General features: G+C 69.0%; 52 protein-coding genes and 2 pseudogenes (2 of these 54 only partly in view). 27 read left to right on the top strand and 27 right to left on the bottom strand.

Annotated elements, in window-relative coordinates:
- Positions 1–114: the start of an ABC transporter ATP-binding protein gene (locus ACQUST_RS05130; RefSeq protein WP_435125767.1), read on the bottom strand. 666 nt of this gene lie to the left of the window's left edge; 114 of the gene's 780 nt are visible here — the first part of the coding sequence; it begins with the start codon at positions 112–114; the stop codon falls past the left edge of the window.
- Positions 115–168: 54 nt separating this feature from the next.
- Between ACQUST_RS05130 and ACQUST_RS05125 the strand changes: the two genes are divergently transcribed.
- From ACQUST_RS05125 to ACQUST_RS05090, 8 genes are all read left to right on the top strand, one after another.
- Entirely contained in the window at positions 169–726 is a 558-nt protein-coding gene (locus ACQUST_RS05125) for a GbsR/MarR family transcriptional regulator (RefSeq protein WP_435125764.1), read from the top strand.
- 90 nt (positions 727–816) lie between these two features.
- On the top strand, positions 817–3687 hold the full coding sequence (locus ACQUST_RS05120) for a bacterio-opsin activator domain-containing protein (RefSeq protein WP_435125762.1): 2871 nt from the start codon (positions 817–819) through the stop codon (positions 3685–3687).
- Positions 3688–3808: 121 nt separating this feature from the next.
- Complete coding sequence (locus ACQUST_RS05115; RefSeq protein WP_435125759.1) at positions 3809–3952, top strand: rubrerythrin-like domain-containing protein; 144 nt, start codon at positions 3809–3811, stop codon at positions 3950–3952.
- A gap of 1 nt (position 3953) precedes the next feature.
- Positions 3954–5258: a glutamate dehydrogenase GdhB gene (gene gdhB / locus ACQUST_RS05110; RefSeq protein ID WP_435125756.1), complete on the top strand. Its 1305-nt coding sequence runs from the start codon at positions 3954–3956 to the stop codon at positions 5256–5258.
- Positions 5259–5481: 223 nt separating this feature from the next.
- Positions 5482–5961 carry a redoxin domain-containing protein gene (locus ACQUST_RS05105; RefSeq protein WP_435125754.1) on the top strand — a complete coding sequence of 160 codons (480 nt, stop codon included), beginning with the start codon at positions 5482–5484 and terminating at the stop codon, positions 5959–5961.
- Positions 5961–6347, top strand: coding sequence for a cupin domain-containing protein (locus ACQUST_RS05100; protein WP_435125752.1), 387 nt, complete (start codon positions 5961–5963; stop codon positions 6345–6347). Before ACQUST_RS05105 ends, ACQUST_RS05100 begins: the two co-directional genes overlap by 1 nt.
- Before the next feature lie 67 nt (positions 6348–6414).
- Complete coding sequence (locus ACQUST_RS05095) at positions 6415–7365, top strand: alpha/beta fold hydrolase (RefSeq protein ID WP_435125750.1); 951 nt, start codon at positions 6415–6417, stop codon at positions 7363–7365.
- A gap of 34 nt (positions 7366–7399) precedes the next feature.
- Positions 7400–8065 (top strand): helix-turn-helix domain-containing protein, encoded by a 666-nt coding sequence (locus ACQUST_RS05090; RefSeq protein WP_435125748.1) that lies wholly within the window; start codon positions 7400–7402, stop codon positions 8063–8065.
- 137 nt (positions 8066–8202) lie between these two features.
- Here the strand turns inward: ACQUST_RS05090 and ACQUST_RS05085 are convergent, their stop codons facing one another.
- Genes ACQUST_RS05085 through ACQUST_RS05075 form a run of 3 tightly spaced genes read right to left on the bottom strand, consistent with a single transcriptional unit; the run spans position 8203 to position 11129 of the window.
- A complete protein-coding gene (locus tag ACQUST_RS05085) occupies positions 8203–9033 on the bottom strand; it encodes an ABC transporter permease (protein ID WP_435125746.1) in 831 nt (276 codons plus the stop codon).
- Between the two features lies 1 nt (position 9034).
- Positions 9035–9997 carry an ABC transporter permease gene (locus ACQUST_RS05080; protein WP_435125743.1) on the bottom strand — a complete coding sequence of 321 codons (963 nt, stop codon included), beginning with the start codon at positions 9995–9997 and terminating at the stop codon, positions 9035–9037.
- Between the two features lie 10 nt (positions 9998–10007).
- Entirely contained in the window at positions 10008–11129 is a 1122-nt protein-coding gene (locus ACQUST_RS05075; protein ID WP_435125741.1) for an ABC transporter substrate-binding protein, read from the bottom strand.
- Positions 11130–11267: 138 nt separating this feature from the next.
- Between ACQUST_RS05075 and ACQUST_RS05070 the strand changes: the two genes are divergently transcribed.
- Positions 11268–12326 carry an ABC transporter ATP-binding protein gene (locus ACQUST_RS05070; RefSeq protein WP_435125740.1) on the top strand — a complete coding sequence of 353 codons (1059 nt, stop codon included), beginning with the start codon at positions 11268–11270 and terminating at the stop codon, positions 12324–12326.
- Here ACQUST_RS05070 and ACQUST_RS05065 read toward each other — a convergent pair.
- The 5 genes and pseudogenes from ACQUST_RS05065 to ACQUST_RS05045 all read right to left on the bottom strand — a co-directional run bounded on the left by ACQUST_RS05065 (position 12323) and on the right by ACQUST_RS05045 (position 18020).
- Entirely contained in the window at positions 12323–14089 is a 1767-nt protein-coding gene (locus ACQUST_RS05065) for a histidine kinase N-terminal 7TM domain-containing protein (RefSeq protein WP_435125738.1), read from the bottom strand. The two genes, ACQUST_RS05070 and ACQUST_RS05065, sit on opposite strands and share 4 nt — an antisense overlap.
- Before the next feature lie 105 nt (positions 14090–14194).
- Positions 14195–15139: a UbiA family prenyltransferase gene (locus ACQUST_RS05060; protein ID WP_435125736.1), complete on the bottom strand. Its 945-nt coding sequence runs from the start codon at positions 15137–15139 to the stop codon at positions 14195–14197.
- Positions 15140–15326: 187 nt separating this feature from the next.
- Positions 15327–15797, bottom strand: coding sequence for an FKBP-type peptidyl-prolyl cis-trans isomerase (locus ACQUST_RS05055; RefSeq protein ID WP_435125734.1), 471 nt, complete (start codon positions 15795–15797; stop codon positions 15327–15329).
- Positions 15798–15923: 126 nt separating this feature from the next.
- Positions 15924–17219, bottom strand: a complete 1296-nt coding sequence (locus ACQUST_RS05050; protein ID WP_435125732.1) for an O-acetylhomoserine aminocarboxypropyltransferase/cysteine synthase family protein — start codon at positions 17217–17219, stop codon at positions 15924–15926.
- A gap of 165 nt (positions 17220–17384) precedes the next feature.
- A pseudogene (locus tag ACQUST_RS05045) lies at positions 17385–18020 on the bottom strand (IS6 family transposase).
- 101 nt (positions 18021–18121) lie between these two features.
- Between ACQUST_RS05045 and ACQUST_RS05040 the strand changes: the two are divergent.
- The 4 genes from ACQUST_RS05040 (at position 18122) to ACQUST_RS05025 (ending at position 20609) form a co-directional block, all read left to right on the top strand.
- On the top strand, positions 18122–18871 hold the full coding sequence (locus ACQUST_RS05040) for a pirin family protein (protein WP_435125729.1): 750 nt from the start codon (positions 18122–18124) through the stop codon (positions 18869–18871).
- 142 nt (positions 18872–19013) lie between these two features.
- Positions 19014–19178, top strand: coding sequence for a hypothetical protein (locus ACQUST_RS05035; RefSeq protein WP_435125727.1), 165 nt, complete (start codon positions 19014–19016; stop codon positions 19176–19178).
- A 52-nt stretch (positions 19179–19230) separates the two neighbouring features.
- The gene (locus tag ACQUST_RS05030; RefSeq protein WP_435125724.1) at positions 19231–19653 is read left to right on the top strand and encodes a hypothetical protein; all 423 of its coding nucleotides are present in this window, start codon (positions 19231–19233) and stop codon (positions 19651–19653) included.
- Positions 19654–19757: 104 nt separating this feature from the next.
- Positions 19758–20609: a hypothetical protein gene (locus ACQUST_RS05025; RefSeq protein WP_435125721.1), complete on the top strand. Its 852-nt coding sequence runs from the start codon at positions 19758–19760 to the stop codon at positions 20607–20609.
- Positions 20610–20965: 356 nt separating this feature from the next.
- On the opposite strand, the gene ACQUST_RS05020 is transcribed toward ACQUST_RS05025, so the two are convergent.
- Complete coding sequence (locus ACQUST_RS05020; protein WP_435125718.1) at positions 20966–21415, bottom strand: response regulator; 450 nt, start codon at positions 21413–21415, stop codon at positions 20966–20968.
- Positions 21408–23879 (bottom strand): PAS domain-containing sensor histidine kinase, encoded by a 2472-nt coding sequence (locus tag ACQUST_RS05015; protein WP_435125715.1) that lies wholly within the window; start codon positions 23877–23879, stop codon positions 21408–21410. The genes ACQUST_RS05020 and ACQUST_RS05015 overlap by 8 nt, the downstream gene beginning before the upstream one ends.
- Positions 23880–23995: 116 nt before the next feature.
- Here ACQUST_RS05015 and ACQUST_RS05010 point away from each other — a divergent pair.
- The 4 genes and pseudogenes from ACQUST_RS05010 to ACQUST_RS04995 all read left to right on the top strand — a co-directional run bounded on the left by ACQUST_RS05010 (position 23996) and on the right by ACQUST_RS04995 (position 27928).
- Positions 23996–25434, top strand: a pseudogene (locus ACQUST_RS05010) (APC family permease).
- Positions 25435–26157 carry a universal stress protein gene (locus ACQUST_RS05005; protein WP_435125712.1) on the top strand — a complete coding sequence of 241 codons (723 nt, stop codon included), beginning with the start codon at positions 25435–25437 and terminating at the stop codon, positions 26155–26157.
- Between the two features lie 107 nt (positions 26158–26264).
- Positions 26265–26726 (top strand): YbhB/YbcL family Raf kinase inhibitor-like protein, encoded by a 462-nt coding sequence (locus ACQUST_RS05000; RefSeq protein WP_435125710.1) that lies wholly within the window; start codon positions 26265–26267, stop codon positions 26724–26726.
- A gap of 431 nt (positions 26727–27157) precedes the next feature.
- Positions 27158–27928 (top strand): IclR family transcriptional regulator, encoded by a 771-nt coding sequence (locus ACQUST_RS04995; protein ID WP_435125707.1) that lies wholly within the window; start codon positions 27158–27160, stop codon positions 27926–27928.
- A 605-nt stretch (positions 27929–28533) separates the two neighbouring features.
- Here the strand turns inward: ACQUST_RS04995 and ACQUST_RS04990 are convergent.
- From ACQUST_RS04990 to ACQUST_RS04970, 5 genes are all read right to left on the bottom strand, one after another.
- A complete protein-coding gene (locus tag ACQUST_RS04990) occupies positions 28534–29481 on the bottom strand; it encodes an NAD(P)-dependent oxidoreductase (RefSeq protein WP_435125704.1) in 948 nt (315 codons plus the stop codon).
- Positions 29482–29574: 93 nt separating this feature from the next.
- Positions 29575–30999, bottom strand: coding sequence for a dihydrolipoyl dehydrogenase (gene lpdA / locus ACQUST_RS04985; RefSeq protein WP_435125701.1), 1425 nt, complete (start codon positions 30997–30999; stop codon positions 29575–29577).
- Positions 31000–31173: 174 nt separating this feature from the next.
- Entirely contained in the window at positions 31174–32826 is a 1653-nt protein-coding gene (locus ACQUST_RS04980; RefSeq protein WP_435125698.1) for a 2-oxo acid dehydrogenase subunit E2, read from the bottom strand.
- Positions 32827–32900: 74 nt separating this feature from the next.
- Complete coding sequence (locus ACQUST_RS04975) at positions 32901–33866, bottom strand: alpha-ketoacid dehydrogenase subunit beta (protein WP_435125696.1); 966 nt, start codon at positions 33864–33866, stop codon at positions 32901–32903.
- Positions 33867–33868: 2 nt separating this feature from the next.
- Positions 33869–35032 (bottom strand): thiamine pyrophosphate-dependent enzyme, encoded by a 1164-nt coding sequence (locus ACQUST_RS04970; RefSeq protein WP_435125693.1) that lies wholly within the window; start codon positions 35030–35032, stop codon positions 33869–33871.
- Between the two features lie 174 nt (positions 35033–35206).
- On the opposite strand from ACQUST_RS04970, the gene ACQUST_RS04965 reads away from it, so the two are divergent.
- Complete coding sequence (locus ACQUST_RS04965; RefSeq protein ID WP_435125691.1) at positions 35207–35509, top strand: hypothetical protein; 303 nt, start codon at positions 35207–35209, stop codon at positions 35507–35509.
- Between the two features lie 86 nt (positions 35510–35595).
- Here ACQUST_RS04965 and ACQUST_RS04960 read toward each other — a convergent pair whose 3' ends face one another.
- From ACQUST_RS04960 to ACQUST_RS04940, 5 genes are all read right to left on the bottom strand, one after another.
- On the bottom strand, positions 35596–37812 hold the full coding sequence (locus tag ACQUST_RS04960) for an LUD domain-containing protein (RefSeq protein ID WP_435125688.1): 2217 nt from the start codon (positions 37810–37812) through the stop codon (positions 35596–35598).
- A gap of 2 nt (positions 37813–37814) precedes the next feature.
- Positions 37815–38324: an LUD domain-containing protein gene (locus tag ACQUST_RS04955; RefSeq protein WP_435125685.1), complete on the bottom strand. Its 510-nt coding sequence runs from the start codon at positions 38322–38324 to the stop codon at positions 37815–37817.
- A 108-nt stretch (positions 38325–38432) separates the two neighbouring features.
- Positions 38433–38918: a DUF3237 domain-containing protein gene (locus tag ACQUST_RS04950; RefSeq protein WP_435125684.1), complete on the bottom strand. Its 486-nt coding sequence runs from the start codon at positions 38916–38918 to the stop codon at positions 38433–38435.
- Between the two features lie 80 nt (positions 38919–38998).
- Positions 38999–39508, bottom strand: a complete 510-nt coding sequence (locus tag ACQUST_RS04945; protein ID WP_435125682.1) for a universal stress protein — start codon at positions 39506–39508, stop codon at positions 38999–39001.
- A gap of 499 nt (positions 39509–40007) precedes the next feature.
- On the bottom strand, positions 40008–40403 hold the full coding sequence (locus ACQUST_RS04940; RefSeq protein ID WP_435125679.1) for an SHOCT domain-containing protein: 396 nt from the start codon (positions 40401–40403) through the stop codon (positions 40008–40010).
- A gap of 359 nt (positions 40404–40762) precedes the next feature.
- Between ACQUST_RS04940 and ACQUST_RS04935 the strand changes: the two genes are divergently transcribed.
- Both ACQUST_RS04935 and ACQUST_RS04930 read left to right on the top strand, forming a co-directional pair.
- Positions 40763–40942, top strand: coding sequence for a hypothetical protein (locus ACQUST_RS04935; protein ID WP_435125676.1), 180 nt, complete (start codon positions 40763–40765; stop codon positions 40940–40942).
- Between the two features lie 194 nt (positions 40943–41136).
- Complete coding sequence (locus ACQUST_RS04930) at positions 41137–41796, top strand: bacterio-opsin activator domain-containing protein (protein WP_435125673.1); 660 nt, start codon at positions 41137–41139, stop codon at positions 41794–41796.
- A 29-nt stretch (positions 41797–41825) separates the two neighbouring features.
- Here ACQUST_RS04930 and ACQUST_RS04925 read toward each other — a convergent pair whose 3' ends face one another.
- Positions 41826–42515, bottom strand: coding sequence for a nucleotidyltransferase family protein (locus tag ACQUST_RS04925; protein WP_435125671.1), 690 nt, complete (start codon positions 42513–42515; stop codon positions 41826–41828).
- Between the two features lie 238 nt (positions 42516–42753).
- Here ACQUST_RS04925 and ACQUST_RS04920 point away from each other — a divergent pair, with 238 nt between their 5' ends.
- The 7 genes from ACQUST_RS04920 (at position 42754) to ACQUST_RS04890 (ending at position 51029) form a co-directional block, all read left to right on the top strand.
- Positions 42754–43518, top strand: a complete 765-nt coding sequence (locus tag ACQUST_RS04920; RefSeq protein WP_435125668.1) for a CoxG family protein — start codon at positions 42754–42756, stop codon at positions 43516–43518.
- On the top strand, positions 43515–44042 hold the full coding sequence (locus tag ACQUST_RS04915) for a (2Fe-2S)-binding protein (RefSeq protein ID WP_435125665.1): 528 nt from the start codon (positions 43515–43517) through the stop codon (positions 44040–44042). The genes ACQUST_RS04920 and ACQUST_RS04915 overlap by 4 nt, the downstream gene beginning before the upstream one ends.
- Positions 44039–46546, top strand: coding sequence for a xanthine dehydrogenase family protein molybdopterin-binding subunit (locus ACQUST_RS04910; RefSeq protein ID WP_435125663.1), 2508 nt, complete (start codon positions 44039–44041; stop codon positions 46544–46546). Before ACQUST_RS04915 ends, ACQUST_RS04910 begins: the two co-directional genes overlap by 4 nt.
- Positions 46546–47436, top strand: coding sequence for an FAD binding domain-containing protein (locus ACQUST_RS04905; RefSeq protein WP_435125660.1), 891 nt, complete (start codon positions 46546–46548; stop codon positions 47434–47436). The genes ACQUST_RS04910 and ACQUST_RS04905 overlap by 1 nt, the downstream gene beginning before the upstream one ends.
- Before the next feature lie 118 nt (positions 47437–47554).
- Positions 47555–48568 (top strand): AAA family ATPase, encoded by a 1014-nt coding sequence (locus ACQUST_RS04900; RefSeq protein ID WP_435125658.1) that lies wholly within the window; start codon positions 47555–47557, stop codon positions 48566–48568.
- Positions 48565–49905, top strand: coding sequence for a VWA domain-containing protein (locus tag ACQUST_RS04895; RefSeq protein WP_435125655.1), 1341 nt, complete (start codon positions 48565–48567; stop codon positions 49903–49905). Before ACQUST_RS04900 ends, ACQUST_RS04895 begins: the two co-directional genes overlap by 4 nt.
- Entirely contained in the window at positions 49902–51029 is a 1128-nt protein-coding gene (locus ACQUST_RS04890; protein ID WP_435125652.1) for an XdhC family protein, read from the top strand. The genes ACQUST_RS04895 and ACQUST_RS04890 overlap by 4 nt, the downstream gene beginning before the upstream one ends.
- Positions 51030–51073: 44 nt before the next feature.
- Here ACQUST_RS04890 and ACQUST_RS04885 read toward each other — a convergent pair whose 3' ends face one another.
- The 5 genes from ACQUST_RS04885 to ACQUST_RS04865 form a co-directional block, all read right to left on the bottom strand.
- Positions 51074–52264: an ABC transporter substrate-binding protein gene (locus ACQUST_RS04885; RefSeq protein ID WP_435125649.1), complete on the bottom strand. Its 1191-nt coding sequence runs from the start codon at positions 52262–52264 to the stop codon at positions 51074–51076.
- A 92-nt stretch (positions 52265–52356) separates the two neighbouring features.
- Complete coding sequence (locus ACQUST_RS04880; RefSeq protein ID WP_435125646.1) at positions 52357–53376, bottom strand: FAD-dependent monooxygenase; 1020 nt, start codon at positions 53374–53376, stop codon at positions 52357–52359.
- A 30-nt stretch (positions 53377–53406) separates the two neighbouring features.
- Positions 53407–54582: an ABC transporter substrate-binding protein gene (locus ACQUST_RS04875; RefSeq protein ID WP_435125644.1), complete on the bottom strand. Its 1176-nt coding sequence runs from the start codon at positions 54580–54582 to the stop codon at positions 53407–53409.
- 113 nt (positions 54583–54695) lie between these two features.
- A complete protein-coding gene (locus tag ACQUST_RS04870) occupies positions 54696–55547 on the bottom strand; it encodes a carotenoid biosynthesis protein (RefSeq protein WP_435125641.1) in 852 nt (283 codons plus the stop codon).
- Positions 55548–55656: 109 nt separating this feature from the next.
- A protein-coding gene (locus ACQUST_RS04865; RefSeq protein ID WP_435125638.1) for an NAD+ synthase crosses the window boundary here: on the bottom strand, positions 55657–56262 show its 3' portion. Its footprint extends 252 nt past the window's final position; 606 of the gene's 858 nt are visible here — the last part of the coding sequence; the start codon falls outside the window, past its right edge; the stop codon is at positions 55657–55659.

Raw genomic sequence — 56262 nt, 5'->3', positions numbered from 1 at the left:
GACGGTCTGGCCGACGAACGGGATTCGCGAGCGGTACGTCTTTTCGAGCCCGGTCGCGCGGAGGACGACCGAGCCGTCGGAGTCGCCGTCGCCACGGGAACCTATATTCGCCATATGCCGAATGTTCTGAACAAAATGCATTATACCTTTCGGGACGTACACTCGGTCATGAGCGACGATGATGACGACCGATCGAACCAGCTGGCGGTCCGCGACGAAATCGCCGACGCCCGCGAGACGGTCCTCGACGCGATGGAGCAGTCAGCCGACATCTACGGGCTGAATCGGAGCTACGGCCGACTGTACGGGCTGCTGTTCTTCGCCGACGACCCCGTCTCGCTCGACGACCTCGTCGACGAGAGCGGCTACGCGAAATCCACCGTCAGCACCGCGATGAAGAACATGGAGCGGCTCCACCTCGTCTACCGCCGGTCCGTCCCCGGCGAGGGGAAGAAGGCGTACTTCGAAGCCGAACGGGACTTCTGGACCGTCGTCCAGGCGTTCCTCCGGCGGGAGGTGAGCCGCGAAATCAGCACCATGACCGCGGCGCTCGAAACCGCCGAGGACCGCCTCGAATCGCTCGACGACGAGCAGGCCGACCGCGACCTGGAGAAGATACGGGAGATGGAGCAGATGTACGACCGGAGCCAGCGGCTCGTCGACCTGCTCACGAGCTCCTCCGTGAACCGGCTCACCGGCCTCGTCGAGCGGCTCCGACGCGACTGACTGCGCTCCGTGCAGACCGGTCGGGCAGGTCGGGCCGGGCGGGTCGCCGTGTCGGTGCGTTGAACCGGGTCCGGCCACTACTCGGGGGCGATGACCATCCAGTCCGGGACGCTCGACTCGACGCGGCTGCTCCTCGTCGGGTCGACGGAGTGGGTCGAGCCGTTCGCCGAAGCGCTCGAAACGCGGACCGGGGCGGCAGTCCAGACCGTCGAAACCGCAGCGGCGGCACGCGAAGCGGTCGCCGACCGCCCCGTCGACGCGGTCGTCTCCGAGTACGCACTCCCGGACGGCACGGGCGTCGAGCTGCTCGGCGCAATCAGGGAGGACACGACGACGCTCCCGGTGGTACTGGCGACCGCAGCCGGCGACGAATCGGTCGCCAGCGACGCCATCGCCGCCGGCGTCTCCGAGTACGTCGCCGTCGACGGGCCGCCCGAGGAGTACGTCCCGGACCTGCTCGAACGGGCGGAGCAGGCGGTCCGGTCGGCCCGTCGGCGGCACACCCAACGCGACCGGGCGCGGCAGTTCGACTCGATATTCCACGACGCCCGGACCGCGACGTGGGTGCTCTCGCCCGACGGAGAACTCGTCCGGATGAATCAGACGGCGAGGGAAATGGCCGACGCGGCCACGGAGACGCTGGTCGGGGAGCCGTTCTGGACGCTCCCCTGCTGGAGCCGCCCGGACGGCCTCCAGACCGACGTGAAACGAATCGTCGAGACGGCCATCGACGGCGAGTTCGGCAACGCCGTCGTGATGCGCTCCCCGGGCAGTTCCCCGCGGGTCGTCGAACTCTCGGTGCGCCCGGTCGAGAACGAACACGGCGCGCTCGTCTCGCTCGTCGTCGAAGGCGTCGACATCACGAACCGGGTCGAACTGGAGCAGGACCTCCGGCAGTCCGAGGAGCTCCACCGGGTCACGCTCAACAACATGACGGACACCGTCCTCATGACCGACGAGGACGGCGCGTACACCTACGTCTGCCCGAACGTCCACTTCATCTTCGGCTACACCGTCGAGGAGATACGCGAACTGGGGACCATCGACGCGCTGCTCGGAAGTGACCTGTTCGACCGGGAGGAGCTCGCCGAGGAGGGCTCGCTGAAGAACATCGAGTGTACGGTGACGGACAAGGCGGGGCGCGAACACACGCTCTTGGTGAACGTCCGGGAGGTCTCGATTCAGGACGGAACGCTGCTGTACAGCTGCCGCGACATCACCAAGCGGAAACAGCGCGAAGAGGCGCTGGCGACCCTTCAGGAGACCGCCAGGGACTTCCTGTACGCCGAGACGCACCGGGAGATCGCACAGCACGTCGTCGAGGACACCGCGAGCGTCCTCGGGTTCGACGCGAGCGCGGTCTACCTCTTCGACGCCGAGACGAACGACCTCGACCCGGCGGCGTCCTCCCCGACGATGCGGGAGTTGAACGGGCCGGTACCGTCCGTGCACGCGACCGGCGAGACGCTGCCGAGTTACAGTTTCGTCAACGACGAGCCGCTGTTCTTCGACGACGTCCACGACGCCGACCGGCTCGACAACCGGGCCACGGAGCTTCGAAGCACCGCGTACATCCCGCTCGGGGACCACGGCGTGTTCGTCTCCGGGTCGGCCGACGTCGACGCCTTCGACGAGGTGACGCGGGAGCTCGCGGACCTGCTCGCGGCGACCGCCGAAGCGGCGTTCGACCGCGTCACGAGAGAGTCCCGGCTCCGCGAACAGGACCGAGCGCTCCAACAGCAGAACGACCGGCTGACCGCGCTGAACCGGGTGAACGAGACGATTCGGGAGATCGACCAGGCGCTCGTCCAGGCGGAGACGCGCGAGGAGATTCACCACACGGTCTGTGACCGCCTGACAGCGGACGACCGGTTCAGTTTCGCGTGGGTCGGCACCCGGGACGCACGGACGGAGACGGTGACGCCCGAAGCGTGGGCGGGCGACGAGCGGGGCTACCTCGACAGCCGACCGTTCTCGGTCGGGCCGTCCGGCGTCGAGCCTGCGGGTCGAACGGCCGCGACCGGCGAGCTGACGATAATCGACGACGTGTCGGCGCGGCTCCGGGAGGAGGCGTGGCGCAAGGAGGCGCTGTCGCGCGACTACCTCTCCGTGGTGAGCATTCCGCTCGTCTACAACAACCTCACGTACGGCGTCCTCACGGTGTACGCGGAGACGCAAAACGAGTTCGAGGCGATGACCCGGGAGGTGCTCGAAGAGCTCGGGGAGACCATCGCGTCGGCCATCAGCGGAATCGAGCGGAAGAACGCGCTGCTGACGACCGCGATGACCCGCGTCGAGTTCGAGGCCGCCGACGCGTCGTTCGTGCTGTCGAGGCTGGCCCGCGACGCGGAGTGCACGCTGTCGTATCAGGGCGGCGCACAGCAGACCGAAACAGGGAGCACCGTGTTCGTGACGGTCGAGGACGCGTCGCTGGACGCGGTGGCGGCGGCTGCGCGGAGCCTCGTCGCGGTCGACGACGCCCAGCAGATCAGTGCGGACAGTTCGGGCGGGGTGCTCCGGCTGCAGCTCTCGGAGCCGTTCCTGGCGCAGACGCTGGCGAACCACGGAGCCGTCTTCCGGAGCGCGTCCGTGACGCCGTCGGCGACGACGCTCGTCGTCGACATCCCCGAGAGCGTCACGGTCAGGCACGTCACGAAACTCACCGAGGACGCCGTCGGCGCCGTCGAACTCCGCTCGAAGCAGCGGCGCGACCTGGGGACCGAACTGAACCTGTCGTCGCGGTTCTTCGAGGCGCTGACGGACCGGCAGCTCGAAGTGCTGCAGACGGCGTATTACAGCGGCTTCTTCGAGTCGCCGCGGGAGAGCTCCGGGGAGGACGTCGCGGAGACGCTCGGGATTTCGGCGTCGGCGTTCTACCAGCATTCGCGGGCGGTCCAGCGGAAACTGTTCGCCGCGATGTTCGAAGAGCACGGCGGACCCGCCCGCGACGCCGCGGACTGATTCGGTAGTCAACCCCCCGGAGTCGGAATGGTTCGATAGTGAACCCCGACATATTCCCTTATATCCCCATTACAGATTAATAGAGTACCTGCGGTCTGTCTGACGGTACTCGCGAGTAACAATGAAAGACGTCGACCAAGAGTCAGTGGACGAGACACCGTACGAGTGTTTCGACTGTGGAAGCATCATCGTCGCCGAGGACCACCCCGGGTCGTGTCCGGACTGCGCGGGCGCGATGCGTAATCGCCGGACCCCGATAGAGTAAGATGGCGTCGACACCCAGCGGAGCCCACGACGACGCGGAGGACGTACCGGACGAGCCGACCGAACCCGAAACCGCCCTGGAGACGGCGCGTCGACAACTGGAGGACGCCGCCGAGCACCTCGACATCGAACCGAACATCGTCGAGCGGCTCAAACACCCGAAGAAGGTCCACGAGGTCACGGTGCCCATCGAACGCGACGACGGCTCCGTCGAAGTGTTCACCGGCTACCGCGCCCAGCACGACAGCGTCCGCGGCCCGTACAAGGGCGGGCTGCGGTACCACCCCGAAGTCACCCGCGACGAGTGCGTCGGCCTCGGGATGTGGATGACGTGGAAGTGCGCCGTGATGGACCTCCCGTTCGGCGGCGCGAAAGGCGGCATCGCCGTGAACCCGAAGGCGCTCAGCGACGACGAGAAGGAGCGGCTCACCCGGCGGTTCGCCGAGGAGATTCGGGACGTCATCGGGCCGACCATCGACATCCCCGCGCCGGACATGGGGACCGACCCGCAGACGATGGCGTGGCTCATGGACGCCTACTCGATGCAGGAGGGCGAAACCATCCCCGGCGTCGTCACCGGGAAACCGCCGGTCGTCGGCGGCAGCAAGGGCCGGGACAGCGCGCCCGGCCGCAGCGTCGCCATCATCGCCCGCGAAGCCATCGACTACTACGACAAGGACATCAAAGAGACGTCGGTCGCGATTCAGGGCTACGGGAGCGTCGGGTCGAACGCCGCACGCCTGCTCGACGAGTGGGGGGCGAACGTCGTCGCGATCAGCGACGTGAACGGCGGCATCTACGACCCGAACGGGCTGGACACGCACTCGATTCCGTCACACCACGAGGAGCCGGAAGCCGTCATGAATCACCCGGCGCCGGAGTCCGTGACGAACGAAGCGCTCCTCGAACTCGACGTCGACGTGCTGATCCCGGCGGCCGTCGGGAACGTCCTGACCGAGGAGAACGCGGACGCCGTCGACGCGGACATCGTCGTCGAGGGGGCGAACGGGCCGACCACGACGACCGCCGACCGGATTCTCACCGAGAACGACGTCCCCGTGATTCCGGACATCCTCGCCAACGCGGGCGGCGTGACCGTGAGCTACTTCGAGTGGCTCCAGGACATCAACCGTCGCGCCTGGTCGCTCGAACGGGTCCAGCAGGAACTCGAAGAGGAGATGCTGACGGCCTGGAACGTCGTGCGAGACGAGGTCGACTCCCGCGGCGTGACGTGGCGAGACGCCGCGTACGTCGTCGCGCTCTCGCGCATCGCGGAGGCGCACGACGCCCGGGGCCTCTGGCCGTGACCCGCTAGCGTCGGGAACGGTCGCCGTCCACAGCCACTCAGCCTCCGGTACCGCACCGCCCGGCGCGACAGCATCGTCCGACAACCGCCGCCCGCCTGATTTTCGTGCGAGGAGCGACGAGCGCTCGCCCGCCGAGGGACGCGGAGGCGACACGCCAGTTGGGCGGGCCACCCGTTCATGTTCGCGAACGGCTTTACCGTCGAACCGCCCCTCGGTTCCGACGATGCTCTCCGTAGGAGATTCCGCACCGCGGTTTTCGGCGACGCTGGGCACGAGCGACCACGAACCGTTCGAACTCGCGGACAGGCTGGGCGACGGCCCCGTCGTCCTCGCGTTCTTCCCGGGGGCGTTCACGCCGCCGTGCACCAACGAGATGGTGGCGCTCCAGGAGCGACTCGGCCGGTTCCGCCAGGCGGGCGCCGCGGTGCTCGGAGTCAGCGTGGACTCGCCGTTCTGTCTCGGGGCGTTTCGCGACGAGCACGGCGTCGAGTTCGACCTCGTGAGCGACATGAGCCGGACGGCGACCGAGCAGTACGGGCTGCGCATGGACATCCCGGAGCTCGGGCTGTTCGGCATCGCGAACCGGGCGGTGTTCGTCCTCGACGAGGCGGGGACCGTCACCTACCGGTGGGTGGCGGACGACCCGACGGACGAGCCGCCGTACGCCGAACTGCTGGACGCCGTCGACGCGGAGGCCGACTGATGGTCCGCACGGACTTCGGGTCGGAGCGGAGCTACGACGACGAGCGGTTCTCGGCGCGGACCGTCTTCGAGAGCCCGCGGCTGAAGGTCGTGCTGGGGTACTTCGAGCCGGGGCAGTTCATCCCGGTGCACGCCCCGGACAGCGACGTCGTCATCGACGTCCAGTCCGGGTCGGCGGTGGTCCGCGACGGCCGGGAGGAGCACGACGTGGCGCCGGGCGACGTCGTCGTGGTCGAGGCGGGGACCGACCGCGGCGTGAAAGCGGACGACGGCCAGCGGCTTGAGGCGCTGCTGGTGACGGCGCCGCCGCCGACGGACGAGGAGCACGCACCGGTCAGGGAGGGCCTCAGGGCCGGCGAGTTCGACCCGGCGGCGCCGCAGTCGTAGCCGCAACTTATAGCCCCGGACCAGTCCGGCACCATCCTCTCCCGCGCCGGGACCGACTATCCGGCCGATGGCGACCAGCGACTCCGGTTCCGCTCCGCGGCGGTGCCGGTACGCGGCGACGAACGAGCAGGGGAAGGACGGCGGCGGTGACGGCGGGAGCGGCCGCGATGGCGGCGACGGTGCCGGCTGCCGTCAGTGCCTCACGTACGCCGAGTACGGCGACCCCGACGGCGACCCGGTCCTGTTTCTCCACGGGACGCCCGGCTCTCGGCGACTCGGGGCGCTGTTCGACGCCGACGCCCGGGAGCGCGGCGTTCGGCTGCTCGCCCCCGACCGCCCGGGGTTCGGGCGCTCCGCGCCGTGGCCGACCCGGTCCGTCTCCGACGCCGGGACGTTCCTGACGGCGGTCCTCGACGACGCCGGCGTCGGGGCGGCGCCGGTCGTCGCGTTCTCCGGCGGGGCCGCACAGGCGCTGGCGACCGCCGCGACGCACCCCGGCCGGGTCAGCCGCGTCGACTGCGTCGCCGGCGCCACGCCGCCGGGGGTCGCCGAGCGGACGCCGCCAGTTCAGCGAGCGCTCGCGCGGGCGGCGACCACGGCACCGGCCGTGCTCCGCGCGCTGCTGCGCGGGCAGTCGTGGCTCGCCGCGCGGCGCGACCCGTCGTTCGTCGTCGGGCAGTACACCGCGTCGGACCGCGATGCGCCGGTCCCGGACGACGCCGCGTCGGCCGTGAAGACGGACTTTCTGGAGGCGCTGGCGGAGTCGCGGTCGGGCACCGTCACCGAACTCCGCAACGCCGCCTCGGAGTGGGGCATCGCGCTCGACGAAATCGGCGTCGACGTCCGCCTCTGGCACGGCGACGCCGACACCAACGTCCCCGTCGACGGCGTCCGCCGCCTCGCATCGACGCTCCCCGCCGCGGAGCTGCACGTCGTCGACGGCGCCGACCACCTCGGAACCCTGCTCAGCGCGACGCCGGACGTCCTCGACGGTGTCGGTGAACATCGGCCCGATTGAAATGCGTCGGCAGCGAACGCCCGCAGGAGGCGGCATGAAACGAACCACGTTCTCCGTCCGCTACCCGGACCGGCTCCGCCACCCATTCCACCGGCGGCTCGTCTCGAAGTCGTCGGTGTCGCGGGCCGACCTGCTGATGTGGAGTCCGACGCCGGACGCGACGACGCTGTTCTGGTGTGACGGCGACCCGGCGGCGACTCGGTCCGTCGTCGACGCCGTCGACTCGCTGCAGACGCGGTCCACCGTCGAAACGGCCGACGGGACCTACGTGTTCCTCCGGCAGTCCGCCTACGAGTTCCCCGACACGGTGCTGGCGGCGGTCGAGGACGCCCGCGTCGTCTTCGTGCCGCCGGTCACGTTCCTCGAATCGGGCGCGGTCCGGTTCGACGCCGTCGGGGACGCCGCGGCGCTCGGCGCGCTCGCCGACGCGCTGTCCGACCTCGGCGACCTCCGTATCGAACGGGTCGCGGCGTTCGACCGGCAGCGCGCCCCAGCCGAACTCACCGCTCGCCAGCGGGCCGCACTCGACGAGGCGGTCAGCGCCGGCTACTACGACGTCCCCCGGACCGGCAGCGTCGCGGACGTCGCCGACGCCCTCGACTGCTCGACGAGCACCGCCGGCGAACTGGTGCGGAAGGCGGAGGCGGCAGTCGTCCGGCAGTTCGCCGCCCGGGGTCGCGGGGACCACGGCGGGAGCTGAGAATCGAGGTCGCGCGGTCGACGTCGCCGTCGATACCGCCGTCACCGTTGCAGTCGCTGGGCGAGTCAGAATCGGTGTCGGCGTCACCTGCCTACGTTGAAGCGGTCGTGTCGGTGAAAAGCGGTGACCGGGAGCGGTTATTCGTCGCCCTCGTTTCCGGCGACGTAGCCGCTGACGTTCCCGGCGTTCATCGCGACGGCGAGCGCGACGGCGATGACGAACACGATGAGCGTGGAGATCGCGTTCATCTTCGGGGCGGCGCCGTACTTGATCATGCTGAACATCGAGGTGGTCAGTACGTCGAAACTCCCCTTCACGAAGTAGACGCGGATGAAGTCCTCGAACGAGCGAATCCACGCGAACAGGAAGCCGGCCGCGACCGACGGGATGATTATCGGGAGCGTGACGTCGACGAACGTCGAGATTCGGTCGCTTCCGAGGTCCTGAGCGGCCTCTTCGAGGCTCCGGTCGAACGAGTAGAGGCGGGCGGTGACCGGGAGCAGGACGAACGGGAGGCCGTAGACGCTGTGGGTGAGGACGACCGTCCAGAAGCTCGTGCCGATGCCGACCACGGTCCGGAAGAAGATGAGCAGCGCGATACCGAGGACGATACCGGGGATGACCATCGGGAGGATTCCGAAGGTCCGGTACGCCTCCTTGTACGGGAAGTCGAACCGGGCGAGCCCGAAGGAGGCGAGCACGCCGAGGACGGTCGCGATGACGGCGGAGATGGTCGCGATCTGGACGCTGACGAACACGGAGCGTAACAGCCCCGTGTCGGCGAGCGTCGCGGCGTAGTTCCCGAGCGTGAACCCCTCGAACGGGAATATCGTGCTGGCGTTCTCCGCGAAGGAGAGCACGCCCATCACTGCGAGCGGCGTCCAGAGGAACACGAGCGTGAGCACCGCGATTCCGTACAGTCCGTACTTGAGCCCGCGTTCGCGGGCCACGGGTGAGAGTATCGCCATGTCAGATCCCTCCGAGGTCTTCGACGCTCACGTAGCGGAACGCGAGCACGAACGCGACGACGATTGACAGCACGATGAACATCGAGGCGGCGCTCCCGTAGTCGATGGCGTACTGCGAGGAGATGCGGAGCTCGATGAGCTGGCCGATCATCTGCACCTTCCCCTGCCCGAGGAACTTCGGCGTGATGAACGCGCCGATGCTCGGGACGAACACGAACAGGCCGCCGCTGATGATGCCGGGGAGCGTGAGCGGAACGATGACGTCTTTCAGCGCGTCGATTCGGCTGCCGCCGAGGTCGCGCGCCGCCTCGACGAGCGAGAAGTCGATGCCGTCGAGGCTCGCGTACAGCGACAGCAGCATGTACGGGAAGTAGGCGTGGACGAGCCCGACGACGATGGCGAGTTCGCCGTAGCCGAACAGCGCCACCGGACTGCCGACCAGCCCGAGTTTCAGCAGCGTGCTGTTGATGACGCCGTGCGGGCCGAACATCAGGTACCACGAGTACGCCCGGACGAGGTACATCGTGAAGAACGGCAGCAGCACGAGGAAGATGACGACCTTGAACGTCCGGCCGCTCCGGGTCGCGAGCAGGTACGCGAGCGGGAACGCGCCGACGAGGCAGATGACGGTCGTGACGGCGGCGAGCTTGTACGACAGCACCAGCGACTGGAAGAACGCGGTCTCCCAGAACGGCCCGTCTCCGGCGAACAGCGCCCCGTAGTTCGACAGCGTCGGGTTGCTCCAGATGATTTGGTAGGCGTCATTCACCTGGAGGAAGCTCACGGTCACCATGAACATCAGCGGCGCGAGCAGCAGGAGCGCGAGCCAGACGACGCTCGGCCCGACGGTTATCGCGAGCTTCGACCGCCGGGTTTCGAAGGCGCCGAGCAGGCGCTGGCGATACCGGGCGGCGGCGCTGAGCAGACGCTGGCGATACGAGTGTGAAGGTGGTTCGGAAGACATGGGTGGGGGCCTACGCCGACTTGATCTCTTCCCACGCGGTCAGCCACGCGTCCTCGTTCTCGACGGCCTTGAACGGAATCATGGCCTCGAGGCGCGACGGCTTGATGGCGCCGTACATGTCGTTCTGCTCGCTGGTGAGGTGCTGTTGGGTCTTCGGGTTGCACGACGGCGAGAAGCCGGCCTTCGCGAGTTTCGCTCCGAGCTTCGGCGCGATGAACTCGTTGACGACCTGCCACGCCATGTCCTTGTTCTCGGATTTCTTCGAGACGACCGCGGACTCGAACCACGCGAGCGACCCCTCCTTCGGCGTCGCCATCTTCGGCCAGTCCGTCCCGTTCGTCCACATCTCGACGATTTCGTTGCGTCCGGACTGCCCGAGCGCGAAGTTCCCCTGCTTGAACGACTTGATGTAGGAGGGGTCGGCCGCGATGTACCCCTGCAGGACGTCCTTCTGCTCGATCATCGTCTGTTTCACGTCGTCGATCTGCGACTGCGAGAGCGTGACCTTGCTCCCGGAGAACGAGTCACGGTAGCCGAGGTAGAGGGCTGCGGCGCTCATCGCCTTGAAGTGGTTGTCGTACATGATGAGGCTGCCCGAGAGGTCTTTCCCGGTGTACTCCGGCTCGAAAAGGGCCTTGTAGGACTCCTCGTGGTCCGGGACGGTGTCGCTGTTGTACGAGTAGCCGTACCAGCCGAACCGAATCGGGACGCCGTACATCGACCCGCCTGAGGTGAACTGCTGGTCGGCGAACTGCTTGAACTGCCCGTACAGGCTCGAATAGTTACTGACAGTGTCCTCGGGGACCGGGGCGACCAGCCCCGCGTCCATCATCTTCGGGACGTAGTTGTTGTTCGGAACCGCGATGTCGTACTGGGAGTCCTTCCCCGCCTGCCACGAGGAGAACATCTTCGAGGAGGACGTCGACTTCGTGAACTCCACGGTGACGTCGAGGTTCGACTCGATCTCCTCTTTGAGCTGGGAGTACTCCTCCCACGTCAGGATGTTGATGGTGGTTCCGCTGCCGCCGCCGCCCAGGCAGCCGGCGAGGCCTGTCAGGCCGGCGCCGCCGACCGCCCCCGCGGTTTTCAGGTAGCCGCGACGACTCACACGGTCACTGTCAGTTTTTGCCATGCACCATTGACTACCATACTCACCCAAAAACATACCGGATGCCCGTAATCCGGGCGGGTATAGTCAACAGATGGACACTCCTTTCGATTCCAGAGCGGTTTCCCAACAGTTTAGACAGGGCGTGCGATACGTGACTCCATGACAGACAGTCCGACCGACGTGCTCGTCGAACTCGACGGGGTGCGAAAGGAGTACGGCGACGTCACGGCCGTCGACGGCGTCGACTTCGACATCCGCCGCGGCGAGTTCTTCTCCCTCGTCGGCCCGTCCGGCTGCGGGAAGACCACGACCCTCCGGATGATATCGGGTTTCGAGCGGCCGACGGACGGGACGATTCGGCTCGACGGCCGGGACTCCGAGGCCGTTCCGCCGAACGAACGCGACACGAACCTCGTGTTCCAGCACCTGTCGCTGTTCCCGCACATGACCGTCGGCGAGAACGTCGAGTACGGCCTGAAGAAGTCGGGGATGGACGCCGAGGAGCGACGGTCCAAGTCCGAGGAGTACCTCTCGCTCGTCGACCTCGACGGCTACTACGACCGGAAACCGAACGAGCTCTCCGGCGGCCAGCAGCAGCGCGTCGCGCTCGCCCGCGCCCTCGTGAACGAACCCAGCGTGCTGCTGTTCGACGAGCCGCTGTCGAGCCTCGACCGCAAACTGCGGAAGCAGATGCAGGTGGAGCTGCGCGAAATCCACGAGAAAGTCGACGGGTCGTTCTTCTACGTCACCCACGACCAGGAGGTCGCGATGACGCTCTCCGACCGGATGGCTGTCCTGAACGAGGGCCGCGTCGAACAGGTCGGCCGGCCGGAGGAGATCTACCGGGAGCCGGCGTCGCCGTTCGTCGCGGACTTCATCGGGGACACGAACCTCGTCGCCGGGACGGTCAACGGCGGAACCGTCACGGTCGGCGACGGGGGCTTCTCGTTCCCCGCCGGCGACGCCGCCGACGGCGACGTCACCGTCTCGATTCGGCCCGAAGACATCGAAATCTCCGACAGCGGAACCCCCAGCTTCGAAGGCGAGGTCGTCGAGCGGTACTTCCAGGGCGACCAGACCCAGTACGTCGTCGACCCCGAAACCGCCGGCCTCGACCCGATTACGGTGGTCGTGAAGGGCCGCGAGACGCCCATCGAGCAGGGAGACACGGGCTCGTTCGTCGTCCCGGACGACGTCCCGGTCGTGTTCGACGACTAACGGTCCGGCGAACCCTGTAGGCGACCCGGGGCGTGAGCGCTCGTCGCTGTCTCACCTCGTCCGCCGTTTTCGGTGCGTCCGCGATTTTCGGTGTGTCCGTCGGTCCCGTCGAACAGCGGTATGTCGAGCGTGACGACCGAGCCGGTCGGGTCGTTCGGCCGGAAACTGACGTCGGCGTCGGCGATTTCGGCGCCCCACTTGACGATCCAGAGGCCGAGGCCGCTGCCGTGTTTCAGCGCGGTCTCGGTGCCCGCTTCGAGCACCGCGAGTTCGTACTCGTCGATGCCGGGGCCGTTGTCGGCGACGGTGACGCGGACGGCGTCGGTCGCGACGCCGGCGGTGACGCGGACCCGTCCGTCGACCCCCGAGACGTGTTCGGCGGCGTTCTCGACGAGGTTCGCGAACACCGGCGCGAGCACCGCGGGGACGCGGACGTCGCCGGCCGGCAGTTCCAGGTCGACCGGGACCGAGTAGTTGTCGCGGACGTCCGCGACGGCGTCTTCGAGGAGCGCGGCGAGCGACCGCGGTTCGGTTCGGCCGTGCGCCTCGTCGAACAGGTCGATGGCCTCCCGGCCTTTCTCGCCGAGTTCGGCGATTCGCATGGCGCGCTCCCGGACGGTTTCGGCGGCCTCGCCGGTGAACGACTCGGCGTGGCCGGCGATGATGTTCGTCTCCGTCCGGAGGTTGTGCCGGAGGACGCGGTTCAGCACGGTCAGCCGCTGCTGCTGGCGGACGTGCTCGCTGATGTCGTGGAACGTGACGACGCGGCCGAGCAGGACGCCGCGGACGTCGTGAATCTGGGCGACCGTGACGTCGTACGACCTGCGGCCGAGGTCGTCGCCGACGGAGAGCGGCGTCTTCCGCGCGCCCTGCTCCGGGAAGGTGTCGTACTCGGGGACGGCGTCCACGGCGGGCGCTCCCAGGACGGACTGTTCGTCGCGGTCGACGATGTCGAGGAACGTGTCGTTCGCGTCGACGACGTAGCCGTTCCGGTCGACGACGACCGCGCCGGTCTCCGTCTGGTCGAACAGGTACTGCCGCGCTCGGGTCGTCGGCGCCGGGGTCGTCCCGAACAACCGGTGGCGGGACATCGCGTCGAGGTAGGCGACCCCGGAGACGGAGAACGCGATGGGCGTCGGGTCGATTCCGGGCGACGGGAAGACGCCGGCGAGGAACAGCACGTTCGTCGCCCACGGCATCAGGATGGCGACGAGCAGCGTCGCGCTCTGCCGGCGGAACAGGTCGGCGGCGCTCGTGAGCAGGCCGAACAGCGGAATCATGCCGAGGACGCCGAGGAGGTACGTGTAGCCGGCGAGCACCCAGAACCACGGTCCGCCTTCGACCAGCACCACCTCGCCGGTCGCCGTCACCTGCCGGCTGACGGTCAGCAGGTCGTGGTAGTCGTTCGTCGCCGCGAGCGCGACGGTAACGACGGGGACCACGGCGAGCAGCGCCACGTTCTCGGCCTGAATGAACCGGTCTCGCCCGGTATACGCCAGCGCGAACAGCAGCCACGCGACCGGAACGACGACGACGCCCGGGAGGGCGAGCCACGTCCAGAGGACTTTCGCGCCCGTCGAGGCCATCTGGAGCTTGAAGACGAGACAGACGGACCACCAGGTCTGCCCGCCGAGCAGCGCGACGAGCGGTGTCGCCCCGGGATCTGGCCGCTGTCGCCACGCGAGAATCGTCGCGGCGGCTCCGACAGCGACCGAAAGGAACAACGCCAGTACCAGCGGGTTCAGCAGAGACACCGATGACATTCGTCGTGATCACCTCACCGTTACCGGCGAGTAGTCATGGAATAAAACCCGGCCGAGCGTAAAGTGTTCCCGGTGACATCCGCCCGCTTCAGGAGGGGACGGACGTCACGGACCGAGTGTCAGAGTAATAATGAGAACGGCGAACACGACCAGGTGTTTGGCCTCGCTCGCGACGCTGAGCCGCGTCTGCTTGTCGGTGCGGCCGACTGCGGCTGTGACGGCGAGCGTGTACGCCGAGCCGACGAGGAGCGCGGCCGTCAGCGCCGCCGGAAGCAGGCCCGCGGCGTACGCCGCAGCGAGGAAGCCGGCCAGGGTGGCGGTGAGGACGTACAGCACCTGCCGGGTCCGCCGCACGCCGAGGACGACCGGCAGCGTCGACACGCCGACGGCCTCGTCGCCGGCGCGGTCGGTGACGTTCGGTATCTCGGTGTTGATGAAGCGGTCGACGAGGAAGTAGACGAACAGCGCGGCGGCCGCCGGCGTGACCGCCGCGTCGGCGAACGCCAGGGGGAGCATCACGAGCGTGAGCGCCCAGGCGAGCGCGACGACGACGGAGTTGACGACGAGGACGTCCTTCAGCCGCCGGAAGTAGGCGCCGAGCGACGGCAGCCAGTCCGACGCGTACAGCACCCAGAAGGCGCCGGGGAGCAGCGTGAGCACGAGCGCGTCGGGGCCGCCCGTGACGGAGACGGTGATCGCCAGTCCGTACGAGGCGGCCGTGAGCACGGAGAACGCGGTTTTGTGCGCGCGGACGAACGCGGCCTGGCCGGGCTTCGTCGCCTCGTCGGCGTCCACGTCGGCGATGCGGTCGCCGGCGTACACCGCGAAGGTGAGAAGCGCGACGACGAGCGGCGCCGGACTCGGCGGGAGCGACAGACCGACCACGACGAGCGCGGCTTCGACTGCGGCGATGACGACGAGGTACGCCGTGCTGTACATCAAGACCCGTTTCGTTCGGTCGCCGGCGTCGAGGAGCGACGCGGCGACGGTGCTGTACCACGGAGCGGTGTCGTCCGAACCAACGGAGACGGATTTCTGTTCGCTAGCCATAGGTGGCGGCGAGCACCCGCGGTGAAGCCGGGCCTCGCCGGCGGAACATCTAGGCTCGCCAATCGTTAAGACCAGGGCTCGGACGAAATTGACTCAGCGGCGAGTCGAGGCGAAATTTGCGGCCGAACGGCGGCGGCGACTCGGCGGGCGAACGGGAGAGAAAGAATCCGCGGGCCGTCCCGGAGCCTCAGTTGACGTCGACGATTTCGACGTCGAACTCCAGCGTCTCGCCGGCGAGTTCCGGGTTGAAGTCCACGCGGACGGTTTCGTCGTCGACGTGGGTGATCTCGCCCTGCTGGCCGTTCTGCGCCTCCAGGTACGCGCCCTCCTCCGGGCGCTGGCCGCCGAGCATCTCCTCCAGTTCCGGCGTGTCGAACTCCTGGACGTGTTCTTCGGTCCACTCGCCGTAGCCCTCCTCGGGCGGGATGGTGAGCGTCGTCGTCTCGCCGGCTTCGAGGCCGACGAGCCCCTCCTCCATGCCTTCGATGACCTGGCCGGCGCCGACGTCGACCGTCAGCGGGCTGTACTCGCGGTCGGGCTGCGCCTCCGCGAGCCCCTCCTCCGCTGCGACCTCCGCTCGGGAGGTGTCGAAAACGGTTCCGTCGTCGAGTCGTCCGGTGTACTCGAGCGTCACAGAATCGCCGGTAGCAATCGTCACGGTCAGTGGACGGTTCCGCGACGCATAACCCCTTTCATCGAGCCACAGGCGCCCCGGCACAGCGGCCGACGAATCCGTCGACGCGGCGCGCGTCGACCGCCGAGACGACGAGCCGAAGAGCCGGTCTCAGGTGGCGGCTTCGATTGCGGCGTCGAGGTCAGCCACGATTTCCGCGGGGTCTTCGATGCCGACCGAGAGCCGGACGAGGTCGTCTGTGACGCCGGACGCCTCCCGTTCGGCCTCGGTGAGCTGCTGGTGGGTGGTGCTGGCCGGGTGGATGATGAGCGTCTTCGCGTCGCCGACGTTCGCGAGCATGCTCGCGAGCTCCGTCGACTCGACGGTCGCCCGCGCGGCGTCGTAGCCGCCCTCCACGCCGAACGTCAGCATGCCGCCGTAGCCGCCGTCGAGGTACCGGCTCGCGTTGTCGTGGGTCGGATGCGACTCCAGGCCGGGGTAGGTGACCCACGACACGTCGTCGTGGTCCTGAAGGAACTCCGCGACCGCCATCGCGTTCTCGGAGTGGCGCTCCATCCGGAGCGGGAGCGTCTCGACGCCCTGCAGGGTCTGCCAGGCGTCGAACGGCGACTGCTGGTTGCCGAGGTCGCGGAGGCCGCGCGCGATGGCGGCGTACGTGAACGCCGCGTCGCCGAAGGCGTCGACGAAGTTCACGCCGTGGTACGCCGGGTTGTCCTGCGCGATTTCGGGGTAGGAGTCGGCGTGGTCCGCCCACGGGAAGGTGCCGCCGTCGACGACGACGCCGCCGACGGTCGTCCCGGAGCCGTGCAGCCACTTGGTGGTGGAGTTCCAGACGAGGTCGGCGCCGTGGTCAATGGGGTTACACAGGTACGGCGTCGCGAACGTGTTGTCGACGAACAGCGGGACGCCGTGGTCGTGGGCGATGTCGGCGACGCGCTGGATGTCGGGCGTGTCGAGCGCCGGATTCCCGATGGTTTCGAGGTGGACGTAGGCGGTGTCCTCGTCGATGGCGTCGTCGTAGGCGTCGTACTCCAGCGTGTCGACGAAGCGAGCGGTGATGCCGCGGCGCTCCACGGAGTGCGTGAAGTACGTGTACGTCCCGCCGTACAGCGACGACGCGGTGACGACGTTGTCGCCGGCCGACGCGAGCAGGAACGTCGTGAGGTCGAGCGCCGCCATCCCCGACGCGGTCGCGACGGCGCCCACCCCGCCTTCGAGCGTCGCGAGGCGCTCTTGGAGCGTCTCCAGCGTCGGGTTCATCAGCCGCGAGTAGATGTACCCCGGCTTCTCCAGCGCGAACTGCTCGGCCGCGTCCACGGCGTCTTCGAACACGTACGACGTCGTCTGGTAGATCGGCGTGGCCCTGGCGCCCGTCGCCGGGTCCGGTTCCTGCCCCGCGTGCAGCGAGTCCGTCGCGAACGACTGGTCTTCGGTATCGTCACCCATGGTCGACCCTTCGGCGCGGAGGGACTTATGAGATATACGCGAGGTCACACTTGCCGGTGTCCGAGACGGCCGGACACGCCCCCGGGCCACCGACGCCGCGGCACGCTGTTTCTGCCAGCGAGCGGGCGACCAAGCGGGTTCCGAGGGAGGGTTCCGGGGTAGTGTTCAGATAAGCTGGTTCCATGCGAAGGCGAACGCTTGCAGCCAATTTTCGACGGTGTTTGCTTCGGCGTGGCTGAAACAGTTTGAAAACTGGTTGGTTCGTCGTTTTAGTTCTCGGAAGACACGTTCGACGTTGTTTCGATTACCGTGTTTCTCGTATCTGTAATCGAGGCTGTGGCGGTGGAGAGCTGCTTGCAGCCACGGTGCTGAATCGACGAGAAAGACTGCATCATCGACGAGATGTTTGTCGCGGAGTTCGGCGAGGAACATCTCGGTAATCGCTTGATTTCTCGCCGGAGAGAGCTTGACATGCAGCAAGCGGTTCGTGTCGGAATCGACAGCAGCGTACAGCCAGAACCGTTCGTCGTTGAGCTGGATCACGGTTTCGTCAACCGCGACGTGATCCGGATCAGCGCCATCGATCGGCTGTAGATCGGCCTTGTGCACCCAGTTGTGAACGGTCGTTCGGCAGCGTTCGACACCCAACCTATCGAGAATCGAAACGGTATCCGAAAGTGATAGTCAAGCCAGATGGAGTCGGATACCAAGCTTCATCGCGGGCTCGGGTGTCGCCTCTCGCTCCAGAAAATCTAATTCGAAGCAGTCGCTACCTCCGATGAGGCGGGCGATTTCTGGCATGAACCACTAGAAGATCGCTCCGCCTCACTCTTCATCCTTATCTGAACACCGCCGGTTCCGGAGCCCGGGCGGTTATCAGTCCCGAGCGACTAGAGCGGCTAATGGAACCCGCCGACACAGCCGAAGACGCGACGAACAGCCCGGTCGCCGGCCAGACGGTCCAGCACGGCACCGGCGTGAACTCGAACCGGGCGTTCCCGACGAACCAGCACCCGCGCAACCTCGACCCGTTCGTCCTGTTCGAGCGGTTCTACATCGACCCCGACAAGGGGTTCCCGATGCATCCGCACCGCGGCTTCGAAATCGTCTCGTACATGCTCGACGGCGGCATGGAACACGAAGACTCCCTCGGCGTGACCCACACGGCGACGGAGGGCGACGCGATGCGCATCACGACCGGCGGCGGGATTCGGCACTCGGAGTTCCCGGCCGACGGCGCGGGCTGTAACGGCCTGCAGCTGTGGGTGAATCTGCCGCGCGAGAAGAAGGAGATCGACGCCGACTACGCGGACGCCGACGCCGACGAACTCCCGACCGAGGAGCGCGACGGCGCGACCGTCACGACGGTCGTCGGCGACGGCTCGCCGCTCTCGCTGGAGACGCCGATGGAGTACCTGGACGTCCGCGTCGACGGCGAGTGGACCTGGGACGTCCCGGAGTCGTGGTCCGGGTTCGTCTACGGCGTCGCCGGCGCGGGCGCGGTCGACGGCGACGAGTTCGCGGAGGGGGACGTCTACACGGTCACCGACGGCGGCTCCGTGACGCTTCGCGGCGAGTCGTTCCGCGTCGTCGCCGTCGCCGGCCGGCCGCACGGCGAGGAGATTCGCCAGCGCGGCCCGTACGTCCTGTAACGGCGACAACGCCAACGCGGGCCTCGACTGGCCGCCCGACCTCCGGGCCGCTATCCGGGCGACCAGGCGACGCGCGTCCCGCGAACGGGTTGCCTCGATGTCAAAGTATTTTATCGGTTGCGCCCTCACCGGCGCATCGACCATGTCCGACGACCCGGACGTCGGTGGCGAGCCGGAGCTGGTCGTTCGCTGTGCGGAGTGCGGCAACACCTACCCAGCCCAACGGGGTGAGGACGGCGGCTTCCGCCCCATCGGGACGGCCGCCGGCACCTGTTCGTGCGGCAGCAGCGAGTTCGAACAGGTGTGAGCCCGACCCGCGGCACCAACGTAGCTAATACTGCTCGGGGAGTCTGCGAGGTATGAACACACGAGAGCGGAATCCGGTCGTGGCGTTCTTGGAGACCGCGGCCGGGCCGCTGCTCCGCGGCGCGTGGCAGTACAACCACGACGACTACTACACGCTGTACCTCCGCGACGACGTCGCGGACCGGTACTCCGACACCGACTTCGAGGCGCTGTTCGACGCGCTCCGCACGTCCGGACCGCGGGACGACGTCCTCGAACAGCTCGGCGAAATCGGGCGGCTCCACTGCGACGTCCGGATGTACGACGGCGCGGTGACGCTCCACATCCTCCAGCGCGACGACGTCGGAACGCTCGTGTCACTCGACCCGGACGCGGCGACCGACCTCACGTCGTTCGTGAACCAGCTCATCAGGGAACTCCACAGCCACTCGCCTCAGGAGTTCGACGCCGCGCCGACCTGGATGGACCGCGACTGACGCGCCGGAGCCTCCCGCGAATCGGGCGGCGACCCGTCGGGAAGGTGAACCGGCTCTTTGTGTCAAGGGAGGGGTTCTTGGTGTGCGGCCGTGCAGTGGCTCCCATGGTCGACATCGACTCGGAGACGCTGTTCAACGCGGCGGCAGCCATCGTCGCGACCATCGCGGTCGTGTTCTTCGTCACGAACGTCGACTTCGGCTACTCGCCGGTGTCGAAAGTCGCGCTCGTCGTCGCGTTCCTCGCCGGCGTGTTCGTCATCACACAGCGAAGCGACGACCACCAGTTGACGCTGTTCGGCTACGGGGTCATCGTCACGTCCGTGCTCGCGCTGTTCTTCGACCTGACGTCGACGTTCTCCGTCGGGAACACGCTGACCGTCGCCGGGCTGCTCGTCATCGCGTCCGTGCTGTTCGTGCTGCGCGGCCGGCTCGACGAGGAGAACCACTTCGTCACCGGCCGGCAGGCCCGGACCGCGCTGGCGGTGGTCGCCGTGCTCACCGTCGCCGTGCTCGCCGTCGACGTCGCCACCGGCGGACTCACCTACGAACTCCAGACGCAGAGCCAGGTCGAGGTTCCGGGCGACGGTCACGAGCCGGTTCAGGTCGGGACGCTCGTCGTCGAGAACCCGACGCCGTTCCCCGAGCGCGTCGACACGCCGCGGTACGCCGTCTGCACCGCCGGCAACTGGAGCGCGTACAGGCGGCCGACAGAGCAGCCGGAGCCGAAGCGGGACGTCCGCGCGAACCTCTACATCGACGACCGGTACAACGACCACGTCATGGGGTTCAACGAGAAGCAGTACGCCGTGACGCTCCGCATCGAGGGCGCGAATCTCACCGGGGAGTCGTTCCCGGTCGAGCGGACCGCCTCGTGTCCGGACACCGAAACCGGGTCGCCGTACCTCGCAATCTTCGAGGCGCCCGAGGACCAGTCGCCGTACTACTACGCCGTCTGACGTCGGCTGAACGCCCCGCTGGCCGAAACGCTTGTGTCGTTCGCCTTGGGTATCCAAGGTGGAGTGTCACACGCTCCCGCCCCGCGAGGGTCGGCGCAGGAGGCTCCGCGTTCGACCCGTCGCGGCCCCTCCAGTGGCGCGGAGTCCCGCCGTCGGCGACGGGAGACCGGCCGGCTCGGCCGCGCTACAGCGAGTGCTTTCCGCGGGAGCCGACGACACGGGACCAACCGATGAACTGCGAACGGTGCGGCGACGACACGGACGTCGAGCGGTGCGACGTCGACGGGTTCACCGGCTACCTCTGTGACAGGTGCGGCGAGCAGTGGGTGCGGCTTCAACACGGGTGACCCGGCGGGTCAGTCGTCGCGGAGTTCGACGATGGAGAGCCAGAACCGTTCGAACTGCTCGACCGTCTCGATGAACTCGTCCGGGTCGACCGGCTTCGTGAGGTAGGCGTTCGCGTTCCGCTCGTAGGAGGCGATGACGTCCTCTCGGGACGACGAACTCGTCAGGACGACGACCGGGATGTGCGCCAGTTCCGGGTCGGCTTTCACCGCTTCGAGGACCTCGTCGCCGTCCTTCCGCGGGAGGTTCAAGTCGAGCAGGACGATGCTCGGCTCCGGGGCGTCCGCGTAGCCGCCGCGCTGGTTCAGGAAGTCGAGCGCGTCGACGCCGTCGCCGACGACGTGGAGCGTGTTCGCGATGCTTCCGTCGGCGAACGCCTCCTTGGTCAGGCGGACGTCGCCGGGGTTGTCCTCGACGAGGAGGACGTCGGCCGGCTCCTTCGGGCGGTCCCGGTCAGTCATCGGCTTCCTCCGCGGCCGGCAGGCGGAACGAGACGGTGGTGCCGTCGCCGGGGGCGGAGTCGATCCAGATGTCGCCGCCGTGGCGCTCGACGATGCGGCGGCAGAGCGCGAGCCCGATGCCGGTGCCGGCGTGCTCGTCGTGGCCGTGGAGCCGCTCGAACACCTCGAAGACGCGGTCGGTGTCCTCGGGGTCGATGCCGATGCCGTCGTCGCTGACCGAGACGACCCAGTCGTCGCCGTCGCGCTCGGCGGCGACGCGGACCTCCGGCGGCTCCTCGCCGCTGTACTCGATGGCGTTCTCCACGAGGTTCTGGAGCAACTGTCGGAGCTGCCCGGGGTCGCCGTCGACGCGCGGCAGCGGCTCGGCGGTGAGCGTCGCGTCGGCGTCCGCGATTCGAATCTGGAGGTCGTCGCGGACGTCCGAGAGGACCGCGTCGAGGTCGACCGGCTCGAACGGGTCGCCGCGGGTGTCGACGCGGGAGTACCGCAGCAGGCCGTCGATCATGTCGCGCATCCGGTCGGCGCCGTCGACGGCGAACTCGATGAACTCCCGGCCGTCCTCGTCGAGTTCGTCGGCGTACCGCTGCTCGATGAGCGACAGGTAGCTCGACACCATCCGCAGCGGCTCCTGCAGGTCGTGGGAGGCCGCGTACGCGAACTGTTCGAGCCGCTCGTTCGACTCCTCCAGTTTCCGCTGGTACTCCTTCCGTTCGGTGACGTCGCGGAAGTAGATGGAGAGCCCGGACTCGGACGGGTAGACGTTGAACTCCAGCCAGGCGTCCGCGCCGTCGACGTACTCCTCGAACGTGACGGCCTCCTGGGTCCGGAGCGCGGTTTCGAGTCGGTCGCGGAAGGCGTCGTCGGTCGACTCGGGCAGCACCGCCCAGAGTTCGCGGCCGAGCAGGTCCTCGCGGGGGCGACCGAGGAGGTCGGCCGCCTGGTCGTTGAGGTGCGTGAGCCGCCACTCGTCGTCGACCGCGTAGAACGCCTCGGAGATGCGGCCGTGGATGTCGCTCAGCTCCGTTTCGAGCGCCGACTTCCGCTGTTCGAGTTCGGCCTCGCGGCGCTTCAGCGCCGTGATGTCTTCGGCGGCGGTGACGACGCGGTCGACCGTGCCGTCCGGACCGAACAGCGGCGCGGCGTTCACGCGGAGGTGCAGCCGGTCGCCGTCCGGCCCGTCGAAGACGAGTTCCTCGTCGAACACGGGTTCGCCGGTTTCGAGCACGCGCGCCGACGGGGTTTCGCTCGGGTCGACCGGCTCCCCGTCGGCGTCGTAGACGCTCCAGCCGGCCTCGTCGTGGGAGTCCTCGATGAGTTCCTGCTCGGTGAGCCCGAGCGCGTCCTGTGCGCGCTGGTTCGCGAGCACCGTGTCGCCGTCGGCGTCCTGGACCGCGATGGCGATGGGCGCGGTCCGGAGGAGCTGTTCGGTCTGCTCGGACTCGCGTCGAAGCCGGCGTTCGCGGTCCTTCCGCTCGGTGATGTCGTCGACTGAGACGACGACCCGGGTGTCGTCGACGTGGCCGGCGTCGAGCGGCGCGGCGTCGACGGAGAGCCAGCGCCGGCCGACGTCGGGGACGTCGACCTGACACTGGTAGTCGTACACCGGGTCGCCGGTTTCGGCGACCCGGGTGAACGGCCACTCCTCGACGGGAATCGGGTCGCCGTCGCCGTCGTACAGCTGCCACTCCTCGACGCCGTACTCCGAGACGTCGTCGCTCTCGACTCCGAGCCGGTCGAGCATTCGCTGGTTCGCCCGGACGAACTCGCCGTCGGCGGTGAGCACGCAGATGCTGACCGGGACGGTTTCGAGTATCTGCTCGGTGAGGTCGCGTTCGCGGCGGAGCTGCTGTTCGTACTCGCGCTGCTCCGTGAGGTCCTGCGTGACCTTCGTGAACCCCTCCAGCTCCCCGTCGTCGTCGTACACCGCGGTGATGACGACGTTCGCCCAGAACGTCGAGCCGTCGGCGCGCACCCGCCAGCCCTCGTCTTCGACGCGGCCGTCGACCGCCGCGGTCTGGAGGTTCGTCTCCGGCACCGCGTCGTCGACGTCGGCGTCGGTGTAGAACGTCGAGAAGTGCTCGCCGACGATGTCGTCCTCCTCGTACCCCTTGATTCGCTCGGCGCCCTCGTTCCAGCTCGCGACGACGCCGTCGGCGTCGAGCGTGAAGATGGCGTAGTCCTGGACGGCGCTCACGAACGCGGCGAACTCCGTCTCGTCGGTCGCGTCGGGCGTCCCCTCCGACGCGGAATCCCGCCACCAGACCCGGGTCTCGTCGCCGACCCGCTTCGTCCGCAGTTCGCCGGCGTCGGCGAGGCCGTCCAGCACTCCGCGCGCCGCCTCGGCCGAACAGTCCAGGTCCGCCGCGACCTCGGCGGCGGTGAGCGGCGCGGACGGCGGACTGAGCCGGAAGAACACGCCGCGGACGTCCTCCCGCGTGGCGGACGCCGAGCCCGAAGAACACATAGCTCGAACGTGCGGGCAGAGCGGCATAAACGCTTGGCGTCCGCGAAGCCCGGACAGACTGCGTCCGGCCGCGTCGCCCCCAGCGCCTTTGCATCTGCCGGCTGACGGGGCGACAGATGGGTGCCTCAGACGCCCCCCCGCAGCCGACCGGCGTGAACCGGAGCGGGGAACGGCCGAGCAGCGACGAGGTGGGAGAGACGACGGACGAGGCGACAGTCCACGAGGGCGGCGTCCAGCTCGAACGGACCATCGGGCTGGTCGGCGGGCTGGCCATCGGCGTCGGGACGATGATCGGCGCCGGCATCTTCGTGTTCCCCGGAATCGCCGCCGGGAAAGCCGGGCCGGCCGCCGCCGCGTCGTACGCCATCGGCGGGCTGGTGGCGCTGCTCGTCGCGCTGCCGGCGTCGGAGCTGGCGACCGCGATGCCGCGGAGCGGCGGCGGGTACTACTTCATTTCGCGGGCGCTCGGCTCGCTCGCCGGCACCGTCGTCGGCATCAGCCTCTGGCTCGGCCTGGTGTTCGCCTCCGCGTTCTACCTCGTCGGCTTCGGAAGTTACGCGGTTGAGCTGCTGGCGCGCGTCGGAATCGCGCTGTCGTGGCCGGTACCGCCGACGACCGCGCTGGGCTTCGTCTTCGGCGCCGCTCTCACCGGGATGAGCTTCACCGGCACCGAGAACACCGCGAAACTCCAGAACGGCGTCGTCGCACTGCTGCTCGTCATCCTGTCGGTGTTCCTCGGCTACGGCGGGCTCGACGCGCTCGGCGTGTTCGGCCGGTCGTCGGCGCCGGAGACGTTCGCGCCGTTCGGCACGACGCCGATAATCACGACCGCCGCGCTGGTGTTCACGTCGTACCTCGGGTTCGCGCAGGTCGCCACGGTCGCCGGCGAAATCAAAAGCCCGGGCGGAACCTCCCGGTGGCGATGGTCGGCTCCGTGCTCATCGTCACCGTGTTCTACGTCGCCACCATCTTCGTCGCGACCAGCGCCTACCCGAGCGCGACTCTCGCCGGGTTCGAGGAGACCGCGATGGTCGAGGTCGCGGAGACGTTCTTCGGGGTTCCGGGCGTCGTCGCCATCCTCGTCGCCGGGCTGCTCGCCACCGTTTCGAGCGCGAACGCGTCCATCATGTCCTCCTCGCGCGCCGTCTTCGCGCTGAGCCGCGACGCGCTGCTCCCGAAGAAGGCCGGCGAGGTGAACCTCACCTACGGGACGCCGCACGTGGCGCTCATGCTGGCCGGCGTCCCGGTGTTGCTGCTGGTCGCGTCGGGCCGCACGGCCGTGCTCGCGGAGGTGGCGTCGTTCCTCCACCTCGTGATGTACGGACTCATCTGCGTCGCGCTCGTCGCGCTGCGCCGCCGGACGCCGGAGTGGTACGACCCGGACTTCCGGGTGCCGGCGTACCCGCTCGTCGCCGGCGCCGGCGCCGTCGCGAGTTTCGGGCTCATCGCGTTCATGCAGCCCGCCTCACAGGTCATCGGCGCCGTGCTGATGGTGGCCGCGGCCGGATGGTATTACTACTACGCCCGTGACGTCACGCTCAAGGGGGTACTCTAGATGACCGCAACCGTCCTGCTGCCGCTCCGCGTGCTCGAAGACGAATCGGTCGCCGCGGGGCTGTTCGAGTTCCTGTCGCCGACGCACGTGCTGGTGCTCGGCTACTACGAGGTACCGGACCAGACGCCGCCGGAGGCGGCCCGCGACCAGTTCGACGACCGCGCGCAGTCGAAACTCGATGACGTTCGCGCGGCGTTCGAGGCGGCCGGCGCGACCGCCGACACCCGGATGGTGTACACCGGCGAGGCCGAACAGACAATCGGACGCATCGCCGCGGAGGAAGCCGTCGACGCCGTCGTCCACCCCGGAGCGGCGATGGACGTCGACCGGCTGCTCGTCCCGCTCGTCGGGCAGGCGGACGTCGACCGGGTCGCCGCGTTCGTCGCGGAGCTCGTCGGCGGCCGCGACATCGACGTGACGGTGTTCGGCCTCGACGAGTCGCTGACGCCGGACGAAATCGAGTCGGCGCTCGCGGACGCCGGGCTCTCCCCGCCGCAGCTCACCACGGAGACCGGGCCGTCCGGCAGCCCCGTCGACGCCATCGCGGAGGCCGCCGTCGACTTCGACGCGGTCGTGATGGGCGAGCCGAAGCCGACGCTCTCCGAGTGGGTGTTCGGCGAACTCGAAGCCCGCGTCGCCACCGAGGCGCTCGGCCCGGTATTCGTCGTCCGCGCCGTCACCGAAGAGACGGACGAGGGCGCCGACACCGACGACGGCGAGTAGGGCGTCCGCGCGACGACGAACCGGCGGCGAGCCGAGCCGAAACGGACACCGCGCTTTTGTCCGCGGCGGTCGACGCCGCGACCGCCGGGAACTCCGGCGGACACGCCATGGACGACCTCACACTCACCAGTCCCGCGTTCGACGACGGCGAGTCGATTCCCGACAGGTACGGCCGCGGCGCCGACGACGTCAATCCGCCGCTGACCGTCTCCGGCGTCCCCGACGACGCGGCGTCGCTCGCGCTGCTCGTGGACGACCCGGACGCCCAGGAGCCCGCCGGGAAAATCTGGGTGCACTGGGTCGTCTGGAACGTCCCGCCGGACGCCGACATCCCGGAAGACTGGTCGCCGGGCGGCGGCGCCACGGAGGGCGTCAACGACTTCGACGAGCGCGGCTACGGCGGCCCGGCGCCGCCGGACCGCGAACACACCTACCGCTTCACGCTGTTCGCGCTCGACACGACGCTCGACCTCCCCCGCTCCGCGGGCAAACCGGAACTCACCGACGCCATCGAAGGTCACGTCGTGGAACAGGCGCGGCTCACCGGGACGTACGCTCCGCACGGATAGCGGCCGGGGCGAGAAATAATCATCGAATCAGTAAAAACCAATTTCCGTAGTTATTCTTCCATCTACCGGGCACCTATCTCTGTGAGCCTCTGTCAAAAAGAGTTACTGACGTTATTATCCGTGTTCAGTAGATTTCCTCGCCAAGTCGAGATGCGGTTATGAGTATCATTTTTCGCTCACTAGATCAGAACTAGAAGCTTTTTTATTATCCATTATTACCTGCTATACGCCATTATAGACGCACTAAAAAGAGTGATTAGTTTAAATACTACTATTCTATTAAGAATATAGCCAAAGTTTTGTATTTCTGAAGTTTTTCAACTATCAGTTTTTAGTTAAGTGTCCCGCCGTGTCTAAGTCCGCCTCAACTGAACTTAGATCCGGTTATGGTGAACAACAACTACTTTACGCCGAACGCCGCGTCGGGCGGTATGGATACACACACCACGGAGCTGGCGTCGCCGGTGAAGACCGCGCAGACGACCTTCAGAGTCATCGAGGCGCTGAAGGAGCTCGACGGGGCGAACGTCACGGAGCTCTCCGCTCACCTCGACATGCCGAAGAGCAGCGCCCACAACTACCTGCAGACGCTCGAACACGAGGGGTACCTCGTCAAGAGCGGCCAGCAGTACGAGGTCGGCCTTCGGTTCCTCGACCTCGGCGCGTACGCCCGGACGCGAGAGCAGCTGTACGACGTCGCCCGCCCGGAGCTGGAGACGGTCGCCGAGAACACGGGCGAACACGCCAATCTGCTCGTCGAAGAGCACGGGCTCGGCATCTTCCTGTGCCGCGCGCAGGGCGAAGACGCGGTGAGCCTGGACTCGTACACCGGCCAGAGCGTCCGTCTCCACACGACTGCGCTCGGGAAGACCGTTCTCGCCCACCTGCCGGACGACCGCGTCGACGAAATCATCGACCGACACGGGCTCGAGCGGAAGACCGAGCGGACCGTCACGGACCGGGACGAACTGGAGGCGGAGCTGGCTGAAATCCGCCAGCAGGGCGTCGCGTACGACCGCGAGGAGCGCATCAAGGGACTGCGGTGCGTGGCGGTCCCGATTCTGAGCGACGACCGCATCACGGGCGCGGTCAGCGTCTCCGGACCGACCAGCCGGATGGACGACGACCGCATCGAGACGGACATCCTCCCGCAGCTCCGCCACGCCGCGAACATCATCGAACTCAATCAGACCCACTCCTGACGCGCGACGACCGCCAGCGAGCCGCTCTTCCGTCCCGAAGCCGATTCCCCTCCGAGCCCGGCGTGTTCGTGAGAGCCGAACGCGGGTGAAAGAGAACGCCCGCGTCGGTGTGTCCGCGTCGACTCGAACCGACCAGAATCCGGACCGCTGCGTTTCGTGCCACATGGCCCCACAGTTTGTCGATTGTCAGTCGGCTCCGAGCGTCGTTCGACGCGCCTCGCGACCGACACGGGGGCGAGCCGCGAGTATTACAACATTAGATTTGTAATACCATAGACGGGGTTGGAAGCGTACGCTCGGAACGGGAGAACCGCCCCCGTATCGGCCGATATCAGCCGGGAGCAACCCGGAGGACCGCGAGAGTCCGAACGGTGTGCGTCCAGCATCTGTTCGTCGTTCGCGAACATCCGTCCGGAGTTGCTGATATCGAACTTCAGGTGTTCGAGATGTACGAAGTGTCGTTCGCTATATCCGGAGCGGCCGCTGCGGGACGACGAAGGAGTCGAGGCCCGGAGCGTGCGTGTCAGAGTACCAAGACTGTACGGACCGTTCGACGACGTACGGGTAGTGGAAGGAGTGAACGAAACGACTGACGCCGGGGCAGCCTAGACGACCCGGTTCCAGGGATCTTGACCGTCGTTGAGCCGCGAGACGTTCGTTTCCACGAGGTCGGCGATCTTGTCGCCGTAGTTGTCGGCCTGTGCGGCGGCGTGTGGCGTCACGACGACGTCGTCCAGCTCCCACAGCGGCGAGTCCCCGGGAAGCGGTTCCTCGTGGAAGACGTCCAGCGCCGCCCCGGCGATTTCGTCGTTCTTCAGCGCGTCGACCAGCGCGTCCTGGTCGACGACTTCGCCGCGGCTGACGTTCACGAGGTAGGCGTCGTCACGCATCGCCTCGAACACGTCTCGCCCGACCAGCCCCTCGGTCTGATCGGTCAGCGGCGTCGTGAGCACGACGAACCTGGCGTCGCCCACCGCGTCCGTCAGCCGGTTCACGTCGTAGACGCGGTCCAGTCCGAGGTTCGAAACCGGGCGGACGTCGACGCCGACGACGTCCATCCCGAGCACGCCGGCGCGGGAGACGACGCTGCCGCCCAGTTCGCCGAGGCCGACGACGCACGCTTCGGCCGTTCCCAGTTCGAACGGCCGGTCGACGGGGAGCCGGCGCCACGTGGCCGTGTTCTGCTGGTCGCGGAACCGGTGGAGCCCCTTCGCGAACGTCAGCATGAACGTCACCGCGGTTTCGCCGACGAGGTCGCCGGCGACGCCGGTGCTGTTAGTCATCGTGACGCCGGCGTCGCGGTACGCGTCGAGCGGGAAGTCGTCGTAGCCCGACCGGACGTTGTGCACCCACTCGACCTCCTCGAGGAACTCGTCGTGGTGGAACAGGGTGACGACGGCGTCGCAGTCGGCGAGTGTGTCGGCGTCCCACACCGTGAACTCGCAGTCGATTCCCGCCGTCCGGTCGAGCAGCCGTTGCAGTTCCCGCGGCGGGCACGGATGGGTTCCCCAGTCGTGAATCGCGACGCGTCGAATCGGTCCTTCTCGTGACATAGCCACTGTCTGTCCGTGCGGCCAGATAACTCCCCGCATACCCTTCGTGTGCCCGCGGCAGGGAGGCGGTCGTCGGCCGAGCGGTCGAGGTGATTACCGATTGCGGGTGTGGATGGCTTCGCCCCGGGCGTGCTCTGCGGCTTCGACGACGGCCTCCGACAGCGTCGGGTGAGTGTGGACGGTGCCCGCGACGTCTTCGAGCGTGGCGCCCATCTCGATGGCGAGGGCGACCTCCGCGACGAGTTCGGACGCCTCGGGGGCGACGATCTGCGCCCCGAGCAGGAAGCCGGCGTCGGCCTCCGCGACGACGCGGACGAAGCCGTCGGTGTCGTTCAGCGTCAGCGCCCGGCCGTTCGCGCGGAGCGGCATCTCGCCGACGACCGGGTCGAACCCCCGGTCGGCGGCCTCGGCCTCCGTGAGGCCGACGGTCCCGATTTCGGGGTCGGTGAACACGGCGGCTGGGATCGCTCGGTGGTCGAACGCGACAGGTTCGCCGGCGGCGGCTTCGGCGGCGACGATGCCTTCCGCGCTCGCTTTGTGCGCCAGCATCGGTTCGCCGGCGACGTCGCCCACCGCGAAGACGTGATCGAGTGCCGTCCGCATCTGCTCGTCCGTGGCGAGGAACCCGTCGTCGTCGGGAGTCAGGCCGACCGACTCCAGTTCGAGCGTGTCGGTCACCGGCTCACGGCCGACGGCGACGAGCACGCGGTCGGCGTCGTACGCGGACTCCTCGCCGTCCTCGGTTTCCGTCCGGACGGTGATGCCGTCGGCGCCGCCGGTCCATTCGGCGGCGCTCTCCCCGAAGTTGAAGTCGATACCGAGACGCTCCGCGCGGCGGCGAACGACGCCGGACAGGTCGTCTTCGTAGCCGGGGAGGACGTCGTCGAGCAGTTCGACGACCGTGACGTCGGCGCCGAGTTTCGCGAACGTCGTCGACAGCTCCATCCCGATGTAGCCGGCGCCGACGACGACGAGCCGGTCCGGGACGTCGTCGGTCGACAGGGCGTTCCGCGAGGACCACACAGGGTCGTCAGCGAAGTCGAATCCCGGAATCGACAGGGGGCGCGACCCGGTCGCGACGACCGCGTGTTCGAACTCGACGGTCTCCATCCCCTGCCCTTCGCCGCCGTGGGCGATGCGGGCAGTGTGTTCGTCTTCGAACGCCGCGGTGCCGTCGATGAGGTCGACGCCGTTCGCCTCGCACAGCGTCTCGACGCCGCCGGTGAGTTCGTCGACGACGCCGTCCTTCCAGTCGGCCATCGCCGAGGCGTCGACGACCGGGTCGGCGTGAACGCCCATCTCCTCGGCGCCGCCGGCGTCGTGTGCGACGTCGGCGGCCGTGATGAACGCCTTCGACGGGATGCAGCCGTGGTTCAAGCAGGTGCCGCCGTAGGCGTCCCGCTCGACGAGCGTCGTTGCGAGTCCGCGCTGGGCCGCGCGGATAGCGGCCACGTAGCCGCCGGGACCGCCGCCGATGACGAGCACGTCCGTCCCGGTCGCGATGTCACCCATTACCATGGACGCTCCGTCGCGCTCCCCCGGCAAAAGTCCATCCGTTCGTGCAGCGTCCACCGACGGCGGCCGGATGGTCGCCCGATAGCCGCTCAACCGCGGCGCGGCAGACAGGAGCGTCCGCGGGGGACTGCGTCGTCCGCGGAGACCGAGCCGCAGCGGCGTCAGCGGCGACGGTCGCTATTCGAGGAGGAGCCGCGTCGTGTCGCTGAGCAGCTCCTTGATGCGGTTCGAGAACTGAGCCGCTTCGGCGCCGTCGACGAGGCGGTGGTCGACGGACATCGACAGCGTCATCGTCTCGCGGGCGACGACCTCGTCGTCGACGACCCACGGCCGCTTTTCGACGGGGCCCATCGCCAGAATCGCGGCTTCGGGGTGGTTGATGATGGGTGAGGAGTACTCTCCGCCGATGGCGCCGATGTTCGTGATGGTGAACGTCCCGCCCTGCATCTCGTCGGGTGAGAGTTCGCGGTTCCGCGCCCGCGTCGCCAGGTCGTCGATTTCGACGGCGAGCTGCTTCAGACCCTTCCTGTCGGCGTGTTTCACGACGGGAACCATCAGGCCGGCGTCCGTGGCGACCGCGATGCCGACGTTGTACTCGTCGTGGAGCACGATCTCGTCGGCCGTCTCGTCGAGGCTGGAGTTGAGGTACGGGAACTGTTCGAGCGCCGCCGTCACCGCCTTCACGACGAACGGCAGATACGTCAGTTTCACGTCCTCCTCGGCGGCGACGGCGGCCAGTTCCTCGCGGAGTTCGACGAGTTCGGCGGCGTCGAGCCGGTCGTGGTGGGAGACGTGCGGCGCGGTGTACTTCGACCGCGCCATCTGTTCGCCGATGGCTCGGCGGACGCCCTTGTACGGGACGCGCTCGCCGGACGCCTCGCCGCCCGTCGACGGCGTAGCCTCCGCGTCTGCAGTCCCGGCGGCGTCGGCAGCACCGGCGACAGCGCCGCCTTCCTCCGCAGCAGCCGGAGACGACGTCGCCTCGGTCGACGCCGCCGATTCGTCGACCGTCGCCGCAGCCGCCGACTCGACGTACGCCTCGACGTCCGCCGGCGTCACGAACGCCTCGCCGTCGCGCGCCTCGCTCGCCGGGACGTCGTTGATGTCGACGCCCGCCTCCGCGGCGCGCCGCCGCGTCGCCGGCATCGCCAGCGTCCGGTCGCGCGCTGCCCCGTCGCTCTCGACGAGTTCGGGCGTCGGTTCGGCGTCTCCGGCCGCGTCGCGTTCGGAGACCGCGGGTTCGCCGCCGGAGACGGACCTGGGCTCGGGCGGCTCCTCGTCCGGTTCGTCCGCCGCTGAATCCGCGGCGGCACGCACGTCTGCGGCGCTGACCCGACCGCCCGGTCCGGAGCCGGCGACGGCGTCGAGGTCGACGCCGAGTTCCCGCGCGAGCGACCGAGTGCTCGGCGACGCGAACACCCGGCCGCCCGGCGATTCTGCCGCGGCTGACTCGCTCGGAGCCGACGACGCTTCCCCATCGGCTTCGTCTTCATCCGGCTTGGCGGCCGCCGACTGCGCCGCCGAGTTCCGGTCGGTCTCCTCCGCTCCATCCTGGCTCGGGGCGTCGGTGTCCGCCGCCGGTTCCGCGCCGTCGACGTCGAACGTCACGATGACGGAGTCGACCGGAACCATCTCGCCCTCCGCGGCGTGCAGTTCGACGACGGTGCCGTCATACGGACTCGGCACCTCGACGAGCGCCTTGTCGGTTTCGACCTCCGCGATGACCTGGTCCTCCTCGACGCGCTCCCCGGGCTGTACGGTCCACGAGACGAGCTCCCCCTCGGCGATGCCCTCACCGAGGTCCGGCAGCTCGAACGTTCGCTCGGCCATGCAGTCACACTCGACGCAACGCCCTTTCAGTGTTTCCCTGACGGCGACGCGTCGTCGCAGAAAATCGGGCGCGGTCAGACGGAGAGCGCGCGTTCGATGCCGTCGAGGATGCGCGGCGGATGCGGGAAGTAGTAGTCCTCCATCGACAGCAGCGGAACCGGGGTGTCGAAGCCGGTGACCCGCTCGACGGGGGCTTCGAGGTACATCAGCGCCTCGTCGTTGATGCGGGCGACGACGTCGGCGCCGACGCCACCGCTGCGCGCGCCCTCGTGGACGACGACGGCGCGGCCGGTCTTCTTCACGGACTCGACGACCGTCTCCGTGTCCATCGGCGAGATGGTCCGGAGGTCGATGACCTCGGCGTCGGCGTCGAGCTCCTCGACCGCCTCCAGCGTCGGCGGCATCATCGCCCCCCACGAGACGACCGTGACGTCGCTCCCCTCTTCGCGGACCGCCGCTTCCCCGAGCGGGACCTCGTAGTCCTCCTCCGGGACCTCCTCGCGGAACGACCGGTAGATGCGTTTCGGCTCCATGAACAGCACCGGGTCCGGGTCGCGGATGGCGCTCAGCAGCATCCCCTTCGTGTCGTGTGGCGTGCTCGGAATCGCGATTTTGAGCCCGGGGATGTGCGAGTAGGCGCCTTCGAGGCTCTCGGAGTGGTGTTCGAGCGCGCGGACCCCGGCGCCGTACGGCATCCGGACGACCATCGGCGCGGACAGCTCCCCGCGGGTGCGCCACCGGATTCGGCTGGCGTTCGTGACGAGCTGGTCGAACGCCGGCGGCAGGAAGCCGGAGAACTGGATTTCGGCGACCGGCCGGAAGCCGTACATCGCGAGGCCGACGGCGCCGCCGACGATGGCGATCTCCGAAAGCGGCGTGTCGACGACTCTGTCCTCGCCGAACTCCTCGAGCAGCTCGTCGGTGGCGCGGAACACGCCGCCGCTGCGGGCGACGTCCTCGCCGAAGACGAGCACGCGCTCGTCGGCCGCCATCTCGGTGTGCAATGCGTCGTTGACCGCCTCCACGATAGTAGCCTGCATGGTCATCCCTTGGGTCGCTGTTCGATGTAGTCGTCCATCTCGGGTCGCCGGTCGAGGAGGTCTTCGAACTCCTCGAGCTGCCGGCGGAGCTCCGGCGGCATCTCCGCGTACACGTACGCGAACAGCTCAGCGACGCTCCGCTCGGCGAACTCGTTTGCGGCGTCGAGCGCCGCGTCGAACTCGGCTTCGATGTCCTCGACGACCGCGTCGTGGTCGATGTCGTCCCACAGCCCCTCGGCTTTCAGGAACTCGCGGTAGCGCTCGATGGGGTCTTGCTGCTCCCACTGCTGGACCTCCTCGTCGCTGCGGTACCGCGTCGGGTCGTCGCTGGTGGTGTGTGCGTCCAGCCGGTACGTCACGGACTCGACGAACACCGGGTCGCCGTCGCGGACCCGGTCGCGGGCCCGCGAGACGGCGTCGTAGACGGCGAGGACGTCCTGGCCGTCGACGCGGATGGCGTCCATGCCGTACGCGAGCGCCTTCTGGGCGATGGTGTCCGACCCGGTCTGCTGGTCGAACGGCATCGAGATGGCGTACTGGTTGTTCTGACAGAAGAACAGCGCCGGGAGGCCGAGCGCGCTCGCGAGGTTCAGCGCCTCGTGGGCCGCACCGGTGCTGGTCGCGCCGTCGCCGAGGTAGGCGGTGGCGACGGCGTCGTCGCCGGCGACGTCCATTCCCCAGGCGAGGCCGGACACCAGCGGGAGGTGCGAGCCGATGGAGATGGCGACCTGAGAGTTGTGCTCGGCGAACGACTGCTGGCCCTCCTCGATGCCGCGCCAGAACAGGATCATGTCCTTCATCGGGACGCCCCGCATGAAAAACGGGGTCCAGGCGCGGCCGACGAACAGCCAGTCGTCCGGTTGCAGCGTGAACGCGCTGCCGATGATGCTCGCTTCCTGGCCGCGGGTCGAGCCGAACGTGCCGAGTTCGCCGCGCCGCTGGATGCTCACCATGCGGCGGCTGAACACGCGGTCGGTCACCATCCAGCGGTACAGGTCTCGGAACTCCTCGTCGGTGAGGTCGGGGACTGCGTCCTCGTCGTAGCTCCCGTCCGCGGCGACGATCTGGTGAGTCGGGACGTCGAGGTCAGCCTGCGTGAGGTACTGCGCCTCGCCGCCACTCCCCGGGTCGGGAGGGGTCGGGTCGGTTGACGGTCTATCGCTCATTCGACGGACGACCTGTTGTGCGTAGCCGGTAATAAAGTCGGGGGTGGCGGAGCCGCCGCTGAGCCCGCCGAATCCCGCCGCGTCCGGGACGCTCCTCGGTCCTGGGCAAAGGTTTATTATAGACAGTTTGGTACGGTCATTCATGGCAGTTGGAAACCCGGAGCTGGTCCGCCGATGATCGACCCAGCCGACAGCCTGGTAGTGGACTGCGACTGGCACTACGCCGACACGTTCGAGCAGGTCGCGCCGTACATGCCCGAGCCGTGGAAGACGAAGTTCCAGAAGAGCGGCTGGGGCGGCACCGGCGTGAAACAGAACCTGAGCGCGTTCTTCCCGGCGTCGACGGGCAACCGGTTCAACTACGGGAAGATCGAGCGCGAGTTCTCCGAGTACCCCGACGGCGGCGACGAGAAAAAGGTTTGTTCAGGACAGACCGGCCTGCCAGCGCTGTTGGCGGAGGGGACGGTCCGGAGGTAATCGGCGGCCGCCGCGACGACCGCCGGCTCGGTCTGCGGCGACCAGCGGGGTCCGACCGCGGTGGCTTGGCGGTCGAGCGTGAGGTACTACTTCGGCGCGACGAGTTCGACCGGGTGTGTGGCGTCCCGCGGGAACAGCGCGCCGAGCTGTTCGTGACAGGACGCGCCGCTCACCACCAGTTCGCGGTCGTCGACGCCGGCGTCGACGAACTGGTCGCGCAGCGTCTCGCCGACGTCGACGCTGAGTTCGTAGTACTCGGACTTGTAGCCGAACGACCCCGCCATGCCGCAGCACTCCACGTCCGACGTGACGACGTCGAAGCCGAGTTCGGTCAGGACGGCCTCGGTGTGCGCGTCGAGCCCGAGCGTTCGTTGCTGGCAGTGGCTGTGGTAGGCGACGGCGCCGCCGCCGGTCAGCGCGGACGCGTCCGCGCCGTTCTCCAGCAGGCCGAACACGTACTCCATGACCTCGTAGCTGTTGTCCGCGATTCGGTCGGCGCGGTCGGCGGGGAGCAGCCGGTCGTACTCGCGTCGGAACGCGGCGAGGTCCGACGGTTCGACGACGACGACGTCCCGGCCGTCGTCGAGGTACGGGTCGAGCGAGTCGGCGACGCGGACGGCGTTCGCCCGCGCCGTTTCTATCATACCTTGTGACAGCGGTGCGCGGCCGCTCTCGTGACACGGCGCGAGTTCGACGTCGACGCCGAGCGCCTCCAGCGTCCGCACGGCGGCCTTCCCGCGGTCGACGAGGACGTAGTTCGTGTACGCGTCCGGGTACAGCACGACGGAGCGGTCCGGTCCATCGGCCGCGGCCGTCCCCGCGTCCGCGTCGCGGCCGGCGAACCAGTCGTGGAGCGTCTCCCGCCGGAACGACGGGAGGTCGCGGCGGCGGTCGACGCCGAGCAGCCGGTCCATCGCGGCGCGCACCGGGCCGAGGTCGGCGACCCAGTTGGACACCGGCGCGGTGGCGCTGCCGAGGCGGGCGAGCGTCCCAAAGTTCCCGAACAGCCGCTTCTGCGGGTCCACGCCGCCGGGGTCGTCGTCGGGGGTGAGGCCCTCGACGAGCGAGTCGAACCGGTCCGGGTCGGCGCCGCGGTTCACGCGGTCGCGGACGACCGTGTTTATCCACGGGATGTCGATCTTGACGGGGCAGGCGTCGACGCAGCGCGAACAGCCCGTACAGAGGTCGTTGAACTCGGCCGCCGAGTCGAGGCCGTGGACGCCGGCCTCCCAGCCGGTCGCGATGCCGCCGGTGTACGTCTCGCCGCCGAACGCGTGGCCGCCGACGTGCTGGAAGTTCGCACAGGAGTTCGCGCAGGCGCCACACCGGATGCAGTACAGCGTCTCGCGGAGGTCGTCGTCGTCGCGCATCTCCATCCGGCCGTTGTCGAGCAGCACCAGGTGGAACTCGCGGTCGTCGCCGCCGCCGGAGAGCGGTTCGTCGGGCGCGTCGAAGTCGATAGTCGGCGAGTCGACCGGCGGCGTCAACACGGACAGGTACGTCGCGACGTCCTGTCCGCCGCCGGCCTTCGCGATGAGTTCGGCGAACGCCGGGAGGTCCTCGACGCTCGGAATCAGTTTCTCGACGCCGGCGACCGCGACGTGCGTGTCGGTCGTGACGGCGCACTTCCGGGCGTTCCCCTCGTTCGTGACGAGCGCGATGGAGCCGGACTCGGCGGCCACGAAGTTCGCGCCGGTCATGCCGACGTCGGCCTCGCGGATGCGTTCGCCGACGTGGTCGCGCGCGAACTGCGTGAGGTCCTCGGCGGTCCGCAGCGGCTCGTCGGTGTCGAAGTGGGCGTTGAACAGGTCCGCGATCCCCTCGCGCGACTTGTGGAACGCCGGGCCGACGAGGTGCGACGGCGCTTCGTCGGCGACCTGCAGCACGAACTCGCCGAGGTCCGTCTCGGTGACGTCGACGCCGGCGGCTTCGAGCGCGTCGTTCACCTCGATCTCCTCGGTCGTCATCGACTTCGACTTCGCGACCGAGTCGGCGCCGCGCGCCTCCACGACCTCCGTGATGTAGCGGTTCGCGTCGGCGGCGTCGTCCGCGAGGTACACTTCGCCGCCGTTCGCCTCGACGCTGTCGCGGACCGTCTCGATGAGTTCGGGGAGCCGCTCGATGGCGTCCTCCTTGATGCGGCGGGACTCAGCGCGGAGTTCTTCGATGTCGTCGCGGCGGGCGTTCGCCTCGTAGCGCCCCTGGTTGATGTGGGTCGCGTTCGCCAAGACGGCGTCGCCTTCGGTGTCCAGCAGGTGTCGGATGCGGTCGGCCTTCGCCCGCCGGTCTTTGCTTCCGCTCATGGTTAGCGGTCCGTGAGCACGAGCGCGTGAACGGCCTGCGGGCCGTGCACGCCCTCGACCAGTTCCCCCATGTCCGCGGTCGCGCTCACTCCGGTGGCGACGATTGCGGAGTCGCGGCCGGCGCGGAACTCCGAGCCGAGCCACGTCAGCGCGTCGTCGAGCGTGTCGTGGACGTCGCTCGCGCGGACGACGCCGACGTGTTTCCGCGGGTAGAGGCTCACCGGTTCGGTGCCGGCGGCGTCCGACTGAATCAGGAACGAGCCGTGTTCCGCGACGCCGCCGCCGACGCGGGTGACGCCGGTGTCGGCCTCCTGGAGGAGCCGCGGCGTGGGCGGCGTCGTCACCGCGGTGCCGTCGAGCGAGACGCCGTCGATGCCGAGCGGCGCGCCGACTGCCGTCCCCTCGACGGCGTCGGCCAGCGCCGACTCGAACCCGTCCGTCTCGGTCCGCGTGCACTCGACGCCCGCCGTTTCGAGCGCCGACGCGAACCGCGTCGTGGTGTCCGTTGCCATGACGCACACATCTCCCCCGCCTCGTTTATGCCTGCCGGTCGTTCGCGCCTGCCGCGCCGCGGTCGCCAGGTTCGCGGCCAGCGCGGCAGTCGGCGGGACGGTGTCGGCTCAGGCGACGCGGAAGACGGCGAGTTTCACGCCGTTCGGCTGGCGGACGCCGGTCGCGACGAAGATGCTGCGCGTGAGCCACTGCAGGTCCGGGTCGGCCGTCTCGAACTCCGGGACGGACCGGAAGTACACCGCCGCCGGGTCGACCGACTCACCGTCGCGGATGCGTTCGCTGACCGCCGGCGGCGCCCAGCGGATGCCGCGGTTCTCGACGTAGACGCGGGCGCCGTCGTCCGTCTCGAAGGCGTACTTCGCGACGAGTTCGGTGGGCCGCTCGGTTCGGTACAGCTGGTAGTCGGCGCCGCCGGGCAGGATTTCGCCGTCGACGCGACCCGAGACGGTGCCGCTCGTGATTTCGATGATGCGTCGCTGCCCGTCGCCGGTCTCGCCGATCTCGATCGGGTCGGCGACCTCGATATCGAGGTCCATGACGTGTTCGAACGACGGGTCGAGCAGTTCGTCGTCGTGGTTCCGGTCTGCGCCCATACGCACCCGGATTCGGCGCGGCGATAAGTAGGTGACGCCGCAGACACTCGCCGCACGGGGTGATGCGGACAGTCGGTCGGCTACTCCGACATCACCGTCAGCACCGGCTGGTCCGCCGTGAGCAGGACGGACTGCGTGGTGCTTCCGAAGACGGCTTTCCCGACGGGGGTGCGTTTGCGGCCGCCGATGACGAGATAGCGGGCGTCCCGGCGTTCGGCCTCCGCGAGGAGTTCCTCGACTGGCTCGCCGACGCGGCCCTGCAGCGTCACGGCACCGTCGGCGTCGAGCGTCCCTCGGACGACGTCGCGCGCAACGCCGGCGGCGTGCCGTTCGCCGTCGTCGATTGAGTAGCCGTCACTCCCCGCGGCGTGTGACTGCCCGCCCCGGTCGCTGCCGCCGTACGACGCCGAGGACTGAAACGGATACTTGGGCGGCCGCTCACCGGTCGACTCTCGGAAGTCGTCGAAGACGTCCTGGGGCATGACGTGGACCACGACGTGCTCCTCGCCGAACTGGTCTGCGAGCGTCTGCCCCTCCCGGACCGGCTTGCTCGGAATCGTCTCCCCGTCGACCGCTGTCAGAACCGTCATGGCCGCAGATGCTCACAGCGGTACATAAAACGTTGTGGCGATTCCAGCGGTGGGAGCGAAGAGATAGCCCAGCAGTTCCACCCGCAGCCCATATGACAACAATAATTAAGTATTGGAATATACCCATTCTTTTTATCATTAATAGCGGACAGAGACAGTAATCGCTAAATCGGGATTTTGTGGGCAGTTCGCCGCGTGTATACATATCTCGACCGGCACACTACTCAGAATACATAATAAAAGTCTGATCTTCAATAAGGAGGAGGAAATAACGCTGGAGCCGTAATTATTCTCCGAATCTTGCTTTATACTCGATAATATCTTGTTTAGAGGCAAAATAGAGATTTTATGCCTGGCGATACATATCTATTCGCTTCGTTTTACTCTTTTCTGATAATTAACGTGATAGCAGAACAATTTTCTGAGACGGGCTGTGTGGTGGTCGTCGCTCGCAGCAGGAAGCACGGACGAGTGAGCCGTCGGAGCGCAGGCTGGGTGGCTACCGGTCGTCGCGAAGCCGCTCGCGGCGCTCCTCGAACTCCTCGTCCGTCAGGTCGCCGCGGGCGTACGCGAGTCGGAGTTCCTCCAGCGCGCGGTCCTGGCCGGTCCCGGTCCGCAGGCCGGCGAAGCCGCGGTAGAGCGCGTAGCCGAGTCCGGCGAGCAGGAGCACCCAGACGACGAGTACGCCGAGTCCCCACGGCGGCGACGCCCCGGTCATTCCGCCGCCCATCATGCCGCCGTTCATCATGCCGCTCCAGCCCCAGCTCATCATTCCCATCATCGGCATCGTGACCGCCATCAACAGCAGCGGCGCCAAGACGACGACGCCGAGCGCGATGACTGCCAGCCGGAGGAGTCGATCCGTCGAATCAGGCCCGGTAGCTGCGGAGCTCACGTGGTCCCGGTCGTTCGCTCGGGGCATATTCGTTGTCCCCGGACCGGTGACTCGGCGGGCTGACCGCCGCCGCGTTCCGGGAACCGCCCTGGCGAGGTGAACCGCGAGGGTCGGGACTGTGGCCCCGCGTCGTCCGTCGGTTCGCAGTCGCGACGTGGCGCGTCGGGCCGGCCCGGTTGCCTCGGTATCGAGGGGCGTTAAAAACAGTAGACCTTTCCGGGCGGGACGTGTTATCACGGCAATAGATACAAGCCCACGTGGAGGTGAAATCGCCTTGGATTCGCTGGTCGACCGCAGACGTTGACCCCCCGGCTTCGACCCGGCACCTGGTTCCTGTATTCTCGGTCCAGGAGACATTCATGTCCGACGTACCCGAATTCAGCGGCGACTCCGGCTTCGAAGACGCACTGACGCGACTCATCGAACGCGCCTACAGGAACGGCACGAACATCGAGGGTGGCTGGAAGTGCTCCATCGACGGGAACGGCAACTTACACTGGGACGTCCAGATTTCCAGGGTCGAATACGACGACGACTGACCCGACCGGCCGCTCCGCGCCGCCGGGTGGTTCGCGGGTCGGCAACCGCGGCTCGCCCCCGGCGCCCTGCCGCGGATTTTCGGTTTAAAGGGCTTTGATACCCAACCAAACGGTTACCCGAATTCCCCTCCTACTGTTTCCACACTGATGACGGACACGAGTTTCTGCAGTTACACGCGAACGGGGGTGTGAGGGTGAGCGTCATCGCCGAGTTCTCGGTGGCGGCCGAGGAGTTCATCCTCGGGAAAGCCCTGACGCAAACCGCCGGGCTCTCCATCGAACTCGAGAAGATGATTCCGACGGGTGACACGACCATTCCGTACTTCTGGGTGGTCGGCGAGGGCCGGTCAGAGTTCGAGGCCGTCCTCACGTCCGAACCGGCGCTGTCGACGTTCGAGGCGGTCGACGAACTCGACGACAGAACCCTCTACCGGGTCGAGTGGGACCGGTCCGTCGACACGTTCGTCCAGACCATCGTAGAGCACGACGCGGTGCTGCAGGACGCCAACGGCGACGCCGACTCGTGGCTGTTCCAGCTCCGGTTCCCCGACGCGCACGCCCTCTCGTCGTTTCACACCGCCTGCCGGGAACGCGGCATCGACGTCACGGTCGAGGGGCTGTTCAACCCCATCGAGCCGCACTCGGTCGACACCAGCGACCTGACGGAGGCCCAACACAGCCTCCTCGTCCGCGCGTACGACGAGGGCTACTTCGAGGTGCCGCGGAAGATCACGCTCGCGGAACTCGCCGAGGAACTCGGCGTCTCGGACCAGGCGCTGAACGAGCGGCTCCGGCGGGGCCTGAGCACCGTCATCGGCGCCACGCTCCAGCCCGATTCGCCACAGAAACCGTAACTCGGCCGTTTTTCCGCGGTTCCGGGGACTCACCCGTTCGTCTCCGCGTCCCGGTCGGCGTCAGCCGCGCGCGTGAGGTCCTGCGGCGTGTCGACGTCGACGACGACCCCGGCGTCCCCGACGTCGACGAGCGCCGCCGCGTCGCTGCCGCGGAGGACGGCGCGGCCGCCGACGTCGCCGTCGACGCGGCGGAGCGAACCGAAGTGCGCACGGTCGAACAGCACCGGGTTCCCGCGAACGCCGTCGTGGGCGGCGGCGAGCGCCGTCCCGACGTCCGCCCGGTACGCGTCGACGAGTCGCCGGACGGTCGAGGAGGCCACGGTCGGCATGTCTCCCGGGAGGAACACCGCGGCGTCCGCGTCGAGGTCGGCGGCGGCCCCGACGCCGCGGGCGACGCTGCTGGCGAGTCCGTCGGCGTAGTCGGGGTTCTCGACGACGCGAACCGCGGCGTCGCCGAGCGCGTCGCGGACGGCGCCGGCTTCCCAGCCGACGACGGCGACGACGGCCGCGAGGTCCGCGTCGAGCAGCGTCCGTGCGGCGTGTCGGACGAGCGGCCGGCCGTCGAGTTCTGCGAGGAGCTTGTTCGCGTCGCCGAAGCGGCTGCTCGTCCCTGCTGCGAGCAGCACCCCGACGACCGACGGCGCGGCGTCTCCCGACCGGTCCGGCGTCGGAATCCGTTCGGCGTCGTAGACGGGGAGGTCGGTGTCGGTGTCGGTCACGGCGACGCCTCGCAGTGGGACGGTTCGCGGCGCGCGCCGAGTCGGGTCGAGACGGCCGGGGAGCGGTTCATGGCGGCCTGTCGACGGGCGCTGCGGTGCGGTTCGACTCGGCCCGGTCGGTGCGGGCGGCGCGGGGCCTGTTCGGCTTCCGCAGGTTAGTTGGCATCCCTAGTATGCAAAGAACTATGATTACATAATATCATTGTAGTGTGTCGGAGGGTAGCACGAACCACAGACCATGAACTTCAGCGGAACATTCCACCTCGACGAGACGACGCCCGAGGACGTGTGGCTCGCCCTGTCGGACCCGGTGCTGATAGAGCGCGCGCTTCCCGGCTGCCAGTTCCTCGTCCGCGTCGACGACACGGACGTCGACTTCGACGCGCTGCGCGAGGAGACCGCAGACAGGACCGTCGCGCCGACCGCCGACCCGGCCGTCATCGAGGAGCGCGCCTTCGAGGAGGGCGGCCACTACGCCGCGCTGTTGCAGCTCAGCGTCGGCCCCATCAACCCGACGTTCGAGACGGTCGTCACCGTCGACCGCCGCGAGTTCCCGGAGATGTCAGCGTCCGGCGAGGGCTCGTCCAGCAACAGCTCGTTCGAGCTGTCGTCGGGGATGACGCTCGCGGCGGCCGACGGCGGCGTCGACGTCGACTGGGAGACCGACGCCGAGGTGTTCGGGAAGGTCGCCCAGATGGGTCAGCGCGTCGTCAACCCGGTCGCGAACCGGGTGGTGAAGCGGTTCTTCTCGTCGGTACAGGACGAACTGCACGACCTCCGCGACCCCGAGGCGGCCGCCGGCGACGCGGGCGGCGACGACCCGGACGGCGCTGGCGACGCGGGCGACGGAGACGCGGACGGCGCCGCCGGAGACGACGCGGACGGCGCCGCCGGAGACGACGCGGACGGCGACGGCGAGGGGGACGGGGCGGACGAATCGGGCGGCGGCCGCGGCATCGTCGACAGGGTGCTCGGCCGGTCGAACAACGACTCACAGCCATGACTGAACACGACATCACGCTCACGGTCAACGAGACGGAGCACGAACTCACGGTCGAATCGCGAACCCTGCTGGTGCACGCCCTCCGGGACGAACTCGGCTACACCGGCACGAACGTCGGCTGCGAGAGCAGCCTCTGTGGCGCCTGCACCGTCCACCTGGACGGCGAAGCCGTCAAGTCCTGTACGGTGCTGGCGGTGCAGGCGGACGGCGGCACCGTCGAAACCGTCGAAGGGCTCGGAGGCCGGGACGACTTCCACCCGATTCAGACCGGGTTCCAGGAGGAGCACGGTCTGCAGTGCGGCTACTGCACCCCCGGGATGATGATGGCCGCGACGGACCTGCTCGCGGAGAACCCCGACCCGACCCGCGAGGAGATTCGAGAGGGACTGGAGGGGAATCTCTGCCGCTGCACCGGCTACCAGAACATCGTCAACGCGGTGGAGAACGCCGCGGAGTCGATGGACGGCGGCGCGGTCGCTGACGGCGGCGAAGTGCGGTGGCCGGACGGAGGTGACGAGCGGTGAGCATCGACTCCATCGACCCGGACGACGTCGACGCCGCGGACATCCTCGGGTCGGCCATCGAGCGCCGCGAGGACCCGGCGCTCGTCACCGGCGACGCGGAGTACACGGACGACATTCAGCTCGACGGCATGCTCCACATGGCGGTGCTCCGCAGCCAGTACGGCCACGCCCGCCTCCGCGACGTCGACACCACGGCCGCCGAGGAGATGGACGGCGTCGTCGCCGTCTACACCCACGACGACCTGCACCGCGAGGACACGCCGAGCGGCGGGTCGTACTCGCTGCCGGTCGGCTGGCTGCTCGACAGCCTCCGCCAGGTCGACCACCCGATTCTCGCGGACGACCGCGTCCGGTACCAGGGCGACGCCGTCGCCGTCGTCGTCGCGGAGGACCGGTACGTCGCCCACGACGCCGCCGACGCGGTCGCCGTCGACTACGAGCGGCTGGACGCCGTCGCCGACCCGGACGACGCGCTCGCGGACGACGCGCCGACGCTGCACGACGACGCCGAGGGCAACGTCGCCTTCGAGTGGGAAATCGGCGACGACGAGAAGACCGACGCGGCGTTCGACGACGCCGCCCACACCGTCAGCCTCGACTTGGAGAACCAGTTGCTCATCGCGAACGCGATGGAGCCGCGCGCCGCCGTCGCGGACTACCACCCCGGGACGGACGAACTGGACGTGTTCATGACGTCGCAGAACCCTCACCTCCACCGGCTGCTGATGTCGGGCGTCATCGGCCACCCGGAGCACAAGCTCCGCGTGAAGGCGCCGGACGTCGGCGGCGGGTTCGGCAGCAAAATCCACCACTACGCCGACGAGGCGCTGGTGGCGTGGGTTGCGAAGGACCTCGAACGGCCCGTGAAGTGGACGGCGACCCGGACGGAGACGTACAAGACCGACGCGCCGGGCCGCGGCCACCGGACGCTCGCGGAGCTCGCGATGGACGACGCCGGCAACATCACCGGCGTCCGCGTCGACACCAGGGCGAACCTCGGCGCGTACCTGTCGACGTTCGCGCCGGCCGTCCCGACGTACCTGTACGGGACGCTGCTCTCCGGGCAGTACGACATCCCGGCGATTCACTGCTCGGTGACGGGCGCGTACACGAACGTCCCGCCGGTGGACGCCTACCGCGGCGCCGGCCGGCCGGAGGCGTCGTTCCTCATCGAGCGGCTCGCCCACCTCGGCGCCCGCGAGGTCGGCATGGACCCGGCCGAGTTCCGGCGGCAGAACTTCGTGCCGGACGACGCCTTCCCGTACGACACGCAGGTCGCCGTCTCGTACGACAGCGGCGACTACGAGAAGCCGCTCGACGAGGCGCTGGAGATGGTCGGCTACGACGACTTCCGGCAGCGGCAGGCCGACGCGCGCGAGGAGGGCCGCTACCTCGGCGTCGGCTTCTCCTGTTACATCGAGGCGTGCGGGCTGGCGCCGTCGGAGCTCGCCGGGCAGCTCGGCGCGCAGGCCGGGCTGTGGGAGTCCAGCCTCGTCCGGTTCCACCCGTCCGGGACGGTGACGGCGTTCTGCGGCACCTCCGGGCACGGGCAGGGCCACGGCACGACGTACGCCCAGATCGTCGCGAACGAACTCGGGATTCCGTACGAGGACGTCGAGGTCGTCGAGGGCGACACCGACGAAATCCCGCAGGGGATGGGGACGTACGGCTCCCGGTCGGCGGCGGTCGGCGGCAGCGCGCTCGTGAAGAGCTCGCAGAAACTGGTGGAGAAGGCGCGCGAACTCGCCGCCCACCAGCTCGAAGCCGACCCGGCGGACGTCAAGTTCGACGCCGGCGAGTTCCACGTCGCCGGCGCGCCCGACCGGTCGGTCGGCATCAAGGCGCTCGCCGAGCAGTCGTACCTCGCACACGACATCCCCGACGACATGGAGCCGGGGCTGGAGGCCACGTCGTTTTACGACCCCGACAACTTCGTGTTCCCGTTCGGGACGCACGTCGCGGTCGTCGAAGTCGACCCGGCGTCCGGCGAAATCGAGTTCGAGCAGTACGTCGCCGTCGACGACGTCGGCAACCAGATCAACCCGAAAATCGTGGAGGGGCAGGTGCACGGCGGCGTCGCACAGGGCGTCGGTCAGGCGCTTTACGAGGGCGCCGAGTACGACGCCAACGCCCAGTTGCTCACCGGGTCGATGCAGGACTACGCGGTGCCGAAGGCGATGCACATCCCGGAGATGGACACCGGGTCGACCGTGACGGAGAGCCCGCACAACCCGCTCGGCGTGAAAGGCGTCGGCGAGGCCGGCACCATCGCGGCGCCGCAGGCCGTGATGAACGCCGTCGTGGACGCGCTGGAGCCGTTCGGCGTCGACCACCTGGAGATGCCGATGACCGCCGAAACCGTCTGGAACGCGACCGGCGGCAGCGCCGCGACCGACGGCGGAACCGAGCCGAACCGCGACGGAGACCGCGACCGGAACCGCGACGGCGACGCAGACGCGGACGGCGCGCCGGATGCCGCGGTGGACGACGGGGGTGAGCGCTGATGTTCCCCGACGAGTTCGACTACCACGAGGCGGCGTCGGTCGAGGAGGCCATCGACCTGCTCGAAGCGAACGCGGACGCGGAAACCGAGCTGCTGGCGGGCGGACACAGCCTGCTCCCGGCGATGAAGACGGGGCTGTCCAGCCCGGACGTCCTCGTCGACCTCGGCGGCGTCGACGAACTCCACGGCGTCTCGGCCGACGGCGACACCGTCGTCGTCGGCGCGATGACGCGGTACAGCGACCTGCTGGACGCGGACGCCGCCCGCGAGCTGGCGCCGGCGCTGACGGCTGCGGTCGCGGAGGTCGGCGACCGGCAGGTGCGGAACCGCGGCACCGTCGGCGGCAACCTCGCGCACGCCGACCCGGCGTCGGACCTGCCGGGCGCGGCGCTCACCTCCGACGCCGACGTCGTCGTCGCCGGCCCGACCGGCGAGCGGACCGTCCCGGCCGACGAGTTCTTCTTCGGGATGTACGCGACGGACCTCGGGCCGAGCGAGCTCGTGACGCGCGTCGAGGTGCCGGCCGAACCGGACGCCGTCGGGACGTACGCGAAGAAGCCGAGCCCGTCGTCGGGGTACCCGATGGTCGGCGTGTCGGTGCTGCTGCACGCCGACGGCGGCACCGTCGACCGGGTCCGCGTCGGCGCGAACGGCGTGATGGACCACGGCGTCAGGCTCCACCCGGTCGAAGAGGCGCTCGCCGGCGAGCGGCTGGACGGCGACGCGATTTCGGCCGCGGCGAGCCGCGCGACCGACGACCTCGACACCGCGATGATGATGGACGACCTGCAGGCGTCCGCCGACTTCCGGGCGCAGCTTCTGGAGGTGTACACCGAGCGGGCGCTGGAGGACGCCGCCGACCGGGTCTCCGCGGCCGCCGCGGCCGACTGAGCCGACCGAACTCGACGCATCGCTCCGCGGCCGCCGTCGGGTGCAGTTCCCGACTGCGCGCCGTCGAACCGACCGCCGTGCGGACTACCCACGGCCCACCGAGACCACCGAGTTACACATGGAGGACGGACCGACGACGGCGCACCCCGACGTGACCGAATCCGACGTCCGCGACGCCTTCGAGGCCGCCGCGTACGTCGCCGAAGACGAGATCGTGACGACGGTGCAGTTGGCGCTCCGGCTCGGCAAGCCGCTGCTCGTCGAGGGAGAGCCGGGCGCCGGGAAGACCGAACTGGCGAAGGTGCTCGCCGCCGGCTTCGGCTCCGAACTGATTCGGCTGCAGTGTTACGAGGGGCTGACCGCGGAGCACGCGCTGTACGAGTGGAACTACACGAAACAGCTGTTGGCGGTGCAGAGCGGCGACGACGCGGAGCCGTCCGTGTTCAGCGAGGAGTACCTGCTGGAGCGGCCGCTGCTGGCCGCGCTCCGCGGCGACGGCGACCGGCCGCCGGTGCTGCTCGTCGACGAGATCGACCGGGCGGACGCCGAGTTCGAGGCGCTGCTCCTGGAGGTGCTGTCCGACTTCCAGGTGTCGATTCCGGAGCTCGGCACCGTCGCGGCCGACCGGCCGCCCATCGTCGTCGTCACGTCGAACCGGACGCGGGCGCTGAGCGACGCGCTGAAGCGGCGCTGCCTGTACCTGCACGTGTCGCCGCCGTCGTTCGAGAAGGAGCGCGAAATCCTCCGGCTGCGCGTCCCCGAGCTCGACGGCGTCGTCGCGGCGGAGCTGTGTGCGGCCGTCGCACGGCTGCGCGAGGAGCCGCTGCGGAAGCCGCCGGGCGCCGCCGAGACAATCGACTGGGCGCGCGCCGTCGCGAACGTCTCACAGCACGGCGACGGCGCCGGAGACGGGCCCGTGCTGACCCGCGACGTCGTCCGGAACACGCTCGGCTGCCTGCTGAAGGAGGTGGAGGACGTCGAGCGCGTCGACGACGACCTGCTCACTGCGCTACTCGACGCCGCCGAAGACGCCGCGGCCGACGCCGCCGAAGCTGTCGCTGACGACGAGGCGATGGACAACCAGAGAACCGACGAATCGCCCGCGGCGGGCGACGTGGAGGCGAACCGGTGACCGCCGACGGCGGCGCGGACGGAGCGGTCGCTGTCGACGACCACGTCCGGGAGTCGCTCGTCGCGTTCGTCCGGGCGCTCCGCCGCGACGGCGCGGCCGTCCCGGCGAACGCGGCGAGGACGGCGGCGCGGGCGCTCGTCGAGGTCGGGCTCGCGGACCGCGACCGCGCACGCGACGCGCTCCGCGCGGCGCTTCTCACCGACCGCCGTGACTTCGAGTCGTTCGACTGGCTGTTCACGTCGTTCTGGCACGACCTCGCCGGCGGGCCGGGCGGCATGGCCGGGCTGGTGGAGGACGTCGACGGCGGCCTCGCACCGCTCGACCAGACGGGCCGCGAGGAGTCGGCGTCCGTCGAGGACGAAGGCGGCGACGGCGACGGCGGAAGCGACGACGATGCGACCCTGGACGAACGGTCCGCCGGCGGCGAACTGTTCGACCTGAACGCGGCCGACGACGACCCGGCCGGCGACGACGAGGCGGAGACGTCGCTGTACAGCCCGGCCGGCTCGGCGGAGCCGGTCCGGGGCCACGGCGTCGCCGAGCCGGTCGGCCTGGACGCGTCGTTCCGGGCGCTGACGGACGCGCTCGCCGGGCTTCCGGGCCGCCGATTCGACGCCGGCGGCGACCGGGTCGACGTCCGCCGGGCGCTCCGCAGCAGCGTCGGCACCGGCGGCACCGTCGTCAGCGTGCCGACGCGGAGCCGCCGCCGGAGCGCGGTCAGCGCGGTGCTGCTGGTGGACGTCAGCCGGTCCGTCCTCGACACCGTCGACCGGGGCTTCCTCGTCGACTTCCTGCGGCGCGCCCGCCGGGACTGGCGGGACGTCCGCGTCTTCTTCTTCGACGAGTCGCTGCGGGAGGTGACCGCCGCCGTCGACGCGCCGTCGGCGGCCGCCGCGATGGACGCGCTCGACGCCGCCGAAGCCGCGTGGGGCGGCGGAACCCGAATCGGCGGCGCGCTCGCGGAACTCCGGGAGCGAGCGCCCGACGCCGTCGACCGCCGAACTACGGTGTTCGTCGTCAGCGACGGCCTGGAGACGGGCGACGTCGACGAACTGGAGCGCGGGCTCGCCTGGGTCGCCCGCCGCGCGCCGCGGGTGCTGTGGCTGAATCCGCTCGCCGCCGCCGCGACGTACGAGCCGACCGCCCGCGGAATGGCCGCGGCGCTCCCGTACGTCGACGGCCTGTTCGCGTTCACCGGCCCCGACGACGTCGCCGACGCGGCCGCACAGCTCGCCCGATACGGCACCGGCTCCGCCGGCCTCCTCGGCTACGAGCGCCGCGCCGGCGCCGCCCCCGGGCCGAACCGACCGCCGACTGCGTCACCGAGAGACACATGAGTTCACCAGACTGGAGCGCCCCGGAAACGGCCGTGTTCGACCGAATCAGCGACGCCCTGGACGCCGGCGACGACGCCGTCCTGGCGACCGTCGTCGACGTCGAGGGCAGCGCCTACCGCCGCCCCGGCGCGAAGATGCTGCTCGACGCGGCGGGCGGCGGCGCCGGCAGCATCACCGCCGGCTGCATCGAAGACGAGGTGCGCGCGCTGGCCGCCGACGTCATCGACGACGGCGCCCCCCGCGTCGAGACCTGGGACCTCACCGGCGACGACGACGTCTGGGGGCTCGGCGTCGGCTGTAACGGCGTCATCACCGTGCTGCTCGAACCCCTCGACGACTCCTTCCGACCGGTCGTGGCGGCCCGCGGCGCCGGCGACCCCATCGGCGTGGCGACCGTCGTCGGCGGCGACGCGGCCCCGGTCGGCGCCCGCGGCTACTTCCGGCCCGGCGACGGCTTCGACCGCGGCGACCTCCCGGAAGGCGCCGCCGCGGAACTGACGGACGCGCTGCGGTCGCTCGTCGCCGACGGCGGGAGCGAAACCGTGGCCGTCGAGACCGCCGACGGCGCCGCGGACGTGTTCTGTGACGCCGTCCGGCCGCCGCCCGAACTCGTCGTGTTCGGCTCCGGCAACGACGTCGCGCCGGTCGTCGAACTCGCCGTGCTCGCCGACTTCCGGGTCACGGTCGCGTCGTTCCGCGGCGGCGACGCGGACGCCGACCGGTTCCCCGGCGCCGCCGACGTCGTGTCGGTGTCGCCGCGGGACGTCGCCGACCGGTTCGACTGGGACGACCGCAGCTACGTCGTCGTGATGAGCCACAACTTCGTCGACGACCGGCTCGCGCTCGACGCGCTGCTGGACACGCCCGCCCCGTACGTCGGCCTGATGGGCCCCGAGGCCCGGTTCGACGAGATGCGCGAGGCGTTCGACGAGGAGGGCCGCGAGCTCACGGCCGCCGACCGCGACCGAATCTACACCCCTATCGGGCTGAACCTCGGCGGCGACACGCCCTACCAGATCGCACACAGCATCGTCGCGGAGCTGCTCGCGGTCGCGAACGACCGGACGCCCGGCCACCTCAGCCAGCGGGACGGACCGATTCACGGCCGCGACGACGGCGAGTGAGCGGGCCGAATTGCGGAGCGGCGGGCCGAAGCGAGGGCCGCCGGTCAGAAGTCGCCGGTGACGATGTCGGCGACGCGCCGGCGGTCGAACAGTTCTGCGTCGCTGGTCACCGCGCCGAACACGTCGGGGTAGAGCTGTTTCGCGGCGCGCTCGGTGAGAAAGAGGTTCTGAATCGGGCCCTGGTACAGGTAGCCGCCGCGGTACACCCGGCCGTTCTGGACGGCCGTCAGTTTGCTGCCGACCGGGTGGTTCCGCATGAACGCGAGCACCGTGTCGCGGAACTCGGCGGCGGACTTCCGTTCGTGGCCGCGGATCAGCATCACTTCCGGGTCGATTTCGAGGAGGTTCTCGTAGTCGAGCTCCCCGCGGTTCGTGGTGCTGAGGTTCTCGATGTCGGTCCCGGCGAGCGCGTCGGTGACGCCGAGGTCGCGCCACTGTTTCTTGCTGGTGCCCTTGTCGACGAGGCGGTACGGCGAGAACGTCTCGGGTTCGTTCGTCCCTTCGTACGTCAGGAAGACGCTCGGCCGCTCTTCGGCCGGCGGCAGCTTCGCCTGGAGCCGCGCGATGAACTCGTCGTGGAGCGCCTCGAACGCCCGGAAGCGCTCCTGCTGTTGGAACAGCGCGGCGAGCTTCCCGAACGCCTGGTAGAGCGTGTAGTACCGGTAGTCGTGCCACTCGTCCGACCGGCGGAAGATGAGGTTCCCGAAGAACGGCGCGACGTTGCCGGCGATTTCGTCGACGTCGTCGTCGTCCCAGTCGAACCAGTTGACGAGCATCTGCGGGTCGTACACGTGGACGTCGCAGTCGAGTTCGTAGAACTGCTCTTTCGTCCGGACGTCGGAGTTCGCTTCCAGCCTCTTCCGGTCGACGCCGACGCCGGGGAGTTCGTCGTACTGGTAGGTGTAGTAGCGGTCGATTCCGCCGAGGCCGACCAGTCCGTCGCCCTGGCCGAGCGCGACTCCCATGTCGGCGAAGCCGCCGTCGTACGCCACCCAGCGTTCGGGGACCGACTCGAAGGTGACGTCGCCGACCGGCGCCATCGATACCGTGTACGGGTCGGGGTCGTCGGGGGTCGAAGACCGCGTCGCCGTCGACTGTTCTGTCTCGGTCGGCGAACCGGCGCCGTCCGAGTTCCCGGCGCAGCCGGCGAGGAAGCCGCCGCCGGCGACCGCGCCGCCGTACTTGAGGTAGTCGCGCCGCGTCGTGCCGCCGTCGCGCTGTGAGTCACGCACCATGATTTTAGGCCGACCTAAAACCATGTAGCCGTTTCGGTCCCACCCGGAACCGGTCACCGGTCCGACCCGACCGCCAGCGCGGCGCGCGTCGCTCAGTCGGCGAGGTACTCCCGGATGGCGTCGTCGCCGACGACGTCCAGGACGCGCTCGGTGCCGAGGGTGTCGACGAGGCGCCGGAGGCCGCGCTCGGAGCGGGCGTCCGCTTCCTCGTCGGTGACGCGCGTGTCGAACGCCCGGTCGATGTACCGCTCGCGGAGTTCGACGTACCGCTCGTCGTCGAGCCCGTGGTCGTCGCCGGCCTCGTCGTCGTACCAGTCGCGCCACCGGTCGCGGTCGCTCCAGTCCCCGGCGAACTCCGCCTCGCTCCGGAGCCAGTCGTAGTGCGGGGCGACGCCGTCGGGGTAGCCCTGGTCTCGGCGGTGGTCGGCGATGAGGCCGCGGGCGACGTGCGCGCCGTTGCCGGCGGCGACGACCGCCTGCGCGCTCCGCTCGCCGGCCGGCGCAGCGACGAACAGCCCGTCGACCGGCGTCCCGCCGTCCGCGTCGGCGTACTCCCCGTCGAAGTGCTCGTGTACGTCGCCGTCGTGTTCGTGCCGCTCGAACGGGTCGTCGCCGACGACCGGGCGGAGGTACGAGCCGTCGTACCACGCCGCCGCGACGACGAACCGCGCCGCGACGCTGCGCCCCTCCTGCGTCTCCACGACGAACCTCGCGTCGTCGCCGTCGGTGTGCCGGACGGACTCGACCATGTCCGAGACGAGGTCGGCGCCGGCGTCCGCGACGTGCGCGGACAGCAGGTCCGAGAACGTCTCGACGTCGATGCCGGCCGGGAATCCGAGGTAGTTCTCCAGGTACGCACAGCGCGGGAGCGCCGCCGGGCCGCGGTCGAAGACGACCGTGTCGAGGCCGTACCGGGCGGTGAACACCGCCGCGGCGCTCCCGGTCGGGCCGCCGCCGACAACGACGACGTCGACGGCGCGGTCGGCGTCGCGGTCGGCGTCGGTTCCGGCGTCTGCGTCTACGTCGGCATCGGTTCCGGCGTCTGCGTCTACGTCGGCATCGGTTCCGGCGTCTGCGTCCACGTCGGCGTCGGTGCCGCCGTCTCCAGTCATCGTCGGACCTCACGGCTGCGGGCGGTCACGTCAGAACGACCCCGTGACGATGTCGTTCACGCGTCCGCGGTCGAACAGCTGCTCGCCGCCGAAGGCGTCGGGGTAGAGTCCCTGTGCGGCGCGTTCGAGTTGGAACAGGTGGATGATCGGGCCCTGGTAGGTGAGGCCGCCGTAGATGACGCGGTCGTTCTGGACGGCGGTGAGCTGGCTCGCGACGTCGTGGTTTTCGAGGTGAGAGACGACGTTCTTCTGGAAGTACTCGTCGGTGATTTCGCCCTGGATTCGGACGGCGATGGCGTCCGGGTCGATTTCGAGCAGCGTCTCGTAGTCGATGGTGCCGCCGCCGGCCTGCGCGTCGGTGACGCCGTGTTTCGCCAGCGCGTCGCCGACCCGGAGGTCGCGCCACTGCTTCGACTGGGTGCCCTCGCCGATGAGGTACGGGTAGAACGACTCCGGCGGGATGCTCGCCGGGTACAGCACGGCGACGTCGGGCGTCTCCGACGGGACGCGGGCGTCAACGTCCGCGAGCACCTCGTCGTGGTACGACGCGAACGCCTCGTAGCGCGCCCGCTCGTGGAACAGTTCGGCGAGCTTCTCGAACGCCTCGTACAGCGAGTAGTACCGGTAGTCGTGCCAGCCGTACACGTGTGAGAAGACCGTGTTGCCGAAGAACGGCGCGACGTTCTCGCGGACCTCGTCGACGTCGCTCTGGCTCCACTGGAGCCTGTTGATCATGAAGTTCGGGTCGATGACGTGGACGTCCGCGTCGAGTTCGTAGAACACCTCCTTCCCGGTGCTGCCCTGCCAGAGCTCCGTGAGCGCCGACTTGTCGACGGAGACGTCCGGGAGTTCGTTGTAGAGGTACGTGCCGAATCGGGCCTTGACGCCGATGGCTTCGAGGCCGTCGCTCTGCCCGAGCGCGACGCCCATGTCGGCCCAGTCGGCCGTGTACGGCACCCACGTCTCGGGGACTGCGTCGAACTCGACGGTACCGACCGGCTCCATCGAGACGGAGTACGGCGTCGACGCCGCGGTCTCCGTCGGCGTGCTCTGCGTCTCGGTCGGCGACTCGGTGGCCGTTTCGGTCGGCGTCGACGACTCGTCCGTCTGGCCGGAACAGCCGGCGAGGAGGCCGCCGACGCCGACTGCCGCGCTCGCTTCGAGGAACCGACGCCGCGTCGACTCCGACCGCGAATCTCGTGCCATGGTGATTAGGCCAGCCTAAACAGAGATAGTGCTTTCGGAATTTCGGCGAACCTAAATCGGGAGCGGTGAACCGTCTCCACGGAACGCCGGGTCAGACCCCGCGGAACGGCTCGTCAGTCGGACCGCGAACGCGTCCGCGTGACGAGCGACGACGGCAGCCGCCCGGCGTGGAGCGCAGCGGTGACGCCGAGCATCGCGAGGCTGACCGCGACCAGAACCGGCTCCGTCCGGAAGATTCCCAGCCCGAACAGCAGCGCCAGATAGAAGCCGTGATACAGCACCGGAACGCTGCCCACGAGCCGCGGAATCGGCCGGAAACTGAGGTCGTCCGTCGCGACGACGACACCGGAGAGCGCCAGCAGCCCGCCGAGCACCGCGACGCGACGCGGCGTCGTCGTCGCGCCCCACGTCCACAGCTGGAGGCCGGCGATGAGCCCCGCCAGCGCGGCGACCGCGCTCACGGACGCGCGAACCGCGGGCCGCCGAATCCGGTCGCGAAGGCCGACCCAGGCGGCGGTGAACAGGGCGGCGACGAGGAACCAGCCGAGGAAGTTGCCGAGCGGGACGCCGAACCAGACGCCCGGCGGCGTCCACGACCAGAAGCCGGCGCGGATGGCGACGGCGTCGATGGCGACGTCGACGTGGAGCGCGAACAGCCCGACGAAAAAGGGCCGGCGGGCCGGCGAGACGTCGAGGCGCTCTGCGGTCCGGTAGCCGGCGTACAGTATCGCGGCCCACCCGAACCCGATGACGAGCGGGACGTCCGCGACCGTCAACAGGAAGTCGTCGACCGGGTAGCGGTACCGGGCGAACCGGAGGATGACGAGCTGTTCGAGCGCGACGCCGTACGGCACCGCGAGCGCGAGGAACGCGAGCCGGTCGCGGGACGGATACGCGTCGACGAACGCGGCGGCGAGCGCTGTCAGCGACATCAGCAGATTCAGCGCGAAGAGCGGCCGTACCATACCCACGTGGCGCGGTCCGCCCGGCATCAAAGTGTGGATACGGCCCTAGACCGTCCGGCGAACCGTCTCACCGGACCGGCCTCAGCGGAGAGTCGATGTGAGAAGCCGGCTACCGACGGTGGCTCGGCAGGGACCGGTCGGCGACGGGGCCGCTCGACGGCGTCGGCTTCGGCCGGCGCTTGTGCCGGGTCTGCCGGACGGTTTCGACGATGTCCGCGACGGTGTCGTGGTCGACGGCCAGTTCGGCGGCGACGCGGTCGACGCTCCACTCGCGGTCGACGAGCGCCCGGAGCACCCGGTCGACGGTGTCGTACTCGACGCCGAGTTCGTCGCGGTCCGTCTGCCCGGCCCACAGCCCGGCGGTCGCCGGCTTCTCCACGATGTCGTCCGGGACGCCCAGTTCGCGGGCGAGCGCCCGGACTTCCACCTTGTACAGGTCGCCGAGCGGAAGGAAGTCCGTGCCGCCGTCGCCGTGTTTGGTGAAGTAGCCGAGCAGCCACTCCGTCCGGTTCGTCGTGCCGAGGACGAGCGACGACCGGACGTTCGCGACGAAGTACGCACACACCATCCGGAACCGGGCCGTCACGTTCCCGAGCGCGATTCGCTCCCCTCTGGTCTCCACCTCGCTGGATATCTGGTCGAGGAACTGGTTCAACAGCGGCTGGAGCTGCAGCGTGCTGTACTCGATACCGAGCGACTCCGCGACGACGAGCGC

Origin of the sequence: Halobaculum sp. D14 (assembly GCF_051195135.1) — an archaeon.
In the GTDB taxonomy this organism is placed as follows: Archaea; Halobacteriota; Halobacteria; order Halobacteriales; family Haloferacaceae; genus JBNTKA01.
This window is presented reverse-complemented; position numbering and strand designations above follow the sequence as displayed.

Excerpts from the sequence above, each read along its gene's own strand:
- ACQUST_RS05125 (WP_435125764.1), top strand. The coding sequence starts at position 169 with ATGAGCGACGATGATGACGACCGATCGAACCAGCTGGCGGTCCGCGAC.
- ACQUST_RS05120 (WP_435125762.1), top strand. The coding sequence starts at position 817 with ATGACCATCCAGTCCGGGACGCTCGACTCGACGCGGCTGCTCCTCGTC.
- ACQUST_RS05115 (WP_435125759.1), top strand. The coding sequence starts at position 3,809 with ATGAAAGACGTCGACCAAGAGTCAGTGGACGAGACACCGTACGAGTGT.
- gdhB (WP_435125756.1), top strand. The coding sequence starts at position 3,954 with ATGGCGTCGACACCCAGCGGAGCCCACGACGACGCGGAGGACGTACCG.
- ACQUST_RS05105 (WP_435125754.1), top strand. The coding sequence starts at position 5,482 with ATGCTCTCCGTAGGAGATTCCGCACCGCGGTTTTCGGCGACGCTGGGC.
- ACQUST_RS05100 (WP_435125752.1), top strand. The coding sequence starts at position 5,961 with ATGGTCCGCACGGACTTCGGGTCGGAGCGGAGCTACGACGACGAGCGG.
- ACQUST_RS05095 (WP_435125750.1), top strand. The coding sequence starts at position 6,415 with ATGGCGACCAGCGACTCCGGTTCCGCTCCGCGGCGGTGCCGGTACGCG.
- ACQUST_RS05090 (WP_435125748.1), top strand. The coding sequence starts at position 7,400 with ATGAAACGAACCACGTTCTCCGTCCGCTACCCGGACCGGCTCCGCCAC.
- ACQUST_RS05085 (WP_435125746.1), bottom strand. The coding sequence starts at position 9,033 with ATGGCGATACTCTCACCCGTGGCCCGCGAACGCGGGCTCAAGTACGGA.
- ACQUST_RS05080 (WP_435125743.1), bottom strand. The coding sequence starts at position 9,997 with ATGTCTTCCGAACCACCTTCACACTCGTATCGCCAGCGTCTGCTCAGC.
- ACQUST_RS05075 (WP_435125741.1), bottom strand. The coding sequence starts at position 11,129 with ATGGCAAAAACTGACAGTGACCGTGTGAGTCGTCGCGGCTACCTGAAA.
- ACQUST_RS05070 (WP_435125740.1), top strand. The coding sequence starts at position 11,268 with ATGACAGACAGTCCGACCGACGTGCTCGTCGAACTCGACGGGGTGCGA.
- ACQUST_RS05065 (WP_435125738.1), bottom strand. The coding sequence starts at position 14,089 with ATGTCATCGGTGTCTCTGCTGAACCCGCTGGTACTGGCGTTGTTCCTT.
- ACQUST_RS05060 (WP_435125736.1), bottom strand. The coding sequence starts at position 15,139 with ATGGCTAGCGAACAGAAATCCGTCTCCGTTGGTTCGGACGACACCGCT.
- ACQUST_RS05050 (WP_435125732.1), bottom strand. The coding sequence starts at position 17,219 with ATGGGTGACGATACCGAAGACCAGTCGTTCGCGACGGACTCGCTGCAC.
- ACQUST_RS05040 (WP_435125729.1), top strand. The coding sequence starts at position 18,122 with ATGGAACCCGCCGACACAGCCGAAGACGCGACGAACAGCCCGGTCGCC.
- ACQUST_RS05035 (WP_435125727.1), top strand. The coding sequence starts at position 19,014 with ATGTCCGACGACCCGGACGTCGGTGGCGAGCCGGAGCTGGTCGTTCGC.
- ACQUST_RS05030 (WP_435125724.1), top strand. The coding sequence starts at position 19,231 with ATGAACACACGAGAGCGGAATCCGGTCGTGGCGTTCTTGGAGACCGCG.
- ACQUST_RS05025 (WP_435125721.1), top strand. The coding sequence starts at position 19,758 with ATGGTCGACATCGACTCGGAGACGCTGTTCAACGCGGCGGCAGCCATC.
- ACQUST_RS05020 (WP_435125718.1), bottom strand. The coding sequence starts at position 21,415 with ATGACTGACCGGGACCGCCCGAAGGAGCCGGCCGACGTCCTCCTCGTC.
- ACQUST_RS05015 (WP_435125715.1), bottom strand. The coding sequence starts at position 23,879 with ATGTGTTCTTCGGGCTCGGCGTCCGCCACGCGGGAGGACGTCCGCGGC.
- ACQUST_RS05005 (WP_435125712.1), top strand. The coding sequence starts at position 25,435 with ATGACCGCAACCGTCCTGCTGCCGCTCCGCGTGCTCGAAGACGAATCG.
- ACQUST_RS05000 (WP_435125710.1), top strand. The coding sequence starts at position 26,265 with ATGGACGACCTCACACTCACCAGTCCCGCGTTCGACGACGGCGAGTCG.
- ACQUST_RS04995 (WP_435125707.1), top strand. The coding sequence starts at position 27,158 with ATGGATACACACACCACGGAGCTGGCGTCGCCGGTGAAGACCGCGCAG.
- ACQUST_RS04990 (WP_435125704.1), bottom strand. The coding sequence starts at position 29,481 with ATGTCACGAGAAGGACCGATTCGACGCGTCGCGATTCACGACTGGGGA.
- lpdA (WP_435125701.1), bottom strand. The coding sequence starts at position 30,999 with ATGGTAATGGGTGACATCGCGACCGGGACGGACGTGCTCGTCATCGGC.
- ACQUST_RS04980 (WP_435125698.1), bottom strand. The coding sequence starts at position 32,826 with ATGGCCGAGCGAACGTTCGAGCTGCCGGACCTCGGTGAGGGCATCGCC.
- ACQUST_RS04975 (WP_435125696.1), bottom strand. The coding sequence starts at position 33,866 with ATGCAGGCTACTATCGTGGAGGCGGTCAACGACGCATTGCACACCGAG.
- ACQUST_RS04970 (WP_435125693.1), bottom strand. The coding sequence starts at position 35,032 with ATGAGCGATAGACCGTCAACCGACCCGACCCCTCCCGACCCGGGGAGT.
- ACQUST_RS04965 (WP_435125691.1), top strand. The coding sequence starts at position 35,207 with ATGATCGACCCAGCCGACAGCCTGGTAGTGGACTGCGACTGGCACTAC.
- ACQUST_RS04960 (WP_435125688.1), bottom strand. The coding sequence starts at position 37,812 with ATGAGCGGAAGCAAAGACCGGCGGGCGAAGGCCGACCGCATCCGACAC.
- ACQUST_RS04955 (WP_435125685.1), bottom strand. The coding sequence starts at position 38,324 with ATGGCAACGGACACCACGACGCGGTTCGCGTCGGCGCTCGAAACGGCG.
- ACQUST_RS04950 (WP_435125684.1), bottom strand. The coding sequence starts at position 38,918 with ATGGGCGCAGACCGGAACCACGACGACGAACTGCTCGACCCGTCGTTC.
- ACQUST_RS04945 (WP_435125682.1), bottom strand. The coding sequence starts at position 39,508 with ATGACGGTTCTGACAGCGGTCGACGGGGAGACGATTCCGAGCAAGCCG.
- ACQUST_RS04935 (WP_435125676.1), top strand. The coding sequence starts at position 40,763 with ATGTCCGACGTACCCGAATTCAGCGGCGACTCCGGCTTCGAAGACGCA.
- ACQUST_RS04920 (WP_435125668.1), top strand. The coding sequence starts at position 42,754 with ATGAACTTCAGCGGAACATTCCACCTCGACGAGACGACGCCCGAGGAC.
- ACQUST_RS04915 (WP_435125665.1), top strand. The coding sequence starts at position 43,515 with ATGACTGAACACGACATCACGCTCACGGTCAACGAGACGGAGCACGAA.
- ACQUST_RS04905 (WP_435125660.1), top strand. The coding sequence starts at position 46,546 with ATGTTCCCCGACGAGTTCGACTACCACGAGGCGGCGTCGGTCGAGGAG.
- ACQUST_RS04900 (WP_435125658.1), top strand. The coding sequence starts at position 47,555 with ATGGAGGACGGACCGACGACGGCGCACCCCGACGTGACCGAATCCGAC.
- ACQUST_RS04890 (WP_435125652.1), top strand. The coding sequence starts at position 49,902 with ATGAGTTCACCAGACTGGAGCGCCCCGGAAACGGCCGTGTTCGACCGA.
- ACQUST_RS04885 (WP_435125649.1), bottom strand. The coding sequence starts at position 52,264 with ATGGTGCGTGACTCACAGCGCGACGGCGGCACGACGCGGCGCGACTAC.
- ACQUST_RS04880 (WP_435125646.1), bottom strand. The coding sequence starts at position 53,376 with ATGACTGGAGACGGCGGCACCGACGCCGACGTGGACGCAGACGCCGGA.
- ACQUST_RS04875 (WP_435125644.1), bottom strand. The coding sequence starts at position 54,582 with ATGGCACGAGATTCGCGGTCGGAGTCGACGCGGCGTCGGTTCCTCGAA.
- ACQUST_RS04870 (WP_435125641.1), bottom strand. The coding sequence starts at position 55,547 with ATGGTACGGCCGCTCTTCGCGCTGAATCTGCTGATGTCGCTGACAGCG.